Below are 57671 nucleotides of genomic sequence, written 5' to 3' on the forward strand. Positions count from 1 at the left end.
TCGAGTGCGCCGACGCCAAGTGGCCCACCGACTGGCGCACATGGGACCGGGACAACACCCGTCTCAACCGTGACTACCCGTTCCTGACCTGGTCCAACGCCTGGATGAACCTGCCCTGCGCCACCTGGCCCGGCAAGCAGTACACGCCGGTCGAGGTCACGACCCACCGGGGCCTGCCGCCGGTGATGATCGTGCAGTCCACGCGGGACGCGGCCACCCCCTACCCGGGCGCCGTCGAACTGCACCACCGCTTCAAGGGCTCCCGCCTGATCACCGAGAAGGACGCGGGCTCCCACGGCGTGACCGGCCTGGTCAACCCCTGCATCAACGACCGGGTCGACACCTACCTGCTCACCGGCGGGCTGGACACCTCCGACGTGACCTGCGCCCCGCACGCGACCCCCAAGCCGTAACCGCTCCGGTACGGCGGGAAGAAGGGGCGGCCGGACTCCGGCCGCCCCTTTCCCACGCCGTGAGCCGGACGTCCTCCGCCGCTGGGCCGAAGGAGCCGGAACACCCCTGCGCGGGCCGGGGGAGACATCCCCGCCGACGCGGCGCACCGGCCGTCCGCTCCGCGGCCGCCGCGCCGGGGACGTGGGTCAGCCGAGCGGCGCCCGGGGGAACCTGCGCTCCCTGCCGCCCCGCTCCGCGGCCCGCCCGGCCTTGACGACGGCCGCGTACTCGTCGACGTACTCCTGCCCGGACAGCGCGAGGATCGCGTACATGATCTCGTCGGTGACGGCCCGCAGGACGGCCTTCTCCTGCTCCATGCCGGCGTAGCGGGAGAAGTCGAGCGGCTCGCCGAAGCGGATGGCCACGGGACGCACGCGCGGGACCTTCCTGCCGGGCGGCTGCGCCTCGAAGGTGCCGATCATCGCGCACGGCACCACCGGGACGCCGGCCCTCAGCGCCATCACGGCCACGCCGACCTTGCCCTTGTAGAGCCGGCCGTCGTGCGAGCGGGTGCCCTCCGGGTAGATGCCGAGCAGTTCGCCCCGGCCGAGCACGCCCAGACCCTCGCGGATCGCGGCCCGCCCGGCCTCCTTGCCGCTGCGGTCCACGGGGATCTGCCCGGCGCTGCGGAAGAAGAACGCGGTGAGACGGCCCTTGAGGCCCGGCCCGGTGAAGTACTCCGCCTTGGCGAGGAAGGTGATGCGCCGCTTCAGCACCGCCGGCATCAGGAAGTGGTCGGCGAAGGACAGGTGGTTCCCGGCGACGATCGCCGCGCCCGAGGCCGGCACGTTCTCCAGGCCTTCGATCCGGGGCCGGAAGACCAGCCGGAGCAGCGGCCCCAACAGGACGTACTTGAGCAGGTGGTAGAACACGGCTCGCCCCTCACTCCGCCCGGCCCGCTTCCAACTCGGTTCTTCCCGCGTCGAGGACACCGTCACGGCAGTCGGCCCGTGCGCGCCCGCGGCCGTCCTCCACCGTATTCGCCGAGTCGTCCGACGGCCAGACGGCTGCGGTGCCGCCCGGGGTGGTGCGCCGGGCGACTGCGATAGAAGTGATGTGCGCGCGGAACGGCTCCCCGCCGGTGGGGCGGGGAGCCGTTCCGCGCGTGGTTTCCGCCACGTGGCGCCGGGTCAGGCGTGGCGGTGGGAGTGGCGGTTGCCGGTGATCAGGCGGTAGAGGGCGAGGAGGATCACCGAGCCGATGATGGCGGCGATCCAGGTGGACAAGTCGAAGAACCCGTCGATGGAGTCGACGCCGAAGATCACCTTGCCGAGCCAGCCACCGAGAAGACCGCCCGCGATGCCGATCAGCATCGTGATGATGACGCCGCCGGGGTCCTTGCCCGGCATCAGGGCCTTGGCGATGAAGCCCGCGAGCAGGCCGATGAGGATCCAAGCGATGATGCCCATGATGTGTCTCCTACCTCGTCACATAAGGTTCGCGTTAGTGCATCGTCTTAGCTGCCGGATCGCTTTTAAACGTCGCGCACATGACCATCTGCTCCGGCTGCCCCTCCCGGTCCGCCGCGGCCCCGCCCTCCCGTGGTGCGGCGCGGGTCCGCAGCCGCGGTGATGTCCCCCGGCCCCGGCACGAGGGGACGGGGGAAGCCCGCCGACACGCCTCGGGTCGTCGGGAGAGGTGATCGGCGCCGGCCCCCGGCACCGGCGCCGGGGCGGAACCGGAACCAGGGAGCGGGTGCCGGCCGCTCGTGATCGGCTGCCGGACGCCTGTTGCCGGACGCCCCGGCACCCCGCACGGCCGTCCCGCCCCCCCGTGCCGAGTCGTGGCGGGCCCGGCCGGTGGCGAACGTCACCGCGGGCTGCCGGAGAGGCCGAGGTCACCGACGGTGAGGCGGCCCGGGGGCGCACGGCACCGTGCCGCGGCCGGGACGCCCGCCCGGGCCGCGGCACGCGACGGGGGAGCATCGCATTGTCGTATCGTCTTCCAGACGTAATCAATCAAGCGTTTGGTGAGGAAGACGTGGCGACTGAGAGCAACCCCCGCCTTCTGGTCGAAACACTGACCACGCAGCGTGACGCGTTCCTCGCCCAGTGGACCAGGACGGTCGGTGAAGACCTGCAGGGCCGGCTGAGCATGGCCGAGCTGGGCCGTGAACTGGGTGAACTGTACGAAGCCGTCGTCCAGGGCATCGCCGCCGGCGGACTGGACGGCCGGTCGGAGCACTTCGGCGAGGCGCGCAGCCTGCTGATCGAGCTCTCCCGCGACCGCGCCCGGCAGGGCTTCACCCCCACCGAGACCGCCAGGAGCGTCCTCGCCCTCAAGGAGGTGCTGGAGCCGTCCCTCACCGGGGACGAGCAGAGCATCCGCGCGTACCTGCAGTTCTCCCGGCTGCTGGACGAACTCGGCCTGCTGACCACCGAGGCCTACGTCCGCACCCGCGAGGAGATCATCTCCTCGCAGGCCGAGCAGCTCCTCGAACTCTCCACGCCCGTGGTCAAGCTGTGGGACGGCGTCGTCGGCGTGCCCCTGGTGGGCACGCTCGACTCGGCCCGCACCCAGGTCGTCATGGAGAAGATGCTGCATACGCTCGTCGACACCAACTCCACGCACGCCATCATCGACATCACCGGTGTCCCGACCGTGGACACCCAGGTCGCGCAGCACCTGCTGAAGACCGTCGTCGCCGCCCGCATGATGGGGGCGCAGTGCACCATCTCGGGCATCCGCCCGCAGATCGCCCAGACCATCGTGGCGCTCGGCATCGAGTTCGGCGACATCCCCACCAACGCCTCCCTGTCGGACGCGCTGCGCCAGGCCCTGAAGGAAGTCGCCCTGGACGCCGAGGACGACGTGCGGGGTCTGCTGTGACCGACCGCATCCCCGTTCTCAAGATCGGCGAGATCCTCCTGGTCTCCATCCAGACGGACCTGGAGGACCAGATGGTGATGGACCTGCAGGAGGACCTGTCCAACCGCATCGTCGCGACCGGCGCCAAGGGCGTCGTCATCGACATCTCGGCCCTGGAGATCGTCGACTCCTTCGTCGGACGCATGCTGGCCACCAACGCCTCCATCTCGCGCATCCTCGGCGCCGAGACGATCGTCGTCGGCATGCGGCCCGCCGTGGCCATGACGCTCGTCGAGCTCGGGCTGTCCCTGAAGGGCGTCCGCACCGCCCTGAACCTGGAGCGCGGCCTGAAGCTGCTGCGGCGCCTGAGCGCAGGCCGCGCATGAAGGACTACGGCGCCGCGAGCGGCTCGGCCGAAACCGTTTCGGTGGTCCGGAGCAGCGACGTCGTCACCGCCCGCCAGATGGTCCGCACGCTCGCCCAGCGCAGCGGTCTGTCACTGGTCCACCAGACGAAGCTGGTCACGGCGGCCAGCGAGCTCGGCCGCAACATGCTCGTCTACGGCGGCGGAGGCGTCGTACGCGCGGCGACCGTGGCCGACGGGGGCCGCACCGGCGTCTTCGTGGAGTTCGAGGACGAGGGCCCGGGCATCGGGGACATCGAGCTGGCGCTGACGGACGGCTGGACGTCGGGCAACGGCATGGGGCTCGGTCTCAGCGGCGCCAAACGGCTCGTCGACGAGTTCGACATCGAGTCCGGGGCCGGCGGCACCACCGTGCGCATAGTGAAGTGGGGCCGGTGAACGGCACCCTCGTCGCGGAGGCCGGTGACGTGTGCTGGTTGCGCGCGGACGTCGCCCTGGCGGCGGCCGCCCGCCGCCAGGCCGGTCAGCTGGCCCGCGGCATCTGCCTCTCCGAGGAACAGGTGGCGCGTGTCGAACTGTGCGTGACGGAGATGGCGACCAACCTCCTCAAACACGCCCACGACGGCTCCCTCGCCCTGCGCGTGGCGCGCGCCCGTGGCCGCGCCGCCGTCGAGTGCCTGTCCCTGGACGACGGTCCCGGCATCGACGACCTCCAGCGGGCACTGCGCGACGGCACGTCCGCCGCCGGCAGCCTCGGCATCGGGATGGGCGCCATCGGGCGGCTCGCCGACGCCTCCGGCGTCCACTCCCTGCGCGGGCGCGGCACGGTGGTGCTCGCGCGCTTCTGGGCGGACGGCCAGGCACCGTCGTCCGGTCCGGTGGGCACCGCCGGGCTGACCCGGCCGATCAGCGGCGAGCAGGTGTGCGGCGACACCTGGGCCGTGCGCGCGGTGAGCGGCCGCGGCTCCGACGCCCTGCTGCTGATGATGTGCGACGGGCTCGGGCACGGACCCCTGGCGGCCCGGGTCGCCGAACGGGCCAGGGCGGCCTTCCGCGACAGCCGTCACGTGAGCCCGGCGGCCGTGCTCCAGGACGTGCACGAGGGGCTGCGCGGAACCCGCGGCGCGGCCGTGGCGATCGCGCTGATCGACCTCGTCGACCAGCGCGTGCGGCTGAGCGGGGCCGGCAACATCACGGCGCTGGTCGGCAACGGCGACACCCGCAGCGGACTGCTGTCCATGCCGGGCATCGTCGGGCTGCAGCTGCCCCGGCCGCGCACCTTCGAGGCGGCGTTCCCGCCCGGTGCCGCCCTCGTCATGCACTCCGACGGCCTCAGCGAACGCTGGAGGCCGGCGGACTTCCCCGGCCTGTTCGTGCAGGATCCCTCCCTGGTCGCCGCGCAGATCCTCAACCAGGCCGCGGTCCGCAGGGACGACGCCGGGGTCGTCGTGGCCGTGCACGGGCAGCGGTGAACCCCGCGCCGCCCGTCCACGAACTGATCATGCTCGCCCTGAACGAAGGGGGCGACGTGGTCACCCTGCGCCGCTGCACCCAGGCGGCGTGCCGGGTCACGGGCCTGACGGGCAGCTCCCTGGTCAGGCTGACCACCGTGGTGAGCGAGTCGGCGAACACCTCCTGGGCACCTCGGGACTCACCGCGCAGCTCCGCCTGGAGGTGACCGGTGCCGTCGCCGTGGCCGTGCGCTTCGGCTGGCGCGAGGCACGCCGACCGTCGCCGACCCTGCTGACCGCCGCCGCCCGCCCGCTCGACGACAGCCGCCTGCCGTCCGCGGACGACGGCGGCCGGCACGAACTCGTCCTCGCGCAGCGCACCCCCGCGCCGACCACGTCCATCGGCGAACTGCTCGACGTCGCCAAGGCGGAGTCCGGCCGTCTGGAGCCGCACCCCGCCGAGGTCGACCTCCGGGCGCTCCTGCACCAGCTGCGCGGCACGCTGCAGGGCACCGCGCAGCCCGGAGTGCACCTGCGCATCCCGGACCACGTCCAGCGGGGCCCCCTGGTCACCGATGAGGTCATGCTGACCAGGATCCTGCGGAACGTCCTGTCGAACGCCTGAAGTTCACGGTCGGGGGCGCGGTGGCCCTGGACGTCACCGAGGAGGGGGACGAGCGCGGCGCCCGTTTCGTCTTCCGCGTCCAGGACACCGGCGTCGGCACCCCCGCCGCCGACCTCGACCGCGTCTTCGAGGAGTTCCACCAACGGGGACCGCACCAGCGGGGCCGGGCCGGCACCGGCCTGGGGCTTCCCCACGCCCGCAGGCTGACGGAACTGCTGGGGGGCAGGCTCACCCTCGACAGCGAGGTCGGCCGCGGCACCCGGGTGACCGTCGAGATCCCCGCTCGCCTCGCCCGGGCGGCGCCGGAGGAGACGGCCGCCGCGCCGGCACGGGGCGGGCCGGCGGACGCCGGGCGGCCGGGGAGCCCGTCTCAGCCCCCCGGGGCGAGGACCTTCTCCAGGGCGCCCAGCGCGGAGCGCAGCTCCTCGGCCGTGATGGTCAGCGGGGGCGCCAGCCGGATCGTGGAACCGTGGGTGTCCTTGACCAGGATCCCCTCCCGCATGAGCCGTTCACTGATCTCCCGGCCGGTGCCGAGGGCGGGGTCGACGTCGACGCCCGCCCACAGCCCGCGCGCCCGGAAGCCCCTCACGCCCCTGCCGCACAGCTTCGCCAGCCCGTCGCGCAGGACCACGCCCAGCTCGGCGGCCCGCCGCTGGAACTCACCGGTCTCCAGCAGTTCGACCACCGCCGTGCCGACCGCCGCGGCCAGCGGGTTGCCGCCGAACGTGGAGCCGTGCTCACCCGGGTGCAGCACCTCCATCACCTCGCGCCGGGCCACCACCGCCGACACCGGCACGATGCCGCCGCCCAGCGCCTTGCCCAGCAGCAGCACGTCCGGGACGACGTCCTCGTGCTCGACGGCGAGGGTGCGGCCGGTGCGGCCGAGGCCGGACTGGATCTCGTCCGCGACGAACAGGCAGCCCGCGCGCCGGGTCAGCTCACGGACACCGGCCAGGTAGCCCTCGTCCGGGATGATCACTCCCGCCTCGCCCTGGATGGGCTCGATCAGTACGGCGGCCGTCGTCTCGTCGACCGCCGCCTCCAGCGCGGCCAGGTCGTTGTACGGCACCACCCTGAAGCCGGGCGTGAACGGGCCGAAGCCCGCGCGGGCCGACTCGTCCGTGGAGAAGCTCACGATGGTCGTCGTACGGCCGTGGAAGTTCTCCGCCGCCACCAGGATCGTCGCCCGGCCGGCCGGGACGCCCTTGACGTCGTACGCCCACTTGCGGGCCACCTTGATGCCGCTCTCCACCGCCTCCGCGCCGGTGTTCATGGGCAACACCATGTCCAGCCCGGTCAGCGCGGCGAGCCGCGCGGAGAACCCGGCGAGCCGGTCGTTGTGGAACGCGCGGGAGGTGAGGGTCAGCCGGTCCAGCTGGCGGTGCGCGGCCTCGACCAGCGCCGGGTGCCGGTGGCCGAAGTTCAGGGCCGAGTAGCCGGCCAGCATGTCCAGGTAGCGGCGGCCCTCGACGTCCTCCACCCAGGCGCCCTCGGCCCGGGCGACGACCACGGGCAGGGGGTGGTAGTTGTGCGCGAGCACCGGCTCCTCCGCGCGGATCAGGTCGGCGGACGTGCGCGCGTGCGTGGGTGCGGTCATCAGCGGATCTCCTGGGTGCAGCACTTGATGCCACCGCCGGCCTTGTGGAACTCCGACAGGTCGACGGGGACGGGGACGTAACCGTGGTCGGCCAGGCGCCCGGCCAGCGCCTCGGCACGGGGCGCGATGAAGACGTGGCGGCCGTCGGACACCGAGTTCAGCCCGAACGCCGCCGCGTCGTCGCGGGTGGCGAGCACTGCGTCCGGGTACAGGCGCCTGAGCACCTCCCGGCTGCCCGGCGAGAACGCCTCCGGGTAGTAGACGATGTTGTCGTCGTCCAGCACGAACAGCGCCGTGTCCAGGTGGTAGAAGTACGGGTCCACCAGGGTCAGGCCGATCACCGGGTGCCCGAGGAACTCCTGGGCCTCGCGGTGGGCCTCCCGGGTGGTGCGGAACCCGGTGCCGGCCAGCACGTACCGGCCCGTCCACACCAGGTCGCCCTCGCCCTCGGCGACGGACCCGGGGCGGTACACGTCGTAGCCCGCCGTCTTGAACCAGGTGGCGTAGTGGACCGACTCGGGGCGCCGCTCGGGCGCGTGGAACAGGGAACCGAAGACCCGGCCGCCGACCACGCACGCCGCGTTCGCGGCGAAGACCATGTCGGGCAGGCCCGGCACCGGCTCGACCGCCTCCACGGTGTGCCCGTGGGCGCGGTAGGCGCGCACCAGGGTCCGCCACTGCTCCTGGGCGAGGTCCACGTCGACGGGTGCGCCGGGACGCATCCAGGGATTGATCGCGTACCGCACCGCGAAGTGCCTCGGCTCGCAGACGAGAAAGCGCCGAGGGCGCTGCACACGACTTCCGGACACAGAGGGTTTCCTCCGCTTCCTGTCTGTCACTGGGGGACGACACCACGGTAGGAAGGGACCCGGAGGGCCGACAAGGAACAAAACCTGCGCGTGTGCGCAACACCGCTGCGTCCTCGGCGGGAGGGACGCAGGACAACTGCGCCGGCACGGGTTTGGGCGGGATCACTCGGGTGCCGCGTGGGTGGCGCCCGCCTCCGGGCTCTCCGGCAGGAGGTGGGACAGCACCATCACGCTGATCGTCTTCCGGATGAAGGGCTCGGTGCGGATGCGCTCCAGCACCTCCTCGAAGTGTTCCACGTCCCGAGCCCGCACGTGCAGCAGCGCGTCCGCGCCACCGGTCACCGTCATGGCCGCGGTGATCTCCGGGTGGTTGCGCACCACCTCCGCGAGCCGCCGCGGCGGGGCCGCGCCCTCGCAGTACACCTCGACGTACGCCTCGGTGCGCCAGCCGAGCGCGGAGGGCTCGACCGTGGCCGTGAACCCGGTGATCACGCCGGTCTCCCGGAGCCGGTCCACGCGCCGCTTGACCGCGGTGGACGACAGCCCGACTGTCGCGCCGATCTCGGCGAAGCTGGTCCGGGCGTTCGCCATCAGCGCGGTGATGATCTTCCGGTCGAGGTCGTCGAACGGAGCGGTCCTGCTGTTCATGCGGGCACTGTAGTGAGCCCCGCGCGGACGGTCAGGGCCGGGTGAGGACCAGGGCGAGCGTCAGCAGCCCCAGCACCACCCATCCGAACCACAGCCAGCCGTTGCTGCCGAGCGCGACCGTGTAGGCCGTCACCACGACGAGCCCGCCGGCGGTCATCGCCCCCATGGCCTTGGTTGAACCGTTCGTGGAACCGGGCATCGCGGCATCCTCCCCATGGTCCGTTCCCCCATGGTGCCCCGGCCCGGCCCGCGCGGCACACCGCGGACTCAGCCCTCGCGCGCGCTGAGGGAGGCCAGGTAGGCGTTGTACGCCTCCAGCTCCTTGTCGCCGTCCCGGTCGGCGGCGCGGTCCTTGCGCCTGGCCTGCCGCTGCTCGGAGCCGTGCCACTGGAACAGCAGCGCTATCAGCACCAGCACGGACGGGATCTCGCTGAACGCCCAGGCGATGCCCCCGGCCGCGTTCTGGTCGGAGAGCGCGTCGATGCCGAGCGAGGCCGGCGGGTGTGTGAACGTGCCCACCATCGGCGCCGACGCCATCATCAGCGCGATGCCGAAGAACGCGTGGAACGGCATGCCGGCGAACAACTCCAGCATCCGCATCAGGTAACCGGGGCGGTGCGGCCCGGGGTCCACCCCGATGATCGGCCAGAAGAAGACGACGCCCACGGCGAAGAAGTGCACCATCATCGCCACGTGCCCGGTCCGCGAGCCCATCAGGAAGTCGAACAGCGGGGTGAAGTACAGGCCGTACAGGCTCGCGATGAACAGCGGGATCGTGAACGCCGGGTGGGTGACGATCCGCATGTACCGGCTGTGCAGCAGTGCCAGCAGCAGTTCGCGCGGCCCCCTGCGGCCCCTGCCGGCCGCCGGCAGGGCGCGCAGCGCCAGCGTGACCGGGGCGCCCAGCAGGACCAGGATGGGCGAGAGCATGCTGATCACCATGTGCTGCACCATGTGCACGCTGAACATGACCATGCCGTAGTCGTTCAGCCGGGTGCACATCATCAGCGCGACGGTCAGCACACCGGCCGCGAACGACACCGTACGTCCCGCCGGCCAGGCGTCACCGCGCCGCCGCAGCCGGACGGCCCCCCAGCCGTACAGCGCGAGTCCCGCCAGGCAGGCGACCAGGAAGAACGGGTCCGCCGACCAGCCCAGGCCCCGCCCCAGCGTGAACGGCGGCAGGTCCGTCATCATGCCGTGCCCGCTGTGATCCATCCGCCGGCTCCTGATTCGTGGGGGTTGTGCGCGTCTGTCCGCCCCCAAGAGTAGGACCGCCCCCGGTCACGCCTGCGACCGGGGGCGGTTCGTGCTCCGGGGGCTACAGGATGCACTCCGCCTCGTCGTACCGCTGCGCGGGAACGGTCTTCAGCGTCTCCACGGCCTCCGCCAGGGACACCATCACTATGTCCGTCCCCCGCAGCGCCGTCATCTTCCCGAAATCGCCCCGGTGCACCGCCTCCACCGCGTGCCAGCCGAACCGGGTGGCCAGCACCCGGTCGTACGCCGTCGGAGTGCCGCCCCGCTGGATGTGCCCGAGGATGACCGGACGCGCCTCCTTGCCGAGCCGCCGCTCCAGCTCGACCGACAGCTGCCGCGCGATGCCCGCGAAGCGTTCGTGTCCGTAGACGTCCTTGCCGCCCTCGTCGAACGCCATGGAGCCGGGCCGCGGTTTGGCCCCCTCCGCGGCGACCACGATCGCGAACCGCTTGCCCGCCTCGAACCGGGCGCCGACCTTCTTGGTCAACTCCTCGATGTCGAAGGGACGTTCGGGGACGACGACGGCGTGGGCGCCCGCCGCCATGCCGGAGTGCAGCGCTATCCAGCCGGTGTGCCGGCCCATGACCTCGACGATCAGCACCCGCTGGTGGGACTCGGCGGTGGTCTTGAGCCGGTCCAGCGCCTCGGTCGCGACGCCCACCGCGGTGTCGAAGCCGAAGGTGACGTCCGTGACGGCGATGTCGTTGTCGATGGTCTTCGGCACGCCGACGATGGGCAGCCCGCTGTCGGACAGCAGCCGGGCCGCCTTCAGCGTGCCCTCGCCGCCGATCGGGATGATCGCGTCCAGGCCGAGTTCCGCGACATGGCCCCGGGCCCGCTCCACGCCGCCCCGCAGGTGCTCCGGGCGGACCCGGGAGGAGCCGAGGATCGTGCCGCCGCGGGCCAGGATGCCGCCCACGGCATCGAGGTCGAGCTTCAGATAGTCGCACTCCAGGAGGCCCTTCCAGCCGTCCCGGAAACCGATGACCTCGTCGCCGTGGTCGGCGACGGCACGGTGCACGACGGACCGGATGACGGCGTTCAGGCCGGGGCAGTCGCCTCCGGACGTGAGGACACCAATGCGCATAGCCCGAAATACCTTCTCAACGTGGGCCGGGACGCCGGACCGCGTCGTCCGGCGAGTTCCCGGCCACCCTACCGGCGTGAGGGGGTGGCTCCGTAGCAGGCGTCCGCCTGCTGGACGCGCCCGCACATGTGAGCGGACGGCCTGTCAGGCGGGGCCCGCCACGAGTCCGCACCCGCTGAGACGGCGCTGAGACCCTGCTTACGCGGGCTGCTGCGCGGCGGCGATGCGCTCGTTGCGCAGCGCCTCGTACCACTGGTCGTCGATCGGCGGCAGTGCGTTGACGTCGAGCGCCAGCTTCAGCAGCAGGTCGGCGATCAGCGGGTTGCGGGCCAGCACCGGACCGTGCATGTACGTGCCGAAGACGGTGCCGTTGTACGCGCCCTCCGTGCCGTCCCCGGTGCCGTTGCCCTTGCCGATCCGCACCTGGGCCAGGGGGCGGGCGGCGGGGCCGAGGTGGGTGACGCCCTGGTGGTTCTCGAAGCCGGTCAGCGGGGGCAGGCCGAGCCGCGGGTCGATGTCCCCGAGGACGTCGCCCACGCACCGCTCGCCCTCGCCGCGCACCGACACCACGTCGAGCAGGCCGAGGCCGGGCTCGCGCTGGCCGAGGTCGTTGATGAACTCGTGGCCGAGGATCTGGTAGCCGGCGCACACGGAGAAGACGATCGCGCCGTTCTCCACCGCCCGCTGCAGGTGCCCGTCGCGCCGCAGCCGCTCGGCCGCGAGCCGCTGCGGCCGGTCCTCGCCGCCGCCGATCAGGTAGATGTCCCCGGAGGTCGGGATCGGCTGGTCGCTGCGCACGTCGAGCCGGGCCACGTCCAGGCCGCGCTGCCGCGCCCGGCGCTCCACGACGAGCGCGTTGCCCTGGTCGCCGTAGGTGCTCAGCAGGTCCGGGTAGATCCACACCAGCCGCAGTTGGTTGTCGCTCATGAGGTGATCGCCCTTCCTGATCAGTTGCCGACCCGGCGGCGCAGGTCCTGGAACGCGGTGTAGTTGGCGATGACCTCGATGCGTCCCGGCGGGGCCAGCTGGACGGCCTGGTCGAGGTTGTCGCAGACCTGGAAGTGCTGGTTGGCGACCTCCAGGCGGACGGCGAGGTCCAGCTTCCGGTTGCCGAGCACGAAGATCGGGTGGCCGGTCAGCCGCGTGTAGTCGACGTCCCACAGCCACGAGGTGTCCGTGCCGTCGGCGCCGCGCGCGTTCACGGAGAGGATCACCGGGGTGGGCGGCGGGTCGATCAGGGAGAACGTCTCCAGCCAGCCGGCCGGGTTCTTCGCCAGCAGCAGCCGCAGGTCACGGCCCTGGAACTGGACGACGTCGTAGCGGCCGGCCACGGCCTGCACCTGGTACATCCGCTCCAGGGCGACCTGCGGCGGCACCCCGAACACGGCGGCGACGGCGGCGGAGGAGGCCGCGTTGGCCTTGTTGGCGCGGCCCGGCAGCTGCAGGTGGATCGGCCAGGCGGACCCGTGCGGATCGAGGACGTGGTCCCCGGACAGGGCCCAGGTCGGCGTCGGCCGGCGGAAGCCGCACTCGCCGCAGAACCAGTCGTCGCCGGGGCGCTGCATGACGCCGCCGCACGACGGGCAGGACCACGCGTCGTCCTTCCACATCTGCCCGGCCGCGACCCAGATCACGTTGGGGGAGGAGGAGGCGGCCCACACCACCAGCGGGTCGTCGCAGTTGGCGACGACCACGGCCTTGGACCCGGACAGGCCCTCGCGCCAGTGCTCGGCGAGCATCCGGGTCTCGGCGGCGCGGTCGAGCTGGTCGCGGGAGAGGTTCAGCAGGGCGATGCACTTCGGGCCGGTGTCCCGGGCGACCCCGGACAGGTACTTCTCGTCGACCTCGATGACGGCGAACTTCGCGTCCGAGCCGCCCGCGAGCGCGGAGGTGATGCCGGCCGGCATGTTGGCGCCGAGCGCGTTCGACACGACCGGGCCCGCGGCGCGCAGCGCCTCCGCGATGAGCCGGGTGGTCGTGGTCTTGCCGTTCGTGGCGGACACCAGGACGACGTCCAGGTTCTGGGCGAGCCGTCCGAGGAGGTCGGGGTCGAGTTTCAGCGCGACCCGGCCACCGATCACCGACCCGCTGCCGCGCCCCGCGGCCCGCGATGCCGCAGCGACCGCCTTGCCCGCGGTCACGGCCAGCTTGGCCCGCGGCGTGAGCGGGTCCGAGTTGCCTGCCATCAGTTCTCGATCCTCCTTGCGTACGCGCGGCGCCTCGCCTGAGCCATCCGGCAACGTGGTGTGGACCTCAGCCTATCGAGATCCCCGCGTACACCCGAATCCCGGCCCGCGCCCCGCGGCGGGCACGGGCCCGAACGAACCGTACCCTTGCCGCCATGCGACACGGCTCGATCCCGGGCGCCCGCGGGCGCGTCCGGCCCCTCACCCTGCTCGGCGACGCGCCACTGCGCGAACGGTGCCGGGAGGTCACCGACTTCGGCCCCGCTCTGGCGGCGCTCGTGGAGGACCTGTTCGCCACGATGTACGCGGCGCGGGGGGTGGGCCTGGCCGCGAACCAGATCGGGGTGCCGCTCAGGGTGTTCGTGTACGACTGCCCGGACGACGACGACGTGCGCCACCTCGGGCACGTGGTGAACCCCCGCCTGGTGAGAACGGACGGAGTGGTGGTCCGGGGGCCGGAGGGCTGCCTGTCCCTGCCCGGACTGGAGGCCGGGACGGAGCGTCACGACCACGCGGTGGTCGAGGGTTCCACGCTGACCGGGGAGCCGGTCACCGTGCACGGCACGGGCTTCTTCGCCCGTTGCCTGCAGCACGAGTGCGACCACGTCGAGGGGCGCGTGTACGCGGACCGCCTCACGGGGTGGCGCAGGCGCCGGCTGCTGCGGCAGGTCGCCCGGGCCGCCTGGCACCGGTAGGCGGTTCCGCCGCGAAGGGGCGGGGGAGGGCACGGGAGGCCGCGGTCCGCCCGTGGGCGCAGCGCACCCTCAGAACCCCGGGCCCCCCACCCGGTCGCCCGCGGCGGCGAGCCGCCCCCACAGCAGGTCGGCGAGCGACCGCACCAACTCGGCGCGGGAACAGGGGCGCTCGCCGAGCCACCAGTCGCCCGCGGCGTGCATCATGCCGACGATCCCGTGACCCCACACCCGGGCGAGCTGCTGCGTGCCCGGCCCGAGGTCCAGCCGCTCCTCGATGACCTGGGCCAGCTCCTCGCCCATGCGCCGCAGCAGCGGGGCGCTGTGCTTGCCGACGTCGAACCCCTGGTCGCCCGGGGAGCCCTCCGCGGGGTGCATGAGGAACCGGTACACCTGCGGCCGTGCCTCGATGGCCGTGAGGTAGGTGTCCAGCGTGGACTCCACCCGCTCCCGCCGCCCCGCCGGAGCGTCCAGCGCGGCCCGCAGCGAGTCCAGCAGCGCGTCCGTGTGCCGCTTGGCCAAGGCTGCGTAAAGCCCGCCCTTGTCCCCGAAGTGCCGGTAGAGGATCGGCTTGGTGATGCCGGCCTCGGCGGCGATCGCGTTCATCGACGCCTGCGGGCCGTCGCGCAGCACCACCCGGTCGGCGGCCTCCAGCAACTCCCGCCGTCGGCGGTCGGCGGAGCGTTGCTGATCGGTCCGCTGCCTGGTGTCCATGTGCTCTCCCCACCCGTGGTGATTCGGTGACGCCTGCGCAAACTAACACTGCCCGTGTCCGTGACGTGGAGCGGGATGCCGGGGCACCCTCGGAAGTTGACTTTTCCTACCGGTCGGTAACAGACTCGCGTTACCGCTAGTAACATCGCACCGCCGCGCTGGAGGGGACATGGCCGAGTTCACCATGGAGCTCAACGACGAACAGAAGGAGGTCCGGGACTGGTTGCACGGCTTCGCCGCCGACGTCATCCGTCCCGCGGCCGCCGAGTGGGACGAGCGTGAGGAGACTCCCTGGCCGGTCATCCAGGAGGCCGCGAAGGTCGGCATCTACTCCCTCGACTTCTACGCGCAACAGTACTTCGACCCCACCGGCCTCGGTATCCCGACGGCCATGGAGGAGCTGTTCTGGGGCGACGCGGGCATCGCCCTCTCCATTGTGGGCACAGGCCTGGCCGCCGTGGGCGTCCTCGCCAACGGAACCGAGGAGCAGATCGGTACCTGGATCCCCCAGATGTACGGCGACCAGAACGACGTCAAGGTCGCCGCCTTCTGCTCCTCCGAGCCCGACGCCGGCTCCGACGTCGCCTCCATGCGCACCCGTGCCGTGTACGACGAGGCCAAGGACGAGTGGGTGATCAACGGCACCAAGACCTGGGCGACCAACGGCGGCATCGCCAACGTCCACGTCGTCGTCGCCGTGGTCGACCCCGAGCTGGGCTCCAAGGGCCACGCCTCCTTCATCGTCCCGCCCGGCACGCCGGGTCTCGCCCAGGGCCAGAAGTTCAAGAAGCACGGCATCCGGGCCTCGCACACCGCCGAGGTCATCCTGGACGGCGTCCGCGTGCCGGGCTCCTGCCTGCTCGGCGGCAAGGAGAGGCTCGACGAGCGCCTCGCCCGGGCCCGGGAGCGGGCCAGGACGGGCGGGGAGCGGGTGAAGAACGCGGCGATGGCCACGTTCGAGGCCTCGCGGCCGGCCGTGGGCGCGATGGCGGTGGGCACCGCCCGGGCCGCGTACGAGGTCGCCCTCGACTACGCCCGGACCCGTGAGCAGTTCGGCCGGCCGATCATCGACAACCAGGGCGTCGCCTTCCAGCTCGCGGACATGCGCACGCAGATCGACGCCGCCCGGCTCCTGGTCTGGCGCGCCTCCTGGATGGCGGTCAACGGCAAGCCCTTCACCGCGGCCGAGGGCTCGATGTCCAAGCTGTACGCCAGCGAGACCGCGAAGAAGGTCACCGCGCAGGCCATCCAGATCCTGGGCGGCAACGGCTACACCCGCGAGTACCCGGTGGAGCGCATGCACCGCGACGCGGCGATCTACACGATCTTCGAGGGCACGAGCGAGATCCAGCGCCTGGTGATCGCCCGCACCCTGTCGGGGATGCCGATCCGCTGACCTGGACGCCCTGGGCACTGCGGACGCCCCGGCCCCACCGGCCGGGGGCCCGCCCGTGCCCCTGTTCCGCGGGGCCCCCGCAAGGGCCGCCGGCCGGGGGCGGCCGGTCGCCCAACGGCACCGTCCCCGGGGCGGGAGCGCGACGAGCGGCGTTGCGGAGCGGCCGACCGTCCCGGCACGGGTGCCCGTCAGCCGTGCCGCAGCGGGGTGAGCTGTTCGATGTCGTAGCGCTTGCGCAGGTCCTCGATCGCCGCGTGGTCCGGGGAACCGCCCGTGCCCAGGATCTCCAGCAGCTCCTCGAAGTAGCGCTCGTGGTCCGGGGGCGGGGAGGCCTGGAAGAACATCTTCGCCGGGGTGTCCGTCGGGTTGGCGAAGGCGTGGGGACAGCCGGGGGGCACGACGATCACCGTGCCCGGTGTCGCGCGGACCACCCGGCTGCCCGAGGCCGACTCCCAGCCCCGCCAGTTGTCGGGGGTGCGGACGCGGGGCTCGAAGGCGAGGACGTCCAGCTCGCCCTCGAGCACGTAGAACAGCTCCTCGCTGCGCGTGTGCACGTGGGCGCCGACGTCGAAGCCCGGCGGTACCTCCACCTCGAAGGTGGAGGCCGTCCGCGAGTGCGTGCCGGTGACCTTGAACGTCACGCGCTGGGCGGGTGCCTGCACCACGCGGCCGTGGCCCGGTGGCACGAGCAGTCCCTCGGTCGCCGTCACCGGAGCCTCACCAGGTCACCGGAAGGGCCTCGGGACCGCGGATCAGCGCGCCCTTCCTGAAGGGCACCCGCTCCGGCGGCACCGCGAGCTTCAGGCCCGGCACCCGGTCCAGCAGGACGTCCACCAGCAGTTCCGACTCCAGCCGGGCCAGCATGCCGCCGGGGCAGTAGTGCGGGCCGAAGCCGAACGCCACGTGCGGGTTGGGACTGCGGGCGAAGTCGACGGTCTCCGGGTCGGGGAAGACGCCCGGGTCGCGGTTGGCGGCCAGGTAGGAGACGTAGACAGGGTCGCCGGCGCGGATGCGCACCCCCCGGACCTCCACGTCCTCCAGCGCGATCCGGGACAGCCCGACGGCGTTGCGGTGCGGGATGTAGCGCAGCAGCTCGTCGATGGCCCCCGGGCGGATCTCCGGTTCCGAGCGCAGCCGTTCGGCCAGCTCGGGCCGGGACAGCAGCAGGTGGAACATCTGGCCGCTGTTGTTGGTGACCGCCTCACCGCCGATCTGGAGCAGCACCGCGAGGCCGACGGCCTCCTCCAGGGTGACCTCGTCACGGCCGACGGCGGCGCCCAGCAGCGAGGCGACGTCCTCGCCCGTGGCGTCCTCGCGCAGCCCGATGAGGTCGCCGAAGTAGGCGCTCATCTCGCGCTTGGCCCCCTCGCTGACCTCCTTGCCGTGCGCGGACGACAGGATCAGCTGGGTCCAGGTGTGCATGGCGTGCCGGTCGGCGGCCGGCACGCCCATCAGTTCGCAGATCACCGCGATGGGGAAGGGGCCGAGCACCGCGCCGGTGAGGTCGGCGGGCGGCCCCTGGCGGAGGAGCTCGTCGACCAGCCCGTCCAGGATGCCGCGTGCCCTGCCGCGGACGCGCTCCACGCCCTTGGAGGTGAAGGCGGCGGCGACCGAGCGGCGCAGCCGGGTGTGGTCGGGCGGGTCCAGGAAGCCGACCGCGCCCCGGTCCGGGATGAAGTGCGGGGCGAGCCGGGTGACCTGCCGGCCCAGCACCGCCTCCCGGCTGAAGCGCGGGTCGTTGACGACCGCGCGCACGTCGTCGTACCGGGTGACGAGCCAGGCCCAGCCCTCGCCGTTGGGCAGCCGGATGCGGTTGACCGGGCCCTCGCGCATGAGCTCGGACAGCACCGGGTCGAAGTCCGTCCCGTCCAGGTCGGTCGCCGGCCAGTGCCGCACCGGGGGCAGGGGGCCGGTGGGCGTCGTGTCCCCGGTCATCGCGCGGTCCCGTTCGTCCCGGCCCAGCGGCCCACGGTCATCTCGGCGGTGATGCCGGGACCGAACCCGGCCAGCAGCCCGCGCGCCCGTTCCTCGGCGCCGCCCTCGTCGAACAGCCGGCGCAGCGCGTCCAGGACGACGGCGCTGGCGATGTTGCCGTACTCGGTGAGCGTGGCCCGGCTGAAGCGGAACGCGTGCGGGTCGACCTCCAGGAACGTGCTGAGGTCGTCGAGTATGCGGGGACCGCCCGCGTGGATGATGTAGAAGTCCAGGTCGGAGGCGTTCCAGCCGTGGTTGCCCGCGAGCTCCTGCAGCGCCGGGGCCAGCGGCTCCATGGTGGTCGGCACCCGCTTGTCCAGCAGGAAGTGGAAGCCGGTCTCCCGGACGTCGTACGCGATCCACTCCTCGGTCTTGGGGATCAGGTACGACCCGTTGCGCTCCAGGCGCACGCCCGTGCCGCCGCGGCCGCGCACCACGGCCGCGGCGACGCCGTCGCCGAACAGGCCGTTGGACAGCAGCGAGCCGATGCCGAGGTCTGTGGGCTGGTAGCACAGCGAGCAGAACTCGCAGGCCACGATGAGCGCGTTGGCGTCCGGGTAGGCCGTGCAGAAGTCGTGCGCCCGGTTGATCGCCGCACCGCCCGCCGCACAGCCCAGCTGGGCGATGGGCAGCTGCCGGGTGGTGCTCGGGAAGTCCATCTCGTTGATCAGCCACGCGGTCAGCGAGGGCATCATGAAGCCGGTGCACGACACGTAGATGATGACATCGATGTCATCCGTCATGAGCTCGGCGTCGTCCAGTGCCCGCTGGATGACCGCGGGCACGCGGGCCTTGGCCTCCGCCTCGTACAGCCTGTTGCGCTGCTCGAAGCCCGGGTGCTTCAGGGTCTCCTCGATGGGCTGCACGATGTGCCGGGTGCGTACGCCCGTGTTCTGGATCAGACGCAGGGCCAGCGGGAGCTGCGGGTGGTCCGCGTGACGGGACCGTGCCAGCTCCAGCGTCTCCTCCATCGTGATCACGTGCTCGGGTACGGACACCGAGGGTCTGCACAAAGTCGCCATGAGCCGTCCCTGCTTTCGCCGTCCGGAGGGTCGGTGCCCGCCGGTCAGAAGGTGGTCCACCCAGGTTCACCCGGGAGGACGACGATCTCGCGCCGGACTACTCCGAACAGGGGACGCGCCGCGGCGTTGCGGCTGATGGCGGGAGGTGCGCGGACCCTAGGGCGCTCCGCTGCTGTGCGCGATGCAGGCCACGTCGATGCGGTCCGCGAGTTTCGCCAGCTCGATGGTCAGGGCGGCGACCGTGTCCTCGTCGAGCCCGTGCTCCCCGGCCTCCACCAGATGCAGCCACCGTCCCCCCACGGTCCGCAGCAGCTTGCTCACGTCGGCCGCGGCCACCTGCAGGGTACCGCGGTCGTCGACGATCAGAGGCAGGGTCACTTCGCGGTTCACAGAACGGGATGGTAGCCGTGCATCCGTCACGCACCCTGCCAAACCGTGGTGATGTTGCAGAACTCGCGGATTCCGTGCCCGGACAGCTCACGCCCGTACCCCGACCGCTTCACCCCGCCGAACGGGAACGCCGGATGGGAGGCGGTCATCCCGTTGACGTACACGGCGCCGGCCTCCAAGTCCCGCGCGAACCGCTCCACCTCGGCCTCGTCCCGGGTCCAGACGTTCGAACTCAGGCCGAACGGCGAGTCGTTGGCGATGAGCACGGCCTCGTCCAGGTCACCGGCCCGGTACAGCGCGGCGACCGGACCGAACGCCTCCTCGCGGTGGATGCGCATCTCCCGGGTGATCCCCGCGAGGACCGTCGGCGGGTAGTACCAGCCCGGCCCGTCCGGCCGCTCGCCCCCGCACAGCACCCGGGCCCCGCTGCGCCTGGCGTCGTCCACCAACTCCTCGAGGTCGGCCCGCCCCTGCTCGCTGGCGAGCGGCCCGACCTCGGTCTCCTCCTCCAGGGGGTCCCCCACCTTCAGCGCCCTCATGCCCGCGACGAACTTCTCGGCGAAGGCGTCGTAGACGTCGGTGTGCACGACGAACCGTTTGGCGGCGATGCACGACTGCCCGTTGTTCTGCACCCGTGCGGTCACGGCGACCCCGGCCGCCCGGTCGAGGTCGGCGGACGGCATCACGACGTACGGGTCGCTGCCGCCCAGTTCCAGCACCGTCTTCTTGACCATCTCCCCGGCGGTGGAGGCGACCGCCCGCCCGGCGGGCTCGCTGCCCGTCAGGGTCGCGGCCTTCACCCGCTCGTCGCGCAGCAGGTCGTCGATCGCGCCGGAACCGATCAGCAGCGTCTGGAAACAGCCCTCCGGGAAACCCGCCCGGTGGAACAGGTCCTCCAGGTACAGGGCCGTCTGCGGGACGCCGGAGGCGTGCTTGAGCAGGCCCACGTTCCCCGCCATCAGCGCGGGCGCGGCGAACCGGACCACCTGCCAGAGGGGGAAGTTCCACGGCATCACCGCGAGCACGGGACCGAGCGGCCGGCAGCGGACCCGTACCCGCGAGGCGCCGGAGTCCCGCACGTCCGACTCGGCCGGCTCCTCGTCGGCCAGCAGCGACTCGGCGCGGTCGGCGTACCAGCGCATCGCCTTTGCGCACTTCGCCGCCTCCGCGCGGGCCTGCCGGACGGGCTTGCCCATCTCGGTGGTCATGATCCGGCCGATCTCGGCCCGGTCCTCCTCCAGCAGGTCGGCGGCCCGGTGCATCAGGCGGGCGCGTTCGGCGAACGCGGACGTCCGGTAGGTGCGGAAGGTGGCCTCGGCGAGCTGGAGACGCCGTTCCAGCTCCTCCTCCCCCATGGCCTGGTACGTCTTGAGCGTCTCGCCGTTGGCCGGGTTCACCGTCGCGATGGGCATGGCTGACCTCCCTGGGAGCGGGCCTGCTCCGGTCCCGGCGCGCGACCGGACCGGTCGCGGCGCGCAGGCCGCTGTTCAGCCCGAGTGCTCAGCCAGCCGGTCCAGAAACGCGGCCTGCGCCGTGATGATCACCTCGCGGGCCCGGTCCAGACCGAACCAGGCCACCCGGTCCAGCTCGGGGAACTCCTGGACGCGGCCCGACCCCGGCGGCCACTGCATCGTGAAGGTGCCGGGGCTGATGGACCCCGGGTCGAGGTCCGCCTCCACCGCCCACACGGTGACGACCTTGCCGTTGGCCTGGACGACCTCGCCCAGCGCCACGGCCTCCCCGTCGGGCGGCGCCAGCCCCAGCTCCTCCCGGAATTCCCGGCGGGCCGCCTCCCAGGCGGGCTCCTGCGGTGTGTACTCGCCCTTGGGCACGGTCCACGCCCCCGCGTCCTTCTTCGCGAAGAAGGGGCCGCCCATGTGGCCGAGCAGCACCTCCAGCCCGTCGCCGCCGCGCCGGAACAGCAGCAGTCCCGCGCTGCGCCTCACCGCACGCGCCGTCACGGTGCGACCTCCGGGTGGGCCGCCAGCAGGGTCTGCACCGTGTCGGCCTCCTCGGGCCGCTTGTCCTCGCGGTAGCGGATCACGCGGGCGAAGCGCAGCGTGACGCCGGCCGGGTAGCGCGAGGAGCGCTGCAGCCCGTCGTAGGCGATCTCGACGACGAGTTCGGGGCGGACCCTGACCACCCCGCCCTCGTCCTCGACGGCCAGCTCCCGCAGCCGCCCGGTCTGCCAGGCGAGCATCGCGTCCGTCATGCCCTTGAAGGTCTTGCCGAGCATCGTGTAGCCGCCGTCCGGGTCGCGTGCGCCGAGGTGGAGGTTGGACAGCCGGCCGGTGCGGCGGCCGTGGCCCCATTCGGCGGCCAGCACCACCAGGTCGAGGGTGTGCACGGGCTTGACCTTCAGCCAGGACGCACCGCGGCGGCCGGCGCTGTAGGGGGCGTCCAGGGCCTTGACGACGACGCCCTCGTGGCCGCGGGCGAGGGTGTCGGCGAGGAACCGTTCCGCTTCGGGCAGGTCCCCGGGTCCGGACACCGGCGTCCGGCGCACCCGCATCGGCTCGGGCACCAGCCGGGCCAGCTCCGCGTGCCGCGCGGTGAGGGGCAGGTCGAGCAGGTCGCGGCCGTCGACCGAGAGCGCGTCGAAGAACACGGGCGAGACGGGCACCTCCCCGGCCGCCCTGGCCACGTCCGTCCGGGAGCCGACCCGGCCCGCCGTCTCCTGGAACGAGCGGGGCCGGCCGGACGCGTCGAAGGAGATCACCTCGCCGTCCAGGATGAACCGCTCGCCCGCCAGCCCCAGGGCGGCGGCGGTCACTTCGGGCAGCCGGTCGGTGATGTCGTCCAGGGTGCGGGTGTGGACGCGCACCGTGCTGCCGTCCCGGTGGACCTGGACGCGGATGCCGTCCAGCTTCTCCTCGACCGCGCAGGCCCCCAGTTTCCCGACCGCCTCGGCCACCGAGGACGCGCTGTGCGCCAGCATCGGCAGCACCGGACGGCCGACGGCCAGCCGGAACCGGTCCAGCGCTTCGGGTCCCTCGGTGAGCAGCGCCTGCGCGACCGGCTGCAGCGCCCCGGCGAGCATCACCGCCCGCCGCACCCGCGCCGGGTCCGCGCCGGTGGCGCGGGCGAGGCCCTCCGCGGCGACCGCGTCCAGCGCGCCCTGCCGGACCTCGCCGGTCAGCAGGCCCAGCAGGAAGCGCTGCTCGCCCCCGGTGGCCGCGCCCATCAGCTCGCCGACGATCCGGGCCCGCTCGGCCTGGGACCCGGGGCCGGACACCCGGCCCAGCTCGGTCAGCCGGGCGTCGACCTCCCGGACCGTGAGGGAGGGCTCGGCGGCCGGCGGGACCGCACGGCCCAGCACCTTCCAACCGACGCCGAGCCGCCCCTGCGGCAGCCGTCCGGCCAGGTAGGGGATGACGATCGGCACGTCGTCCGCCTCCGCGTCCCGGAACAGCTCCGCGAGCAGGGCGGTCTTGCGGGAGCGGGCCGCCGTGGCGGCGACCTCCCGCGACACGTCGGCGAGCCGGGTCAGCAGCATGCAGTCATGGTGCACCGGTCAGGCGGTGTCCACACCCGGCCGCCGCGCCCAAATCGGCGCGGCGGGGATCGCCGCCCCGGCGGCCGCGACCGGCCGCGGTCGCCGGGTCCCGCACGCCGGTCACCGGACGGGCGCCGGACGACGTCTCGTGCGACCCGGTGCCCGGCCGTGCCGGCAGGCTGCCCGCGGCACGGCGCGCGGCGTCCCCCGGCCGTGCCGCGGGGACCGGGCGGCGGCCGCGGGATTGACGAAGGGACTTGCCGATCCTGCAATGAGGCCATGACGACCGACGACGTGCTGACGCAGGTGGGCCCCCGGTTGCGGCGCCTGCGCAAGGAGCGCGAGGTGACCCTGGCCGCGCTCTCGGAGGCGACGGGGATCTCCGTCAGCACCCTCTCCCGGCTGGAGTCCGGCCTGCGCAGGCCCAGCCTCGAACTGCTGCTGCCGATCGCCCGGGCCCACCAGGTGCCGCTGGACGAACTGGTCGGTGCCCCGCCGGTGGGGGACCCGCGGGTGCGCTCCAGGCCGATCGTGCGGGACGGGCGCACCCACTGGCCGCTGACCCGGCAGCCCGGCGGGCTCCAGGCCTTCAAGGTGCTGGAACCGCGGCGCAGGCTCGCACCTGACCCGCGCAGTCACGAGGGCTACGAGTGGCTGTACGTGCTCTCCGGGCGGCTGCGGCTGGTGCTGGGCGAGCACGACGTGGTGCTCACGGCGGGCGAGGCCGCCGAGTTCGACACCCGGGTGCCGCACTGGTTCGGGTCGACCGGGGAGGGGCCGGTGGAGTTCCTGAGCCTGTTCGGACCGCAGGGCGAGCGCATGCACGTCCGGGCACGGCCGACGGGCACGTGACGCACCCGACTGTTCCCGGATCGGCAAGCGACCGCTTAGTATGCGGGCGGACCCGGTCAGACGAAGCAGTCCCGTGGAGGCCCCGCATGCAGGCATGGCAAGTGCACGAGAACGGCGAGCCCGGTGAGGTGATGCGCCTGGCGGAGGTGGAGCGGCCCGTGCCCGGCGACGGCCAGGTACTGCTGCGCGTGCGGGCCGCCAACGTCAACTTCCCGGACACGCTGCTGTGCCGGGGCCAGTACCAGGTGCGCCCGCCGCTGCCCTTCACACCGGGCGTGGAGGTCTGCGCCGAGACCGAGGACGGCCGCCGGGTGATCGCCACCCCCGCGCTGCCGTACGGCGGTTTCGCCGAGTACGCCGTCGCCGACGCCCGCGCCCTGCTGCCCGCGCCCGGGTCGCTGGACGACGCGGAGGCCGCCGCGCTGCACATCGGCTACCAGACCGGCTGGTTCGGCCTGCACCGCAGGGCGCACCTCGAAGCGGGGGAGACCCTGCTCGTGCACGCCGCCGCCGGCGGAGTCGGCAGCGCCGCCGTGCAGCTCGGCAAGGCCGCCGGGGCCACGGTCATCGGCGTCGTGGGCGGCGCGGACAAGGTCGCGGTGGCCCGGGAGCTGGGCTGCGACGCGGTGGTCGACCGCCGCGCCGAGGACGTCGTCGCCGCCGTGAAGGAGGCGACCGGCGGCCGGGGCGCCGACGTGGTCTACGACCCCGTCGGCGGCGAGGCGTACGCCCAGTCCGCCAAGCTGGTCGCCTTCGAGGGCCGGATCGTGGTCGTCGGCTTCGCCAGCGGCACCATCCCGAACCCGGGCCTCAACCACGCCCTGGTGAAGAACTACTCGATCCTGGGCCTCCACTGGGGCCTGTACGCCGCCAAGGACCCCGGGCTGGTGCTGCACTGCCACGAACGGCTCACCGAACTGGCCGCGCGCGGCGCCGTCAAGCCCCTGGTGAGCGAGCGGGTGCCGCTGGAGGAGGCCGCGGCCGCCGTGCAGCGCGTGGCCGACGGCGTGACCACCGGCCGGATCGCCGTACAGCTGGAGAACGGAGCCGCCGCATGACCGACGCCGGAGAACTGCGCCGCCGCACGCGCGAGCTGCTGGCGGAGCACCCGCCCGCGAGCACCGGCCGGCTGGAGTTCCTGCAGGCCCGGTTCGACGCCGGCCTGGCCTGGGTGCACTACCCCGAGGGCCTCGGCGGTCTCGGCGCCCCGCGCTCCCTGCAGGCCGTCGTGGACGCCGAACTGGAGGCCGCGGGGGCCCCCGACAACGACCCCCGGCGCATCGGCATCGGCCTCGGCATGGCCGCGCCGACCATCCTGGAGTACGGCACCGAGGAGCAGAAGCGGCGCCACCTGCGCCCGCTGTGGACGGGCGAGGAGGTCTGGTGCCAGCTCTTCAGCGAGCCCGGGGCCGGCTCCGACCTGGCCGCGCTCGGGACGCGGGCCGTCCGGGAGGGCGACGAGTGGGTCGTCGACGGGCAGAAGGTGTGGACGTCGAGCGCCCACCTGGCCCGCTGGGCCATCCTCATCGCCCGCACCGACCCGGGCGTGCCGAAGCACGCGGGCATCACCTACTTCCTCTGCGACATGACCGACCCGGGCGTCGAGGTCCGCCCGCTGCGCCAGATCACCGGCGAGGCCGAGTTCAACGAGGTCTTCCTCACCGGCGTCCGCATCCCCGACTCCCGCCGCCTGGGCGAGGTCGGCGACGGCTGGCGGGTCGCCCAGACCACGCTGATGAACGAGCGCGTCTCCATCGGCGGCATGCGCCTGCCCCGCGAGGGCGGCATGATCGGCCTGGTCGCGAAGACCTGGCGCGAGCGCCCCGAACTGCGCACGCACGAGCTGCACCAGCGCCTGCTGAAGCTGTGGGTCGAGGCCGAGGTCTCCCGCCTCACCGCCGAGCGCCTGCGCCAGCAGCTCGCCGTCGGCCAGCCCGGCTACGAGGGCTCCGGCATGAAGCTCGCCTTCGCCCGCCTCAACCAGGAGATCAGCGGCCTGGAGGTCGAACTGCGCGGTGAGGAGGGCCTGCTGTACGACGACTGGACCATGCGCCGCCCCGAACTGGTCGACTTCACCGGCCGGGACGCCGGGTACCGCTACCTGCGGGCCAAGGGCAACAGCATCGAGGGCGGGACCAGCGAGGTCCTGCTGAACATCGTCGCCGAGCGCGTCCTGGGCCTGCCCGCCGAGCCGCGCACCGACAAGGACCTCGCCTGGAAGGACCTCGCCCGATGACGGATCTTCTCTACTCCGAGGAGGAGGAGGCGCTGCGCGCCGCCGTCCGCGACCTGCTCACGGACCACTGCGCCGCCGCGGACGTCATCGCGCGCACCGAGTCGGACGCCCCGCACGACCTCGCCCTGTGGAAGTCCCTGGCGGACGGCATGGGCCTCGCCGGACTCCTGGTGCCCGAGGCGCAGGGCGGCCACGGCGCCACCCACCGCGAGGCGGCCGTCGTGCTGGAGGAACTGGGCCGGGCGGTCGCCCCCGTGCCGTACCTCACCAGCGCGGTCGTGGCCACCGAGGCCCTGCTCGCCTGTGGGGACGGGGAACTGCTGGGCCGCCTGGCCTCCGGGCGCACCCTCGCCGCCCTCGCGGTCGGGCTGCACACCGCCCCGGGCACCGCCCCGAAGACCGCACGGCGGGACGGCGGCGCCCTGCACGGCGAGTTGACCGCCGTCGCCGACGCCGCCGTCGCCGACGTCCTGCTCGTCCCGGCCGACGACGGCGGGCTGTACGCCGTGGCCGCCGACGCCGTGACCGTCACCGCGCAGGTCTGCCTGGACCCGACCCGTCCGCTGGCCACCGTCACCCTCACGAGTGCCCCGGGCCGCCGGATCGGCGACGCGGAACCGGCCGTACGACGCGCCCTGCGGGCCGGCGCCGGACTGCTCGCCTCCGAGCAACTGGGCGTCGCGGAATGGGCGTTGACCGAGACGGTCCGCTACCTGAAGGAGCGCAAGCAGTTCAACCGGCCGGTCGGCGGCTTCCAGGCGCTCAAGCACCGGCTCGCCCAACTGTGGCTGGAGGTCGTCAACCTGCGGGCCGCCGCCCGCGCCGCCGCCGACGCCCTGTCCGGCGGTGCGGACACCGACATCCCGGTGGCCGTCGCCCAGGCCTACGCCGCCCCCGCCGCCGTACGCGCCGCCGAGGAGGCGCTGCAGCTCCACGGCGGCATCGGCATGACCTGGGAACACCCCGTCCACCTCCACCTGAAGCGGGCCAAGGCCGACTCGATCGCCTACGGCACCGCCGGCGCCCACCGGGAGGCACTGGCCGAGCTGGTCGACCTCCGGGCGCCCTGACACCGGCCCCGGACGAAGCCCGCCCCACCCGGGGGGCGGGCTTCCGCGCGTCCGCGCCCGGGTGAAGTGAACAGCGGGCAGCGGTCCGGCCAACTCCCCGTGGGCGCGGGTCCGCTGAGCGGTGGGCGCACGCATACTCTCCCCGGTCCCGTCCGGTACCCGAGGGAGACAGGGCATGGCCCCCACCACCCGCCGCAGAGCCCCCACCACCCTCGGTGCCGCCCTCGCGGGCACCGCCGCCCTGCCCGCGGCCCGGGCCCGGGCGCTCGGGGGCCACCGCGGCCTGCGTCCGCTGCGGCACGCCCACGCCCACAACGACTACGACCACCCGCGGCCCCTCCTCGACGCCCTCGACCACCGCTTCGGCAGTGTCGAGGCCGACGTCTTCCTCGTCGGCGACCGGCTGCTCATCGGCCACGCCGCCGAGCTGGATCCGGCCCGCACCCTCGAATCCCTCCACCTCGACCCGCTCGCCGCCCGCGTACGGGCCAACCGGGGCCGGGTGTACCGGGGGTGGCACCGGTCCGTGCAGCTCCTCGTGGACATCAAGACCGAGGGCTCCTCGGCGTACCGCGAACTCGACCGCCACCTGAGGCGCCACCCGCACCTGTTCACCACCTGCGCGCGCGGCCGGGTGCACCCGGGCCCGGTCACCGTCGTCGTCTCCGGCGACCGCGCCGCCCGCGCGCCCATGGAGGCCCAGGGCGAGCGCCGCGCCTTCCACGACGGCCGGCTCACCGACCTCGGCAGCGCCGCCCCCGCCTCCTTCGCCCCGCTGATCAGCGACAACCGGACACTCCACTTCACCTGGCAGGGCGAGGGACCCTTCCCGGACGCCGAGCGGCGAAAGCTGCGGAGCATCGCCGGGGCCGCGCACGCGCACGGGCAGCGGGTGCGGTTCCGGGCCACCCCGGACACCCCCGGACCGGCCCGGGACGCCCTGTCGACCGAACTGCTCGCCACCGGCGTCGACTTCCCGAACACCGACGACCTCGCCGGCCTGGAGGCGTTCCCCGACGCCCGCCCCTCCGCGTAACACCACACGATCGGGGGTCGTGTCAGCCGCCCGGACGAGCCTCCCGCTGGGCCACACTTGCGGCCGGACGCCGCACTCGGGGCGTGGCCGAGGAGGTTTCGATGGTCATTTCCATCTCTGTGGTGGTGCTGCTCCTGATCCTGGCCGTGATCTTCATGCGCAACGGCGCGCTGAAGGTCTCGCACGCCCTGGTCTGCATGCTGCTCGGCTTCTTCCTGGCCGGCACCAGCATGGCGCCCACCATCCACGACGGGTTCACCGCGACCGCCGACCTGGTGAGCAGCCTGCAACCCTGAGCGCGCCGTGCCCGTCCCGGCGGCCCGGGCGTCGTCCGCCCGTCAGGGCTCGCGCAACGACTGCGGGAGTCGCGTCGAGCGCGCGCACAGGTCCGCGCGGTTGGCGGCGCCCGTCTTGGTCATCAGGCTGGCGATGTGCTTCTCGGCCGTGCGCGGGGAGATGAACAGCCGGTCGGCGATGTCCTTGTTGCTCAGCCGGTCGGCGAGGAGCCGGAACACCTCGAACTCCCGCACGGTGACGCCGAGGGCCCGCAGTTGCTCGGGGATGCCGTTCGTGCCGGTGCGGTGCTGGTGCACGGGCGCCCCCAGCCGGCGCAGGGCGGCCCGGCAGGCGTTCGTGACGGCCGGCACGCCCCGCTCGTGGAAGTAGTGTTCGGCCCGCCGGAGCCAGGCGACCGGTTCGCCCCAGCCGTCCTCGTGCGCCGCGTCCGCGACCAGCCGCAGGCCCAGGTGCAGGGCGGCCGGGTAGTCGGCGGCCTCCCGCAGCGCCGTGGCGATCCTCTCGGCCGCCGGCCCGGGCCGGCCCTCCCGGCCCAGCAGGACGGCGTCGGCGAGCGTGACGAACTGGCGGTTCCACCGCATGCGCCCGACCGCCGTGGAGGCGATCTCGTCGTGCCGGGCGCGGTCCGCGTCCCCGGCCAGCACGTCCAGCAGCAGTCCCACCCCGTGCGTGCCGCTGAGGTGGTAGGTGCTGGGGTTGCGCTGTTCCAGTACCGACACCGCCCTCAACTCCGCCCGGGTCAGCTCCCGGTCCTCCTCCATCAGGGCGCAGAAGGCGCGGGCCATGCCCAGGGTGAGCGGTTCCTCCTGGGAGCCGGCCCCCTCCCAGTCGGCGAACGCCTCCAAGGCGGCCTCCATCGCCCGCCGGTCGCCCAGGTGGGCCTCCAGCGACGCCAGCGACATGAGTACGTACCGGACGACCGGGGCGAGCCTGAGCCGGCGGACGACCGCCAGGCACTCGGCGGCGGCCTCCCGCGTCGACCCGTACGCGCCGCGCATCACGCCGTCCAGGACGAGGATGCCGTCGACGGTGTGCACGATGCTGACCGAGCCCAGCCGCAGCGCCTCCTCGCGGGCGGCCAGCAGCCCCGTGGTGTCGCCCTCCGCCAGCCAGTCGTTGCCGCCGATGCGGGTCGCCGCGTACATCCGCCGCAGCGGGAGCCGGTGCCGTTCGGCCGTCGTCAGGGCCTGTTCGAGCATCGCCCGGGACCCGTCGGGATCCCGTTCCCGGGCCACGGTCGCCAGCAGTTCCCACGCCTGGCAGGCCACCGAGGGCAGCGCGTAGCGCTCGGCGGCGTCCGCGGCCGAGCGGGCCAGCTTCTCCGCGTGCTGGGTCCGGTCGGTGCCCGGGGTGTCCAGCGCGAGGTAGGCCGCGGTGACGTCGACGGCCGCCGCGGTCGCCCCGTCCGGGTCCGGCCCGAGCATCTCGCGGGCCCGGTCGATCTGCCGGTTGCCGTCGCTCCACCGTCCCGCGGTGTGGGCGACCTTGGCCAGCCGGGTGTGCAGGACCGCCAGGTGGGCGCCGCTCAACCCCGCGCTGTCCAGGGCGTGCAGGTGTTCCACCAGGTCGAAGGCCCGGTCGAAGTCACCGGATTCGGCCAGCGCGAGCAGCAGGTGCTCCAGCACCCCGGCCCGCTCCTGCGGGCCGGCGCCCCGTGCCAGCAGTCCCTCGGCCCGGCTCAGCAGGGTCACCGCCGAGCCCAGCGCGCCGGCAGTCAGCGCCCGGCGCCCGGCCTCCGCGAACAACCGGCCGGCGGCCGTGTCCTCCCCGGCCTCGCAGCGCAGTCCGGCCGCCAGCGCGCACCACTCGCCGGGCAGGCGCGGGTGCAGTTCCTCCACCGCGTCCGCCCCGCGCCGCGCCAGCTCGGCCCGCTGGCCGGGCGTCAGCTGGGTGAACAGCGCCTCCACGGTGGGGGAGTGGCGGAAAGAGTACCAGTCCGGCGCGGGCTCGTCCGGGATCACCAGCCGGGCGGCGACGCCGGCGTGCAGGTGGCTGAGCAGGGCCCGGTCGTCGACGCCCGTCATGCGCTGCAGCACGGTCAGCGGGAACCGCCGGCCCAGCACGGCCGCCGCCGACAGCAGCGTCAGGCCCTCCGCGCCCAGCCGGTCGATGCGGCGCAGGATGCCCCGGGCCAGCGCGGAGGAGACGTCCCCGCGCGGATCGCCCACGGTCCGCCAGCCGTCCGTCGCCTGGACGAGGGTGCCCGCACCGATCATCGACTGCAGCAGTTCCTCGACCAGGTAGGGGCTGCCGGCACTGTCCTCCCACAGCCGCTCCAGCACCGGTGCGGGTACCTCGCCGGCGGTGGTGCCCAACTGACCGGCCACCAGCTCGTGCACCTGCGGACGCGTCAGCGGGGGCAGCTCCACCACCGAGGCGGCGCCGCGCCGGCGGGCGGACTGGGCCAGGTCGAGGGCGTCGCTGAAGTCGGTGCGCACCGTGGCCAGCAGCAGGACCGGGGTGTACTCCAGGTTGTCGACCAGGTATTCGAGGACGCCGAGCGTCTCGGGGTCCGCGTCGTGCAGGTCCTCCAGCAGCAGGAGCCGGCCACGGCCGTGGTCGGTGGCCAGCAGCAGGCGCAGTACGGCCTCGCCCAGGATGACCATCGTGCTGCTGTCGCTGTCCCCGGTGTTCCAGTCGGGTATCAGACGCCCCAGCACCGGCCGGTAGGGCCCCAACTGCAGCTCGCCCAGCGGCTCGCCGCTGCGGAACAGCGACATCAGCGCCTCGGTCAGCGGCCGGAACGGCACGGCGGGTCCGGTGGTGCTGCTGCGTCCCCGCAGCACGCTCATCCCGGCCCCCAGCGCACTGCCCACGGCCTCGGCGGCCAGCCGGGACTTGCCCACCCCGGCCTCCCCCACCAGGAAGACCACGCCACCGCGTCCCTGCCGGGCGCTGGACAGCGCGCGCTCCAGGAAGCCCAGTTGGGCGTCCCGGCCGACGAGGGAAGGCGCTTGGAAACGCATAAACTCGAAGCATAATCGGAACATCGGGGATCATGGCAGACCGTCCGTGTCCTGATACCGGCCCCGCGCCCGCCGGGCGGACGGGTGGCTCCCGGCCGGGAGCCACCGCGGGGCAGTCACCGCACCGGGGGCCGGCTCGTTCAGCGCGGCGCGGAGACCGAGGTGTCGATCGTGCTCAGCGTGATGACGATGCCGCTGGTGAGGACCATGCCGGCCAGGACGCGGACGCGGGCGCAGGCGCGGTTGCGGCCCGAGAGGGCGATGCCGCCGGCGGCGTCCTGCTCGTCGGGGGAGAGCGCGGGGATCTCGGTGCCGGCGTCGGCGAGGGACACGGACGTGGCGCGGCTGAGGTTCTGGTTCATGACGGTGAGCCCCTTGTTCTGTGGAGAGTTCTGAACGAGTGGTGGAGGAGACGGGCGCGGCGGGGGCGGCGGACGGACGGCCGCCGGTGGTGGTCCTCAGCGCGCGGGGAGCGGGCCGGTGCGGCAGTGCCCGAGCAGGAGCGCGGACGGGACGAGGGTGGGGAAGCCGAGGCGGAGCAGTCCGTAGCCGATGCCGGCCAGGCCGGTCAGCAGCCCGGGGGAGGGCACCTGGTCCGGGGTGGCGCAGCGGTGTTCCCGCGCCTCGACGGTCGCGAGCACCCGGCCCGTGTGGCGCGCCAGCGCGGCGGACGCCGTCGCGTCACCGCGGTCGGCGAGCACCGACAGGGCCTCCAGGGCGCCGAACACGCCGTGGCCCGGGCTGAGGTCGGCGTCGTCGCACAGGGCGGACAGCCGGCCGGAGAGGCCCTCCGCACCCGGCAGGTGCGCCGCGGCGGCGGCGATCCCGGGCAGTCCGGTGGTCCAGGAGGCGTCGAGCGGGGCGTCACCGGCCGCGGTGAGGGACGAGCGCAGCAGGCTGGTCGCGACCGCCGCGTGCCCGTCGCCGTCCGCCCGCTGGTCCGCGTGGCGCGACAGGGCCCAGCCGATGCCCGCGTCGCCCTCGGCGAACCCGGCGGTGCCGCCGCCCCGCGCGACGGCGGGAGCCAGGCCGTCCGCCACCGCGTCGGCCAGGTCCAGTGCCTGGTACGCGCCGCCGGCGTGGGCCGCGACGGCCGCGGCCAGCGCCCCGGCCGCACCACCGGCGAGCCCGGGGTCCGCGCAGGCCGCGACGGCGTGTCCCAGCGCGGTGAGCGCGTCCGGCAGCGACTCCGCCAGCTCGGGGTCCAGCACGACCGACAGGCGGACCAGGCAGTACAGGATGCCGCCCAGCCCGTCGTACGCGCCCGGCCCGACCGTCGCGCACAGCTCGGGGTCGGCGGCCAGCGTCTTCAGCAGGGTCGGCAGCGGCCGCACCGCCTCGCGGGCCAGTACCGTGTACCGCTCGGCGCCCGCGAGCAGGCCGGCCTGGGCCAGGAAGAGCGCCACCCCGCTGTAGCCCTGGGCCAGCCCGGCACCCATCGGCAGCACCGACCAGTGCCCGCCCGGCAGGCGTTCCAGACCGAGCCAATTGGCCCGGCCGCCGGAGCGCACGGTACGGGCGGCGATCTCGTCGGCGATCCCGCAGGCCGCGGCCAGCAGGCGCGACGGTTCCGCCGCCACGGCCGGCGGGCACGCCGGCAGCAGCGCGGAGCGGGGCCGCCGCAGCGGGGAGCCCGCGTCCCGCGCGGCGAGCGTGGCCGACACGATCCACTCCTGGTCGTGGCAGTCCACCTCGTCCATGCGGGCGATCTTCGCGCGCACCGCGGTCAGGGCCGGCACCGGCAACAGGCCGGGCAACCAGGTCCCGTCGGCCGTCCGGACCCCTGTACCGGACGGCCGATGGGCGAAGAGGGGGACGTCCCCGCGCCACAGGTCGGCGGTCTCGTGCTCGACGAGCCGCTGGCGCGCCGGGTCGTGCACCGACTCGGTCCACAGCACCGCGAACACCGCGTCCCGGGCCAGCGCGTCACCGAGCAGCGCCGGGTGCGTGGACTCCTCCAGCAGGGTCGCGTACAGCCGGGTGGACCGGACGATCAGCCGGGCCGGGCTGTCCGCGCGCAGCGCCAGCGGACCGTCGTCCGCGGCCAGTTCACCGCCGTGCGCGCGGACCGCCGCGTACGCGGTGCGGAACCCCTCCAGCAGCGCCGCGCGGTGGTCGGCCCCCGCGAGGCGGGGCCCGCCGGGCAGCGGCTGGTTCTGCGCGGCCGGGCTGGTGACGGGGCCGCGCGTCACCCGCATGGTGTCCAGGCCGGTGTCCTCCCAGCGCAGGCCCTCGCTCGGGTAGGTGCCCTCCTCGGCGCGGCCCAGCGCGGAGATGTCCAGCGCGCCGTGCTCGCCGATCAGCAGGTGCGGCAGCAGGCACGTACGGTGCACCGACGCCTGCAGGGCGTCCGCCGCCGGATCGGCGCCGGCCGTGGTGGCCTGCGGGAGCCCGGTGTGCAGCAGGGTCTCGGCGTCCACCAGCACCGGCTGGCCGGCGCACGCGATGACGTTCTCGTAGTGCATGTCGGCACCGTCCACCGCGTACAGCAGTGCCAGCAGCGCGCCCTGGCGGCGGTAGAAGGCGTCCGCCTCGGTCACCGTGCCGCACCAGCGGTGCTCGATGAACTCGAGCCAGCCGTGGTCGTCCCGCCGCACCGTGCGGGGGGTGCGCAGCTCCAGACCGGGGACCCGGCCGGCGAGCCAGGCGGTCAGGTCGTCCAGGAGCGCGTGGTGCTCCAGCGAACGCGGCTTGTACACCGCCCGGGAGCCGTCGGCGAAGCCCAGCACCGCCACCGACCGGCCGCCGCGGTGGGCGTCGCCGCAGCCCAGCTCGATCCGGGCGAGCGGACCGGGGTCGCGCCCCCCGAACAGGACGGCCGTCAGGTCGGCGCGGTCGGCGAGCAGGCGCAGGCCCAGTTCGGCCACGGCGTCGGCCGCGTCCAGGGCCGTCTGGCCGAGCATCCGGGCCAGCACCGGGTAGGCGGTGAACAGCGTGCGCAGTCCGTCCGGAGCGCCGGTCGCGGCGCAGAACGCGGCGAACCGCTCGCGCGGTCCGGCCCCGGCGAGCCGCCCGGCGCGCCGGGCGCGGTCGAGTTCGCGGACCAGCGTGCGTCCCGCCAGCCGGGCCAGCCGGTCCAGCAGCCACCGCTCGAACGAGGTCCGCAGCACGTGGCGTTCGGCCGCCGGCAGCGGCTCCAGGCGCCGGTCCAGGGCCGTCGAGGCGGGTGCCGCCAGCGGCGCCACGACCGGTGCGAACACCTCGGGCCCGGTGGCCCCGCCCGGCAGCGGCAGCCGGGCGTCGTGCGCCGCCAGGTCCACGGCCTGTTCCACGTACCCGGCCCAGCGCGGCGTGCCGGTGCGGGCGGCCAGGTGCCCGGGTGCCTCGCCGGCGAGGGCCGCCACGGCGGATTCGTCCAGGCCCAGGTGTGCCAGCCGGGCGGCGAAGCCCACCGTGTCCCCGGCGGCCCAGGGAGCCCGGCCGGACAGGGCGGCCGCGGGTGACGCCGCGGGACGCCCGGGGGCGGCCACCCGCTCGGCCAGGGTGAGCGCGGGGGCCCACCAGGCGGGCGGCAGGTGCGCGCTCCGGGGGGTCGGAAGGGCGGCTGGTTCGGTCACGGGAAGAAGGTCGCAGACGCCGTGCGACCCCCACATGGGGGTACGTCCCCCATATTGTGCGCGGGCCCCCGCCCGGCGGGTGGGGGCCCGCCCCCCGCGCACCGGTCCCGGTCCCGGCCGCGTCCCTGCTCGGGAGGGTGAACCAGCAGGCCACAGCGGGTTCCCATGTTCCGGCAGAAAGGCCGCCGACCCCTCCGGGCCGCCCCGCACCCGCGTGCGGAAGCCGTGCTTCCGCGCCGCGTGCGCGGGTGGGGGATCCCCGGTGTTCGCGGCCGCGCGCCCCGTTGCCCCGGCACCGGCCGCCCGGAACGCCCCGTTCCCGGGCGGGGCCTCCCAGGGCCTCTCGCGGCCTCCCGGGACCGCCCGGCGCCACCGGTGGGCGCGGCGGTCCTCGGCCGGGTGCGGCACCCCGGCGCAAGGTACCGGGGCGCCGCGGCCCCCCGAGCCCGAAGGCGCCGGTGCGTCAGTTCCCGGCGGCGGGCAGCAGGCGCGGCTCCAGACGTTCCTCCACGGCCCGGTCGCCCTCGCGCGTCACCACGTACGCGCCTTTGCCCGCCGCCTCCGTGACGGCCTCCACCAGCCGGGTGCCGTGGTAGACGAGGCCGACCCCGTCGTCCGTGCAGTGCGCCGTCGGCAGGGTGCCGTCCGCGACCAGCCGGTGGATCAGCGGGCGGCGGCCCGGGTCGGAGTCGTAGTGCACCCCGTTGCCGTACGGCAGGAAGCCCAGGGCGTTCGTGACCGGGCGCAGGTCCGGTCCGAAGGAGTCGGTCGCGCCGCCGCGGAACCAGCAGATCGACCCGGCGCTCACCCCGCTCAGCACCACGCCCGCCCGCCAGGCGCGGCGCAGCGCGCCGTCCAGGCCGTGCACCCGCCACACCGCCAGCAGGTTGGCCACCGAGCCGCCCATCACCCACACCACGTCGTGCGCGAGGAGCGTGCCCTCCACGTCCTCGACGTTCGGCATGGGGAACAGGTGCAGCGGCGTCAGGTCGAAGCCCGCCACCCGGGCCGCCTCGTGCATCCGCGCCGTGACGTGCTCGGCGTCCCCGACCGCCGTTCCGAGGTACAGGATGCGGGGGCGCCGGCCGTGCACGCCGGAGAGGTCAACCGCGTGGTGGACCAGGGAGTCGAACAGCACCCGGGAGCGCGGATCGGCACGATGCCCTCCGGAGGTGGCCAGGACGGTCGGCTGCGAAGCGGGCATGCGCGCGATCGTAACGCCTGTTCGGGCACGCCGGTGGCGAAACGGGCCCTCACCCGGCGCCGTACGCCGGCGGCCCCGTCCGCCAGAACTTGGGTGGCCGGCCCGCATCCGCCCCCGCACCGGCTCCCGTCTACTGGTGTCCGGCCGGCGGACCCCCTCCGCGGCGGCACGGGGACGTGCCGTCCCGTCCGGTGGAGCGCCGTCCGACTCGACACGTCCGACTCGACACGTCCAACAGGTGCCGTACGACAAGACATTCAGGAGTGCAGGACATGGGGACCTCTCTGGGGATCGACTCCGTCGCTCGGAGCGTGTACCTCGCCATGGTCGACCGGCCCGGTGCCGGCGTGGCCGAGCTGGCGGAACAACTGGGGGAGACCGAGGACTGGGTCCGGGACGGGCTGGAGCGGCTGTCCGCCCTCCTGCTCGTGGTCCCCGCGGACGGCGCCACCGGTTGGCGGCCGGTCGACCCGGAGGTCGGCCTGGCGGCGATGCTCGCCCGGCAGCAGGCCGAACTGGCCCGCCACCGGCTCCAGGTCGAGGACAGCAGGCTGGAGGTGACGCGGCTGCTGTCGGAGCACGGCCGCGGCAGCCGGTCGGGCGTGCCCGGTGTCGAGTGGCTGGCGGGCCCGGACGCCGTGTGGCGGCGCGTCGCCGACCTGGCCGAGAGCTGCGCGCAGGAGTGGCTGACCGTCGGGCCGACCGAGCGGCTCGGCACACCGGCCGTCGAGGCCGGCCGGCCGGTGGACGAGATCCTGCACAGGCGCGGCACGCCCACGCGCACCATCGTGCTGGAGAGCGTCCGCAACGACCCCGGGACGATGGGGCGCCTGCGGTGGCGGGGCGAGCACGCCGGCGCGGTGCGCACGCTGCCGTCGCTGCCGGTGTGGATGATCCTGTCCGACCGCACGCACGCCGTGGTGCCCGTGACCGGTGCCGCTTCCGTCATCGGCGCCATGGTGTGCGGCGTCGAGTCGGTCACCGAGGCCTTCGCGGCGCTGTTCGCCCGACTGTGGAAGGAGGCCCAGCCGCTGACCGACGCGCGGCCCCGCACCCGCGGCAGCCTCTCGCTGCAGGAGCAGCACGTCCTGCGGCTCTGGGCGCAGGGCCTGACGGACGCCGCCGCGGCCCGCCGCATGGACGTCTCGCTGCGCACGGTGCGCCGGCTCTCCGAGAAGCTGACCGACCGGTTCGGCGCGCAGAGCCGTTTCCAGCTCGGCGCCCTGGCCATCGCCCAGGGCGGCATCCGCGTCGAGGACATGGTCTGACGCCCCTCCCGCGCCTCCTCGCACGCGCCGCCGTCCAGGGCCGGACCCCGTCACCGGGGTCCGGCCCCTCGCGGTGCGCCCGGGGCGGGGCCGCCCCGCCCCGGGCCGTCCTCACCCGGCCGGCGCGAACTGCGCCGTGATCGCCGCCATCATCAGGTCCGCGATGCTCTGGGCCAGCTCCGCGGGGGTGGGGGAGTCGAACACGGTCCGCACCGGGACGTCGACCCGCAACGCCTTCCGCAGCCGCGACGCGACCTGCGTGGCGAGCAGCGAATGCCCGCCCAGCTGGAAGAAGTTGTCGTGGACGCCGATGCGCTCGATGCCCAGCAGATCCGCCCAGACGCAGACGACGGCGCGTTCGACGGTGTTGCGCGGAGCCGTGTACGCCGTCTCCAGGTCCGGCCGCCGGCTGTCCGGGAGCGGCAGCGCCGCCCGGTCCACCTTGCCGTTGGCGGTCAGCGGCAGCCGCTCCAGCACCACGAACGCCGCCGGGATCATGTAGTCGGGCAGGTGCCGTCCCAGGTGCGCGCGCAGCTCCGTCGTGCTCGGCGCGCCGGGGCCGGCGGCCACCAGGTAGGCCACCAGCCGCTTGTCGCCGGGCACGTCCTCGCGCACGACCACGCTGACCTCGCCGATCCCCGGGTGGGTGAGCAGGTTGGCCTCGATCTCGCCCAGCTCGATGCGGTTGCCGCGGATCTTCACCTGGTTGTCGATGCGCCGCAGGAAGTCCAGCTGCCCGTCCGGCCGCCACTTGACGAGGTCGCCGGTGCGGTAGACCCGGCTGCGCACGCCCTCGGCCTCGAACACCGTGAACCGCTCCTCGGTCAGCTCGGGCCGCCCCCGGTAGCCGCGGGCCACCTGCACGCCCCCGACGAGGAGTTCACCGGGCACCCCGACCGGCACCGGACGGCCGTGCTGGTCCACCACGAACACCAGGGTGTTGGCGACCGGCCGGCCGATCGGCGGGACGGTGTCCCCGGGCTCGGCCACCGTGGAGGTGACGATGACCGTGGTCTCGGTGGGCCCGTAGTTGTTGACCACCCGGAAGGGCAGCCGTGCCCGCGGCGGCATCCGCAGCCGGTCACCGCCGGTCAGCACGTAGTCCAGGGTGCTGTCCGGGCCCCAGGCGAGCGCGGCCAGGGACTCCAGCATCGGCGTGGACAGGAACGCGGCGTGGACGCGCTGCTCCTGGAGCCAGTCCCGCAGCAGGTGCGGGGCGAGCCGGACGTTCTCGGTGGTGGTGCAGCACGTGGCGCCGCGGGTGAGGCCCAGCCACAACTCCCACGCCGCCGCGTCGAACCCGATCCCGGCGAGCAGACCGATCCGCTGACCCGGCTCCAGCCCGTACTCGGCCGCCGTCCAGTGGATCAGGTTGACCAGACCGCGGTGCTCGACCTGGACGCCCTTGGGGCGGCCGGTGGAGCCACTGGTGTAGATCAGGTAGGCCAGGTGGTGTGCGGCGGCGGCCGGCTCCGGGTCGGCGGCCGGTTCGCCGGCCAGCAGGTCCCCGTCCCGGTCGAGCAGCAGCAGCGGCACGCCGGACGGCAGCCGGTCCGCGTGCGCGCCGTGGGTCAGGACCACCGGGGTCTGCGTGTCCCGCACCATGTACGCCAGCCGCTCGACGGGGTACTGCGGGTCCAGCGGCACGTACGCCGCTCCCGCCTTCAGCACGCCCAGCTCGGCCGCCACCAGGTCGGGCCCGCGTTCCAGGCACACCGTCACCGGCATGTCGGGCCGCACCCCGTACCGGGTCCGCAGGTGGTGGGCGATCCGGTTGGCGCGCGCGTTCAGCTCGCCGTAGGTCAGCGCGCCCTGGGGGCCCTCGACGGCGACGGTGTCCGGCTGCCGCGCCGCCCACCCCTCGAACAGTCCGTGCAGGGTGGCGGTGTCCGGGTAGTCGCGCGCCGTGTCGTTCCACTCGGCCACGATCCGCCGCCGCTCGGCCGGCGTGAGCAGGCACAGCTCCGACAGCCGCGCCCCGGGAGCACCGGCGACCGCGTCCAGCAGGCTGCCCAGGTGATCGGCCAGCCGGACGACCGTCTCCCGCTCGAAGAGGTCCGTACGGTACTCCAGCGTGCCGCGCAGGTCGCCGCCGGCGTCCTCGGACATCATCAGGCTGAGGTCGAACTTGGCGTCCGGCAGCGTGACCGTGAACGGCTCCACCTCCAGGCCCGGCAGGTTCCAGGCGTGGTCGTCGGGCGTGTTCTGCAGCGTGAACACGGTCTGGAACAGCGGGTTGCGGGAGGAGTCGCGGTCGGGGGCGAGCTCCTCGACGAGCCGTTCGAAGGGCAGGTCCTGGTGGTCGTAGGCGCCCAGCGCGGTGTCCTTGACGCGGTCGAGGAGCTCGGTGAAGGCCGGGTCGCCGGACAGGTCGGTGCGCATGACGAGGGTGTTGACGAAGAAGCCGATCAGGTCCTCGGTCTCGGCGCGGTTGCGGCCCGCGATCGGGCTGCCGACGGCGATGTCGTCCTGCCGGCTGTACTTGGCCAGCAGCACCTGGTACACCGCCAGCAGCACCATGTACAGGCTGGCGCCCCGGGCCGTGGCCGCCGCCCGCAGCCGCGCGGCCACCTCGGCCGGCACCGCGAACTCCACGCTGTCACCGCCCCCGGGCCGGCCCGCCGGCCGGTGCCGGTCGGTCGGCAGCTCCAGCGGCTCCACCCCGGCGAGCCGCTCCCGCCAGTACGCCAGCTGCCGTTCCAGCTCGTCACCGGTCAGCCGCTCCCGCTGCCACACGGAGAAGTCCGCGTACTGCACCGGCAGCTGCGGCAGCCGCGCCGCGGCACCCGACACCGCCGCCCGGTAGCCCTCGCGCAGCTCGCGCGCCATGACCCCCTGCGACCAGCCGTCGCAGACGACGTGGTGGACCGCCAGGAGCAGGTGGGCCTCCTCGTCGGCCAGCCGCACCAGGCTCGCGCGCAGCAGCGGGCCCGACGCGAGGTCGAAGGGCCGGCCCGCCTCGGCCTCCACCAACTCCCTCGCGGCCAGCAGCCGTTCCTCCGGACCGGCGAGGTGCCGCAGGTCGTGGACCGCCGCCCGGACCGGTGCCGGCGGGTCGACCACCTGTCCCGGCCGGCCGCCGTCGTCGGCGACGAACCGGGTCCGCAGGGCTTCGTGCCGGGCGACCACCGCGGTCAGGGCCGCGTCCAGGGCCGCCGTGTCGAGTGCGCCGCCGACGCGCAGCGCGAACGGCACGACGTACTCGGCCCGGCCCGGCTCCAGCTGGTCCAGGAACCACAGCCGCTGCTGGGCGAAGCTCAACGGGAGCGGACCGCCCGCGCGGTCGGCGGGAGCGATGCGCTGCGCACCGCCGGTGTCCAGCTCCTCCACGACGGCCGCCAGCGCGCCCACGGTCGGCGAGGCGAACAGGGCCCGCACCGGAACCTCCACGCCCAGCTCCGCCCGCAGCCGTGAGGTCACCTGGGTGGCCAGCAGCGAGTGGCCGCCCAGCGCGAAGAAGTCGTCGTCGACCCCGGTGACCTCCGTGCCCAGCACCTCGGACCAGGCCGCCGCCACCGCCCGCTCGGCCGGCGTGCGCGGTGCCGCGCCGCCGGCGCCGCCGGTGCGGGGCTCCGGTGCGGGCAGGGCGCGCCGGTCCACCTTGCCGTTCGGCGTCAGCGGCAGCCGCTCCAGCACCACGAACGCGGACGGCACCATGTAGTCGGGCAGTTCACGGCGCAGACGGGCGCGCAGGCCCTCCTCGGCCGGGCCGGTGCCGCCGGCCGGGACCACGTACGCCACCAGCCGCTTGTCGCCCGGGGCGTCCTCGCGGACGACCACGGTGGCGGCGGCCACCTCGGGGCCGTCCAGCAGCACCGCCTCGATCTCGCCCGGCTCGATGCGGTGGCCGCGCAGCTTGACCTGGTCGTCCAGCCGCCCGAGGAACTCCAGCCGGCCGTCGGGCAGCCAGCGCACGCGGTCGCCGGTGCGGTAGACCCGGCGGGGGGTGCCGTCGAGGTCGAGGGTGACGAAGCGCTCCGCCGTCTGCCGGGGCAGCCCCCGGTAGCCGCGGGCCAGCCCCGCGCCGCCGACGAGGAGCTCGCCCGGCACGCCGGTCGGCACCGGCCGGTCGTGCCGGTCGACGACGTACACGACGGTGTTGCGCACCGGGCGGCCGATGGGCGGCACCGGGACGCCCGGGACGACCTCGGCGGAGGTGGTGACCACCGTGGACTCGGTCGGCCCGTAGTTGTTGACGACGCGGAAGGGCAGCCGCAGCCCGGCCGGCAGGTGCAGCGCGTCCCCGCCGGTCAGCACGTACTCCAGCGTGGTCGGCTCCGACCAGTCCAGCGCGGCCAGCGCCTCCAGCACCGGTGTCGACACGAACGTGCCCCGCACCCGCTTCCCGGTCAGCCAGCGCTGGAGCAGCGCCGGGGTCAGCCGCACCGTGTCGTCGGGCACGCACACGGTGGCGCCCGCGGCCAGCGCGGGCCACAGCTCCCACGCGGCCGCGTCGAACCCGACACCGGCGAGCAGCGCGACCCGCCGGCCGGGTGCCACGGCGAAGCTCTCGACCGTCCACCGCACCAGGTTCGCCAGGCTGCGGTGCTCGATCTCCACGCCCTTGGGGCGCCCGGTGGATCCGCTGGTGTAGATGACGTAGGCCAGGTCGTCCGGGGCCGCGGCGGGCTCCGGGTCGTGCGCCGGCAGGTCCGCCAGGCGCGGCCAGTCCCGGTCGGTGAGGAACCGGGCGGGCGCCCCGGGCAGCCGCCCGGTGCGCGCGCTGTCGGTGACCACCAGCACGGCCCCGGTGTCCGCGAGCATGAAGGCGAGCCGGTCGGCCGGGTGCTCGGGGTCCAGCGGCACGTAGGCGGCGCCGGACTTCAGGACCGCGAGCAGGGCGGTGATCTGGTCGGGCCCGCGCTCCAGGCAGACGGCGACCACCCGGCCGGGACCGGCGCCGTGCGACCGCAGGTGCCGGGCGAGCCGGTTGGCCCGCGCGTTCAGCTCGCGGTAGGTCAGCTCCCCGGTGTCCGTGAGCACCGCGGCCGTCCCGGGCCGGGCGGCGGCGCACTGCTCGACGAGCCGGTGGACGGTCGTCCCCCCGGCCCCCGTCGCGGACGCCGTCCCGCTCCACTCGGTCAGCACCCGCCGCCGCTCGGCACCGCTCAGCACCTCCAGTTCGGACAGCCGCCGCTCCCGGCCGGTGGCCGCGGCGCGCAGCAGGGTGGTGAAGTGCCCGGCCAGCCGCTCCGCCGTGGCCGGTTCGAACAGGTCCAGGGCGAACACCAGGCTGCCGTCCAGCGAGCCGTCGGGCCGCTCGGTGAGGAACAGCGTCAGGTCGAACTTCGCCTCCTCCGCCCGCACCGCGAACGGCTCCACCACCAGGCCCGGCAGGCCCCAGGCGTTCCCGTCGGGCGTGTTCTGCAGCACGAACATGGTCTGGAACAGCGGAGTGCGCGACAGGTCCCGGTCCGGGGCCAGTTCCTCGACGAGCCGCTCGAAGGGCAGGTCCTGGTGGTCGTAGGCGCCCAGCGCGGTGTCCTTCACCCGGTCCAGCAGCTCCCCGAAGGTCGGATCGCCGGACAGGTCGGTGCGCATCACCAGGGTGTTGACGAAGAAACCGATCAGGTCCTCGGTCTCGGCACGGGTGCGGCCCGCGACCGGGCTGCCGACCGCGATGTCCTCCTGCCCGCTGTACTTGGCCATCAGCAGCTGGAACACGGCCAGCAACGACATGAACAGGCTCGCCCCGCGCCCCGCCGCCGTCCGCCGCACCGCGTCGACCACGTCGGCGGGCACGCCGAGGGCGACCGTGCCGCCCCGGCCCGAGCGCTCGGCCGGCCGGCGGTGGTCGGCCGGCAGCTCCAGTGGCTGCACCCCGGCGAGCCGCTCCCGCCAGTACGCCGCCTGCCCGTCCAGCGCCGGCCCGTCCAGTGCCCCGCGCTGCCAGACCGCGAAGTCCGCGTACTGCACGTCCAGCGGGGCGAGCGCGGCCGGACGGCCCTCCACGGCCGCGCCGTACAGCTCCCGCAGCTCCCGCGCCAGGACGCCCTCCGACCAGCCGTCGGAGACGATGTGGTGCACCGCGACCAGCACCAGCCACTCCGCGTCGGCCGTACGCACCGCCACCGCGCGCAGCAGCGGTCCCGACGCGAGGTCGAAGGGCCGGCCCGCCGCCTCCCGCAGGATCCCGCGCGCCGCGTCCGCGCCGGAGCACCGCGCGTCGTGCACCTCCACGGCGACCTCGCGCGGAGCGTCGACGACCTGCACCGGACGGCCCGTGCCGTCCGCGACGAACCGGGTCCGCAGGATCTCGTGCCGGGCCGTCAGCGCCGTCAGCGCGGCCCCGAACGCCTCCGGCACGAAGTCCCCCCGACGCGCAGCCCGACCGGGACGACGTACTCCGCCCGTCCGGGCTGCAACTGGTCCAGGAACCACAGCCGTCGCTGGGCGAAGGACAGCGGCAGCGCTCCCGCCGACCGGTCCGCCCGCGGCATCGCCGCCGCCGCGCCCGGGTCCAGCGCGTCCACGGCCGCCGCCAGCAGCGCGGGGGTCGGCGCCCCGAACAGCGTGCGGTACGGCACGTCGACCCCCAGGTCCCGGCGCAGCCGGGAGGCGACCCGGGCCGCCAGCAGGGAGTGCCCGCCCAGCTCGAAGAAGTCGTCGTCGGCACCGACCGCGTCGACACCCAGCAGCTCCGCCCAGATGCCGGCGACCGCCCGCTGGGTCGGGGTGCGGGGCGCCGCGTACGCGGCGGAGACGTCCGGGCGGTGGCCCTGCGGCGCGGGCAGCGCCTTGCGGTCCACCTTGCCGTTCGGCGTCAGCGGCAGCCGCTCCAGCGTCACGTACCGCACGGGCACCATGTGCCCGGGCAGGTCCCGGGCGAGCGCCGCGCGCAGCTCGGCCGCGCCCGGGGCGGCTCCGCCGGCCGGCACCAGGTACGCCACCAGGTGCTTGTCGCCCGGCGTGTCCTCACGCACCACGACGGTGGCCGCCGCCACGCCGGGCCGGGCGAGCAGGGCGTTCTCGATCTCGCCCAGTTCGACCCGGTGCCCGCGCAGCTTGACCTGGTCGTCGATCCGGCCCAGGTACACCAGCCGCCCGTCCGGCAGCCACTTCACCAGGTCACCGGTGCGGTACACCCGGGCGTCCGGCTCCGTGGCGAACGGGTGCGGCACGAACCGCTGCGCCGTCAGACCGGGCCGGTTCAGGTAGCCGAGGGCGAGGTTCACCCCGCCGATCAGCAGTTCGCCCGGCACGCCCACCGGCTGCACCTGGCCGTGCGCGCCGACCACGTACACCTCGGTGTTGTCGATCGCCCGGCCCATCGGCACGTGGTCCGCCCCCGGGTCCACCGACCCCGTCCGGCCGGCCACGTTGCCGACGGTCGCCTCGGTCGGCCCGTACTCGTTGACGATCACCGTGGCGTCCGTGCCGCCGGCCAGCACCCGGTGCGCCAGCGCCGGCGTCAGGTCCTCGCCGCCGGCCACCACCGTCGCGACGGCGTGCCGCAGCCCGTCCTGCTCCAGCCGGGCGGCCAGCAGCTCCAGGTGGGACGGCGTCGCCTTCAGGAAGCTGACCGGCACCCCGGTCGCGACGAGGTCGACGGCCGCGTCCCACACCGTCCGCCCCGGGCCCGGCCGCGGCACCACCAGCCGCAGCCCCTGCACCAGCGGCAGGAACAGCGCGGTGACCGTCAGGTCGAACGCCGCCGACGAGCACAGCAGCGAGCCGATCTCCGCGCCGGGCGCCGGCGGGTAGTTCCGGTCGCACCAGTGCAGGTAGTTGACCACTCCCCGGTGCGCGACGCGCACGCCCTTGGGGCGGCCCGTGGAGCCGGAGGTGTAGATGACGTACGCCGGGTCGTCCGGTCCCGCGGCGGCCGGCGGGGCCGTGCCGTCGCCGGCCGGCCACTCCCGGTCGGTCAGCAGCAGCTCCGGTCCCGGGGCGAACAGACCGGCGTGCGCGGACTGCGTGACCACCACGGGAGCGGCGCTGTCCCCGACCATGTACCGCAGCCGCTCGGCCGGGTACGACGGGTCCAACGGCACGTACGCCGCACCGGACTTGAGTACTCCGAGCAGGGCGCACACCAGGTCCGCGCCGTGGTCCAGGCACACCGCGACCAGCGTGCCGGGGCCCACGCCCCGGTCCCGCAGGTGGTGCGCCAGCCGGTTCGCCCGCTCCTCGAGCGCCCGGTAGGTCAGCTGCCGCCCGTCGTACTCCACGGCCACCGCCTGCGGCTGCCGCGCGGCCCGCTCCTCCACCAGGCGGTGCACGGTCGCGGTGCCGGGGAACGGCGAGCGCGGTCCGTTCCACTCGGACAGGATCCGCCGCAGTTCCGCCTGCGTCAGCATCTCCAGCGCGGCCAGCCGCGTGCCCGGCGACCCGGCGGCGGACCGGGCGAGCACCCCGAAGTGCCCCGCCATCCGCTCCGCCGTGGCCCGGTCGAACAGGTCCGTCCGGTAGCCGAGGACACCGCGCAGCGCGTCGCCGTCGGCGACGACCTCCAGGGTGAGCTGCGCCGACGGCGGGAACAGCGCGGCCTCCCGGGCCGTCGCGCGCCACGCGAACCAGGGTGCGCCGGCCAGGGTACCGCCGGCCGCCTCCACGAGCCGCGGCCACGGCAGGCCGCCGCGCGCCCGCACACCGGACGCGACGTGCGCCAGCGCCTGCTCGAACGGCGGGTCGCCGTCCGCTCCGCGCACCACGGCCGCCGTTCCGTCGCCCCGGGGCACGACCACCGGGACGTCGCCCCGGCCGGCGTGGCGGGCGAGCAGGGCCTGGAACACCGTCAGCAGGACCGCCGACGGCTCCACGCCCCGGTCGCGGGCCAGCGCGGACAGCGCGTCGGCCGTGGCCACGGGGACGTCGAAGCAGATCCGGCCCGAAGGGCCCGGTCCGTCCCCCGCCGGCCGCCGGTCCGCGGGCAGTTCCAGCGGTTCCAGCCCCGCCAGCGCGTGCCGCCACTCCTCCACCTGGTGATCAGCCACCGTTCACTCCCCAATGTCAGCACGTCTCAGCGGTACAAGCGGTTCACGGACGGCACGTCACGCAACGGCGCGCGGCGCACGGCGCGGGGTGCCGCCGGGGCGGGCCCGGGGCCGCGCCGCCGGCGGCGGCACCGCGACCGGCCGGCACCGGGACCGCCGGTGCCGGGACGTCCGCGACAAGCACGCTAGGACGCGCGGGCGGGCGCCCCCAGTGGGCACAAGTGCCGCCCCGGCGGCTGGTCACAAGTGCCCAGTGCCGCAGCGGATCACCGGTCCGCACGATGGACGGCGTCACTTGCGGACGGCCCGGACGCCCCGGCGGCGCAGGCACCTCCACGGGTGACCGACCCGGTCGCAGCGATCGCGGTCCCATCACGGTGTCGAGAGGAAAGCCGGTCGTGTACCTGCGTCACCAGCCCCCGGACGGTCCGCGTCACGCGGTCCTGAGCACCATCCCCTCGGACTCGCACACCTGGAACCTGCTGTTCCTCCAACTCCTGCTGGAGGAACAGGGCTGGGAGGTCACCAACCTCGGTGCCTGCGTCCCGGTCGACGTCCTGACCACCGAGTCCGCGGCCCGGGTGCCCGACCTCATCGTCGTGAGCACCGTCAACGGCCACGGCGCCGAGGAGGCCCCGGCCCTGGCCCGCGCGGTGCGTGCCGTGCCCGCCCTGTCCGGCGTACCGCTCGTCATCGGCGGCAAGCTCGACACCTCGGGCGCCACCGGCCCCGACGTCCACGCGGCGCTCGTCGCCGCCGGATTCGACGCCGTCCTGACCGGGCCGAACGCCGTCCCGGGACTGCTCGGCCTGCTGGACGCCCTCCCGCAACACGGGCACGGAAGGGCTTACGCCGATGCCGTCCGCTGACCTCCCCCGCCCCGCCGGCGGCGCCTTCCACCGCTTCATGGAGGCCGCCGCCCGCTCCGGCACCCTCGTCGTCCAGCCCCGCATGGGCTTCGCCGACCCCGGCCGGATGCGCGCCGGGCTGCTCGCCACCCGCGGCGCCGACGCCACCACCGTCGGCACCCTCACCCTGGACAGCTTCACCCGCGTCGGCGACTACGCCGCCGCCGCCCGCGCCGCCGCCCAGGGGCACCCGCTCAACGGCTACCCGCTGGTCAGCCTGCCCGTGGCCACCACCACCGCCCTCCTCGACGGCGTCCACGGCGCGGACTTCCCCGTCCAGGTGCGCCACGGCTCCGCCCTGCCCGGCCGCATCGTCGACGCCCTGATCGCCGCCGGACTCGACGCCACCGAGGGCGGTCCCGTCTCCTACTGCCTGCCCTACGGCCGCACCCCCCTGGCCGCCTCCGTGCAGGCCTGGCGCGAGGCGTGCCGCACGCTCGCCGAACTCCGCGCCACCGGCGCCGAACCGCACCTGGAGAGCTTCGGCGGCTGCATGCTGGGCCAGCTCTGCCCGCCCTCGCTGCTCATCGCCCTCTCCGTCCTGGAGGGCATGTTCTTCCGGCAGCACGGCATCCGCAGCGTCTCCCTCAGCTACGCCCAGCAGACCAGCGCCGAACAGGACGAGGAGGCCGTCCACGCCCTGCGCGCCCTGGCCGCCGACCACCTCCCGGACACCTCCTGGCACGTGGTCGTCTACGCCTACATGGGCGTGTACCCGGAGACCGCGGCCGGCGCGCTGGAACTCGTCGCGGACGCCGCCCGGCTCGCCGTGCGCACCGGTGCCGCCCGCCTCATCGTCAAGACCGCCGCCGAGGCCGCCCGCATCCCGTCGGTCGCCGAGAACGTCACCGCGCTGGAGACCGCCGCGGCCGCCGCCGCGCGCACCGCACGGCGCACCGCACCACCGCCGTCCACCGGCGTGGAGGGGGAGGCGCGGTCCCTCGTGCAGGCCGTCCTCGGCCTGCACGACGACATCGGGCAGGCCCTGGTCCGGGCCTTCGCCCGCGGCTACCTCGACGTCCCCTACTGCCTGCATCCCGACAACGCGGGCCGCACCCGCAGCGTCATCTCCGACCGGGGCCGCCTGGAGTGGTCCCGCACCGGGTCGCTCCCGCTGGGCCGGCCCGCCGCCCCCGTGCGGCGCGCCCGGCGCCTGACCTCGTCGGGGTTGCTGCACGCCCTGCACCACGTCAAGAACCGCTACGACACGTCCGCCGCATCCCTCGGCCGAGTGAGCTGACGGACCGCCCCCGGTCGCCGCAGCCCCCCCGGGGCCCGGCGGTCCGAGCCGACCCGAAAAGGACCGACATGACCCTGCAGACCGACATCGCCCCGATGCTCGCCGCCACCCCCGCCCTGCCCTCGCCGCTGGAACACCTGCGCGATCCGCGCACCCGCGCGGCCCTGCGCGTCCAGCAGGCGATCGTCGCCGGCGCCCGCGCGTTCCTGCGCGCCGGCGGCGCCGTCGAGATGGCCCACCCCGTCATCGGCCCCGTCACCGATCCCGGCTCGCGCGGCGCCAAGCAGGTCGACATCGACTACTACGGTCACCGCTACAAGCTGATGACCAGCGCCATCCTCTACAAGCAGGCGTCCTTGCTGGCCTTCGACCGCATCTTCCTCGTCGCGCCCAACGTCCGCCTGGAACCCGTGGAGACCAGCTCCACCCACCGCCACCTGACCGAGTTCCGGCAGATCGACGTCGAGTTCGCGGGCGCCACCCGCGACGACGCCATGAACGTGGCCGAGGGCCTGGTCCGCAACGCCGTCACCACCGTCCTCGACGAGTGCGGCGACGACCTCGCCGTCCTCGGCCGCGACCCCGACACCCTGCGCCGGTTCGTGGCCGAGCCCTTCGCCCGCGTCCCGCACGCCGAGGTCGTCGAGCGCCTGCGCGCCGGCGGCTACCCGCAGGCCCTGGGCACGGAGATCGAGTGGGAGGCCGAGGAGCGCGTCTCCCGCCAGGCCGACGCCCCCTTCTTCGTCGTCGGCTACCCCAAGGGCTCCCGCGGCTTCTACGACAAGGAGAGCCCCGCCGACCCCGGCACCCTGCTCAACTTCGACCTCATCGCCCCCGAGGGCTGCGGCGAGATGTGCAGCGGCAGCGAACGCGAGTACGAGTACGCGGCCCTGGTCACCCGCATGCGGGAGACCGGCGAGAACCCCTCCAAGTACGCCTGGTACCTGGACGTCGCCCGGCACGGCATCCCGCGCAGCGCGGGCTTCGGCATCGGTCTGGAACGCCTCACCCGCTGGATCGCCGGCCTCGACTCCGCCTGGCAGGCCACCGCCTTCCCGAAGATCGCCGGGGTGGTGTCGCCGTGACGTACCTGACCGCACCCGGACTGCCCGAGGACGCCGTCCGCGCCCGGGCCCGCGACGGCGCCGCCGCCGTCTTCCCCCCGCCCCGGAGCTACGGCACCGCCGTCTTCGGCGCCGGCCCCGGCACCACGCCGGACGGCGACGGGATCGACGCCCTGCGCCTGGTCCCGCCCGTCTTCATGCCGGGCCGCCTCGCCAAGCTCATCGACCTCGGCCACGAGCCCCTCTACTCCGACGTCGGCCTCGGCACCGCCCTCGGCGGCTTCACCGCCCCCCTGCCGGTGTACGTGTCGGCGCTCGGCTCCACCCGCGTCGCCGGCACCAGCCTCGCCATCAGCCGCCAGGCCGGCCGCCTCGGCATCCCCATGGTCATCGGCGAGAACGTGGCCCCGATGAACGGCTTCCGCACCGGCGGCGACGACCACCGCAAGGGACTGCTGGAGCGCATCCTCGCCTACTGCGAGGAACTGCCCGACGGCGTCGGCGGCGTCTGCGTCCAGCAGAGCACCGAGGACGCCGACTCCGAGGTGTGGAACCACGTCTACAGCGACCCCGCCGTCTCCGGGCTCCTCGCCACCGGCCGCCTCGGCTTCGAACTGAAGGCCGGCCAGGGCGCCAAGCCCGGCCTCGGCGGCCTCACCATGATCAGTGAGGTGGTCGCCGCCGACCTCGACGGGCAGTACGCCGTCGAACGGCTCTCCGCCGACGGGGACGCGGTCCTGCGCTGCTCCAGCCCCGGCACCTTCACCGAGGAGATCTTCCGCCGGCAGATCCAGCTCATGCGCAACAACTACCCCCGCGCCCGCTGCTGGGTGAAGCTCTTCCCCGGCCGCGACGTCGGCCACGCCGCCGCCGTCGCCTGGGAGGCCGGTGCCCACGCCGTCACCGTCGACGGCGCCGAGGGCGGCACCGGCTGGGCCCCGACCGGCTTCCTCGACCACGTGGGGCTCCCCCTCGCCGAGTGCCTGCGCCGCGTCGACCCCGCCGACCGCGTCCTCCTCGCCAGCGGACGCGTCTGGGACGGCATCCGCGCCGTGAAGCTGCTCGCCCTCGGCGCCCGCGCCGTCGGCCTGGGCCGCGCCGCCCTGGTCGCCGCCGACGAGGACCCCGAGCACGGACTCGAACGCCTCCTGGAGGCCATGGCACTGGAGATGCGCATGGCCGTCAGCGCCCTCGGCAAGTACACGGTGCACGAGACGAGCGCCGAGGACCTGTGGAGGCCCCAGTCATGATCTACGAGCACACCTACGAACTCGTCACCGACGACCTCTTCGTCCGGCTGACCCGGATGGCACCCGGCGCCGACGTCTTCCTGAAGATCGAGGGCCTCAACCCGGCCGGCTCGGTCAAGCTCAAGACCGCGCTGAGCCTCGTGGAGGACGCCGAGCACCGCGGGGTGCTCACCCCCGGCGCCCGCGTCATCGAATCCTCCTCCGGGAACCTCGGCATCGCCCTCAGCTCCATCTGCGCCACCAAGGGCTACCCCTTCACCTGCGTGGTCGATCCCAACACCAACGCCACCAGCATCGACCACATGCGCGCCCTCGGCGCCGAGGTCGTCGTCGTGGACACCGTCGACGCCAACGGCGGCTTCCTGCAGTCCCGCATCGCCCACATCCGGCACCGCGTCGCCGCCGACCCGGCCATGGTCTGGCTCAACCAGTACGCCAACCCGGCCAACCCGCGCGCGCACTACGAGCAGACCGCGCGCGCCATGCTCAAGGAACTCCAGCACATCGACTACCTGTTCGTCGGCGCCGGCTCCACCGGCACCTTCGTCGGCTGCTCGCGCTACCTGCGCGAGTTCTCCCCGCACACCCGGATCGTCGCCGTCGACGCCATGGGCTCCATCATCTTCGGGGCCGCGCCGGGCCGCCGCCTCATCCCCGGACTGGGCGCCAGCCGCATCCCCGAACTGCTCGAACCGGGCCTCGCCGACGACGTGGTGCTCGTCGCCGAGGAGCACGCCGTCCGCGAGTGCCGGCAACTCGCCCGCACCCACGGCCTGCTGGTCGGCGGCTCCACCGGCTCCGTCCTGGCCGCGATCCGCCAGTACCGCGACGGGTTCCCCGCCGGCTCCCGCATCGCCGCCGTCTCACCCGACCTCGGCGAGCGCTACCTCGGAACGGTCTACAACGACGACTGGGTGGGCGAACACCTCGGTGCCCTCGCCTGAGCCGTACCCCGTGCCCTCCCACCCGCGAAAGGCAACCACCGATGTCGACTTTTCACGTGATCGACGGCACCGTCGCCCAGGACGTCATCACCTCGGCGCCCTCCGACGTCCTGGAGATCGTGCGGGACACCTACCTCCAGCACAGCCGCGGCGCCACCGTGAACCCCAACAGCTACTTCCTGCGCTTCCCCGACAACCCGAGCGCCCGCATCATCGCCCTGCCCGCCCACCTCGGGGGCGAGGCACCGGTCTCCGGGCTGAAGTGGATCGCCAGCTACCCGCAGAACGTGCAGCGCAACCTGCCCCGGGCCTCCGCCGTCCTGCTCCTCAACGACGCGGAGACCGGCTACCCGTTCGCCTGCCTGGAGGCGTCCACGATCAGCGCCGCCCGCACGGCCGCCTCCGCCGCGCTCGCCGTGGAGACCCTGGCCCCCGACGACGCCCCCCGCACGGTGCTGTTCGTCGGCGCCGGCGTCATCGGCCGCACCGTCTCGGACTTCCTCGCGGCCCGCGGCCTGAACGTACGGGAGTGCCTCGTCCACGACCACGTGGACGCCTACGCCGAGACCTTCGCCGCCTACGCCGCCGACACCCACGGCTGGCAGGCCCGTGCGGTCACCGGGATCGACGCGGCCCTCGCCACCTCCGACCTGGTGGTCCTGGCCACCACCGCCCCGGCGCCCTGGCTGGCGGACGGGCAGACGCTGCTGCAGGGGCAGGTCATCCTGAACCTCTCCCTGCGGGACATCCACCCCACCGTCATGATCAAGTGCCACAACATCCTCGACGACACGGACCACTGCCTCACCGCGCAGACCTCGCCCCACCTCACCGAAACGGAGTACGGAACGCGCGACTTCATCGACGGCACCCTCGCCGACGTCCTGCGCGGCGAGGTGACCCTCCGCCGCGACCGCCCCATCGTCTTCTCCCCCTTCGGCCTCGGCGTGCTGGACCTGGCGCTCGGCTGCCACATCTACCGGATCGCCCTCGAGACCGGTCGCGCCACCGAGGTCCCGGGATTCTTCCCCGAGCTGGCCCGTTGGTGAGCCGGCCGCCCCCCGCCGCCGCTCCGCACTCCGCGCGCCGGCCCTGACGCCCCGGTCCCGCGGTCCCCCCGAGCACCTCGGGGGGACCGCGGGACCGGGGCGTTCCGCGCGTGCCCGACCGGGCTGCGCCGGGCCTGCCCGCCGCGGGCCGGGACACCGGGCGGGCCGGGGAGGAGGCGGACCGGGAAGGAAGGGCTCCAGCACGCCGCGATCGACGCGCCGGGGCCGTTCCACCGGCCGCGCCTCCGTCCGCCCGGCCCCGGTACACCGACCCGACGGCCGCCCGCGCCGCTTCCGTCCCGCGGCCCCGGCCCCGACCGGCTCCGTGGGCGCCCCGCCACCCGGCCGCGCGCACGCCCGCACCTCCGGCGGCTGTGGCCGCGGCCCGTGCCGGGGGCGGCGCAGCGGCTGTGGGCGCGGGCGTGGGGGTGGGTGCGGACGACGGTGCCCGGCGCGGCGCCGGTCCGGGCAGTGGCGCCGGTCCGGGCCAGTGGCACCCCTACCGGGTGCCGTCGGCGGTTCCGGGCGGCACGGGCGGGGGCGCGCACACGAAGGGGGCCCGCCACGTGTCCGTGGCAGGCCCCCTGCGGGCGGCCGTCCGTCAGGCCGGGACCAGCAACTGCGCCTCCCGGCGGGCACCGTCCGTCAGGGCCTCCCGCGCCGCGGCGGCCAGTGCGGCCAGTTGCCGCTCGCCCCTGACCATCTCCATGTGGCGGCCCGGCACGGCGCGGACGTCCAGCCCCGCGGGGTAGAGGTCCCGCCAGTGCGCGGTGTACCGCGCCTGCGGCACCTCGTCCCCGCTGCCCTCGCGCACGGTGTCGCTGACGAACAGCGTCGCCGGGGCCTTCGAACGCCGGGGCCGGTAGGCGGCGAGCGAACGCACCTCGGCCTCCAGTACGCCGTACGGCAGCCACTCGTCGAGCGTGATCGCGTCCGCCTCGATGTTCATCTCCGGCGCCAGGCGCTTCATCTCCCGCTCCGTGGCCGCACGTTCGGCACCGGTCTCGGTCTGGCCGCGACGCCACAGCGCGTCCACGCGGCGGTACACCTCGGCATGCCGCTGGAACCGGTCCTGCTGGTCCTCCCCGGTCACGGCCGGCTCCAGCAGGAGCAGCGCGGCCACCGCCCGCGGATCACGCGCACCCATCGCGTGCGCGATCACCGCGCCGGTCGACCAGCCGAGGATCGTGCAGGGGCCCTCCGGCTGCACCCGGCGAATCTCCCGCCAGTACCGCTCCGCGACGGACTCCACGCCGACGAGCGGGGATTCGCCCGCGTCCAGTCCCGGCGCCTGGATGCCGTACACGGTGAACGCCCCCGCGAGACGACGCGCCAGCGCGCGGTACGGGTGCGTGCTGCCACCGCCGGGGTGCACGCAGAACAGCAGGGGAAGTGCGGGGTCCACCTCACGGGAGAGGAGCACCACCAGCCCGCCGGACTCGTCCTGCGGGGCGTCCAGCGCAGCCGCCAGGCCGGCCACCGTCGGGTGCCGCGTGATCTGCTGGAGGGCGATCGGCAGACCGGCGTCCCGGATGCGCGACACCACCCGCACGGCATTGATCGACTGCCCGCCGAGCGCGAAGAAGTTGTCGTGGACGCCTACGGTCTCGACGCCCAGGACATCGGCCCAGATGGCGGTGATGGTGCGTTCGGTGTCGGTGCGGGGTGCGGTGTAGGTGGTGTCGAGGTGGGGGCGGTGGTGGTCGGGTGCGGGCAGGGCCTTGGTGTCGATCTTGCCGTTGGGGGTCAGTGGCAGTCGGTCGAGGGTCACGAAGGCCGTCGGGACCATGTAGTCCGGCAGGTTCCGTTGCAGGTGGGCGCGGAGGGAGCCGGTGTCGACCGGAGCGTCGGTCACGAGGTATGCGGTGAGTCGTTTGTCGCCGGGGGTGTCTTCGCGTGCGGTGACGGTGGTGGTGTGGATGTGGGGGTGGGTGAGGAGGGCGGCTTCGATTTCGCCGAGTTCGATGCGGTAGCCGCGGAGTTTGATCTGGTTGTCGATGCGGCCGATGAATTCGAGGGTGCCGTCGGGGCGCCATTTGACGAGGTCGCCGGTGTGGTAGGTGCGGGGGTCGGGGTGGGGTGGGGTGAGGGGGTTGGGGGTGAAGCGGGTGGTGGTGAGGTCGGGTCGGTGGTGGTAGCCGCGGGCGAGGCAGATGCCGCCGAGGAGGGCGTGTCCGGGGATGCCGATGGGGGCGGGTTGGTTGTGGTGGTCCAGGACGTAGGCGGTGGTGTTGGTGATGGGGCGGCCGAGGGTGGTGGTGTCGCCGTGGGGGTCGGGTGTGGTGGTGAGGCTCATGACGTTGGCGACGGAGCCTTCGGTGGCGCCGTATTCGTTGCTGATGGTGGTGTGGGTGGTGCTGTGGTTGAGGAGGCGGGTGACGAGGTGGGGGGTGAGGTTTTCGCCGCCGGCGACGATGGTGGTGATGTGGTGGTGGGTGTGGCGTGTTTTGAGGTGGGCGGCGAGGACTTCGAGGTGGGAGGGGGTGGCTTTGAGGAAGCTGATGGGGGTGTTGGTGCAGATGAGGTCGATGGCGGCGTCGAAGGCGCTCTGGCCGTCTTGGGGGTGGGGGATGGCGAGTTGTTGGCCTTGGATGAGGGGGAGGAAGAGGGCGGTGATGGTGAGGTCGAAGGTGACGGAGGAGTAGAGGATGGTGCCGATGCCGCCGGGGGTGTGGGCGGGGTAGTTCTGGTCGCACCAGTGGAGGTAGTTGACGACTCCGCGGTGTTCGAGGGCGACGCCTTTGGGCTTGCCGGTGGAGCCTGAGGTGTAGATGACGTAGGCGAGGTGGTCGGGTGTGGCCAGGGGGGTGGGGTTGTGGGTGGGTGTGTGGGGCCATTGGGTGTCGACGAGGAGGTGTGGGGTGTGGGTGGGGAGGCGGTTGCTGAGGTTGCTGTGGGTGATGGTGAGGGTGGCGCGGGAGTCTTCGACCATGTGGGTGATGCGGTCGGTGGGGTAGTCGGGGTCGAGGGGGACGAAGGCGGCGCCGGCTTTGAGGATGCCGAGGATGGTGGTGATCAGGTCGGGGGTGCGGTCGAGGCAGACGGCGATGAGGGTGTCGGGGGTGGTGCCGGTGGTGCGCAGGTGGTGGGCGAGTTGGTTGGCGCGGGCGTTGAGTTGTGCGTAGGTCCACTGCTGGGTGCCGTGGGTGAGGGCGATGGCGTCGGGGCTGGTGGTGACGCGGTCCTCGATGAGCTGGTGGATGGTGGCGGTGTCGGGGTAGGGGCCGGTGGTGCCGTTCCAGTCGACCAGGACCTGCCGCCGCTCCCGCTCGGTGAGCATGTTCAACTCGGAGATGTGCGCGCCGGGGGCGTCCACGACGGATTCCAGCAGCATCCGGAGGTGGCCGGCCATCCGCTCGACCGTCGCCGCGTCGAACCTGCCCCGGTCGTACACGAACCGGAACTCCAGGGCCCTGCCCGCCGACACCACCAGGGTGAGCGGGTAGCCGGTGCGTTCGACGCAGTTGACCAGGCGCCGGGTCAGGCCCTCGGGGAAGTCCGACGGCTTCTGCACCACGGGGTAGTTCTCGAAGACCAGGATGGACCGGAACAGCGGCTCCCCGCGCGGGATGGGGCTGTGCTTCTGCACGTCGACGAGGTGGCAGTACTCCCACTGCCGCATGTCCAGCTGCTCGTCCTGGAGGTCCCGCAGCCAGTCGGCGACCACCAGGTCGCCCGTGAGCCGCCCGCGGACCGGGAGCGTGTTGATGAAGAGGCCCATCATCGACTCGACGCCGGGCAGGGCGATCGAGCGACCCGAGATGGTGGAGCCGAACAGCACCTCGTCCTGGCGGCTGTACCGGGAGAGCAGGATCGACCACAGTCCCTGCACCAGCGTGTTCATCGTGATCCGCTGGGACCTGGCGTAGTCGCGGGCCCGCGCGAACAGGTCGGCCGGGGCGCACACCTCGAACTCCCCGACCCCCCTGTCCCCGGTGTCCCGGTCCACGTGCAGGTCGGTCGGCTCGGTGACGCCCGCCAGGTAGTCGGTCCAGAAGGCGGCCGAGGCGTCGTCCCGCTGGGCGTTGAGCCACTCGATGTAGCGGCGGTAGGGCGCGGTCGGCGGCAGGGCGGCGGGGGAGCCGTCGAGCAGCCCGCGGTAGAGGGCGAACAGCTCCTTCTGGAGGATCTGCACGCTCCAGCCGTCCAGCAGGATGTGGTGGAACGACCAGACGACGATCCTGCGCTCCTCAGCCGTGCGCAGCACGGTGACCCTCACCAGCGGAGCCCGGGACAGGTCGAACCCGCGGTCCCAGTCCTCGGCCAGGAAGGCGTCCAGCCGCTCCTGCTGGTCGGGCAGGCCGCGCAGGTCGCGCACCGCGAAGGGCAGGGGGGCGCGGCGCTGCACGACCTGCACCGGCTCCGACACCCCCTCCCACACGAACGCGCTGCGCAGGATCGTGTGCCGGTCGACCAGCCGCTGCCACGCCTCGCCGAACAGTGCCTCGTCGAAGGGCCCTTCGACCTCCTCCGTCATCTGCACCATGTACGGGCGGGTGTCGGACGTGTCCTCGAGCGAGTGGTACAGCATCCCGAACTGCAGGGGCGAGAGCCCGTAGACGTCTTCCACGTTGTGCGTGCTCATATCGAGAACCTCTTCAGGATCGCGGCCATGTCGGTGTCACCGACGTCGGTGAGGGGGACGCCGGGGGTGGCCCGGCGGGTGTCGGCGGCTCCGTCGGCGCTGCCGGCGATCAGTTCGCGCAGGTGGCGGAGCATGCCGTCGGCCAGACGCTCGACGGTGCACCGGTCGTGCAGCGCCGTCGAGTAGCCGATGTGGACGCCGAACGCGTCACCCTCGACGGCGGCGGTCACGTCGAGC

At 74.1% G+C, this 57671-nt stretch carries 47 protein-coding genes and 1 pseudogene (2 of these 48 running past the window's edge); 22 read left to right on the plus strand and 26 right to left on the minus strand.

Annotation, left to right across the window (positions count from 1 at the left end; genetic code table 11):
• Positions 1-413, plus strand: the 3' end of a protein-coding gene (locus QQY24_RS26605) for an alpha/beta hydrolase (RefSeq protein WP_301975241.1). Its footprint begins 1183 nt before the window's first position; the window shows 413 of its 1596 coding nt (coding positions 1184-1596); its start codon lies off the left edge, out of view; its stop codon occupies positions 411-413.
• A gap of 186 nt (positions 414-599) precedes the next feature.
• On the opposite strand, the gene QQY24_RS26610 is transcribed toward QQY24_RS26605, so the two are convergent.
• Both QQY24_RS26610 and QQY24_RS26615 read right to left on the minus strand, forming a co-directional pair.
• On the minus strand, positions 600-1325 hold the full coding sequence (locus QQY24_RS26610; protein ID WP_301975242.1) for a 1-acyl-sn-glycerol-3-phosphate acyltransferase: 726 nt from the start codon (positions 1323-1325) through the stop codon (positions 600-602).
• Between the two features lie 258 nt (positions 1326-1583).
• Entirely contained in the window at positions 1584-1862 is a 279-nt protein-coding gene (locus QQY24_RS26615) for a GlsB/YeaQ/YmgE family stress response membrane protein (protein ID WP_301975243.1), read from the minus strand.
• 571 nt (positions 1863-2433) lie between these two features.
• Here QQY24_RS26615 and QQY24_RS26620 point away from each other — a divergent pair.
• The 6 genes and pseudogenes from QQY24_RS26620 to QQY24_RS34840 all read left to right on the plus strand — a co-directional run.
• The gene (locus QQY24_RS26620) at positions 2434-3282 is read left to right on the plus strand and encodes an STAS domain-containing protein (RefSeq protein WP_301975244.1); all 849 of its coding nucleotides are present in this window, start codon (positions 2434-2436) and stop codon (positions 3280-3282) included.
• On the plus strand, positions 3279-3647 hold the full coding sequence (locus QQY24_RS26625) for an STAS domain-containing protein (protein ID WP_301975245.1): 369 nt from the start codon (positions 3279-3281) through the stop codon (positions 3645-3647). Before QQY24_RS26620 ends, QQY24_RS26625 begins: the two co-directional genes overlap by 4 nt.
• Positions 3644-4063: an anti-sigma regulatory factor gene (locus QQY24_RS26630; RefSeq protein WP_301975246.1), complete on the plus strand. Its 420-nt coding sequence runs from the start codon at positions 3644-3646 to the stop codon at positions 4061-4063. Before QQY24_RS26625 ends, QQY24_RS26630 begins: the two co-directional genes overlap by 4 nt.
• Complete coding sequence (locus QQY24_RS26635; protein WP_301975247.1) at positions 4051-5097, plus strand: ATP-binding protein; 1047 nt, start codon at positions 4051-4053, stop codon at positions 5095-5097. The genes QQY24_RS26630 and QQY24_RS26635 overlap by 13 nt, the downstream gene beginning before the upstream one ends.
• Positions 5098-5126: 29 nt before the next feature.
• Positions 5127-5303 carry a hypothetical protein gene (locus tag QQY24_RS26640; protein WP_301975248.1) on the plus strand — a complete coding sequence of 59 codons (177 nt, stop codon included), beginning with the start codon at positions 5127-5129 and terminating at the stop codon, positions 5301-5303.
• Between the two features lie 173 nt (positions 5304-5476).
• Positions 5477-5982, plus strand: a pseudogene (locus tag QQY24_RS34840) (sensor histidine kinase); the annotation flags it as partial.
• Between the two features lie 89 nt (positions 5983-6071).
• Here QQY24_RS34840 and rocD read toward each other — a convergent pair.
• The 8 genes from rocD to QQY24_RS26690 form a co-directional block, all read right to left on the minus strand.
• Complete coding sequence (rocD, locus tag QQY24_RS26655) at positions 6072-7298, minus strand: ornithine--oxo-acid transaminase (RefSeq protein WP_301975250.1); 1227 nt, start codon at positions 7296-7298, stop codon at positions 6072-6074.
• On the minus strand, positions 7298-8107 hold the full coding sequence (ddaH, locus tag QQY24_RS26660) for a dimethylargininase (protein ID WP_301975251.1): 810 nt from the start codon (positions 8105-8107) through the stop codon (positions 7298-7300). Before ddaH ends, rocD begins: the two co-directional genes overlap by 1 nt.
• A 162-nt stretch (positions 8108-8269) precedes the next feature.
• On the minus strand, positions 8270-8755 hold the full coding sequence (locus QQY24_RS26665) for an Lrp/AsnC family transcriptional regulator (protein WP_301975252.1): 486 nt from the start codon (positions 8753-8755) through the stop codon (positions 8270-8272).
• A gap of 31 nt (positions 8756-8786) precedes the next feature.
• Positions 8787-8954, minus strand: coding sequence for a hypothetical protein (locus QQY24_RS26670; RefSeq protein WP_301975253.1), 168 nt, complete (start codon positions 8952-8954; stop codon positions 8787-8789).
• Between the two features lie 68 nt (positions 8955-9022).
• Positions 9023-9973 (minus strand): cytochrome c oxidase assembly protein, encoded by a 951-nt coding sequence (locus QQY24_RS26675; protein WP_301975254.1) that lies wholly within the window; start codon positions 9971-9973, stop codon positions 9023-9025.
• Positions 9974-10076: 103 nt separating this feature from the next.
• Positions 10077-11102 carry a 6-phosphofructokinase gene (locus QQY24_RS26680; RefSeq protein ID WP_301975255.1) on the minus strand — a complete coding sequence of 342 codons (1026 nt, stop codon included), beginning with the start codon at positions 11100-11102 and terminating at the stop codon, positions 10077-10079.
• A gap of 198 nt (positions 11103-11300) precedes the next feature.
• The gene (locus tag QQY24_RS26685) at positions 11301-12029 is read right to left on the minus strand and encodes a type 1 glutamine amidotransferase (RefSeq protein ID WP_301975256.1); all 729 of its coding nucleotides are present in this window, start codon (positions 12027-12029) and stop codon (positions 11301-11303) included.
• Positions 12030-12049: 20 nt separating this feature from the next.
• Entirely contained in the window at positions 12050-13288 is a 1239-nt protein-coding gene (locus tag QQY24_RS26690; protein WP_301975257.1) for a MurT ligase domain-containing protein, read from the minus strand.
• 155 nt (positions 13289-13443) lie between these two features.
• On the opposite strand from QQY24_RS26690, the gene def reads away from it, so the two are divergent.
• Entirely contained in the window at positions 13444-13983 is a 540-nt protein-coding gene (def, locus tag QQY24_RS26695; RefSeq protein WP_301975258.1) for a peptide deformylase, read from the plus strand.
• 69 nt (positions 13984-14052) lie between these two features.
• Here the strand turns inward: def and QQY24_RS26700 are convergent, their stop codons facing one another.
• Positions 14053-14694 carry a TetR family transcriptional regulator gene (locus QQY24_RS26700; RefSeq protein WP_301975259.1) on the minus strand — a complete coding sequence of 214 codons (642 nt, stop codon included), beginning with the start codon at positions 14692-14694 and terminating at the stop codon, positions 14053-14055.
• A gap of 169 nt (positions 14695-14863) precedes the next feature.
• Here QQY24_RS26700 and QQY24_RS26705 point away from each other — a divergent pair, with 169 nt between their 5' ends.
• A complete protein-coding gene (locus tag QQY24_RS26705) occupies positions 14864-16090 on the plus strand; it encodes an acyl-CoA dehydrogenase family protein (RefSeq protein WP_301975260.1) in 1227 nt (408 codons plus the stop codon).
• A 188-nt stretch (positions 16091-16278) separates the two neighbouring features.
• On the opposite strand, the gene QQY24_RS26710 is transcribed toward QQY24_RS26705, so the two are convergent.
• From QQY24_RS26710 to QQY24_RS26740, 7 genes are all read right to left on the minus strand, one after another.
• The gene (locus QQY24_RS26710; RefSeq protein WP_301975261.1) at positions 16279-16800 is read right to left on the minus strand and encodes a cupin domain-containing protein; all 522 of its coding nucleotides are present in this window, start codon (positions 16798-16800) and stop codon (positions 16279-16281) included.
• Positions 16801-16807: 7 nt separating this feature from the next.
• Positions 16808-18025 carry a cytochrome P450 gene (locus QQY24_RS26715; RefSeq protein WP_301975262.1) on the minus strand — a complete coding sequence of 406 codons (1218 nt, stop codon included), beginning with the start codon at positions 18023-18025 and terminating at the stop codon, positions 16808-16810.
• Positions 18022-19086, minus strand: coding sequence for a type III polyketide synthase (locus QQY24_RS26720; RefSeq protein WP_301975263.1), 1065 nt, complete (start codon positions 19084-19086; stop codon positions 18022-18024). Before QQY24_RS26720 ends, QQY24_RS26715 begins: the two co-directional genes overlap by 4 nt.
• Positions 19087-19242: 156 nt before the next feature.
• Positions 19243-19476, minus strand: coding sequence for a DUF6213 family protein (locus tag QQY24_RS26725; protein ID WP_301975264.1), 234 nt, complete (start codon positions 19474-19476; stop codon positions 19243-19245).
• Between the two features lie 26 nt (positions 19477-19502).
• Entirely contained in the window at positions 19503-20888 is a 1386-nt protein-coding gene (locus QQY24_RS26730) for an NADP-dependent succinic semialdehyde dehydrogenase (protein ID WP_301975265.1), read from the minus strand.
• Between the two features lie 75 nt (positions 20889-20963).
• A complete protein-coding gene (locus QQY24_RS26735; protein WP_301975266.1) occupies positions 20964-21422 on the minus strand; it encodes an NUDIX domain-containing protein in 459 nt (152 codons plus the stop codon).
• An 11-nt stretch (positions 21423-21433) separates the two neighbouring features.
• On the minus strand, positions 21434-22972 hold the full coding sequence (locus tag QQY24_RS26740) for an ATP-dependent DNA ligase (protein ID WP_301975267.1): 1539 nt from the start codon (positions 22970-22972) through the stop codon (positions 21434-21436).
• Between the two features lie 279 nt (positions 22973-23251).
• On the opposite strand from QQY24_RS26740, the gene QQY24_RS26745 reads away from it, so the two are divergent.
• The 6 genes from QQY24_RS26745 to QQY24_RS26770 all read left to right on the plus strand — a co-directional run bounded on the left by QQY24_RS26745 (position 23252) and on the right by QQY24_RS26770 (position 28462).
• On the plus strand, positions 23252-23824 hold the full coding sequence (locus QQY24_RS26745; RefSeq protein WP_301975268.1) for a helix-turn-helix domain-containing protein: 573 nt from the start codon (positions 23252-23254) through the stop codon (positions 23822-23824).
• 86 nt (positions 23825-23910) lie between these two features.
• Positions 23911-24882: an NADPH:quinone oxidoreductase family protein gene (locus tag QQY24_RS26750; RefSeq protein WP_301975269.1), complete on the plus strand. Its 972-nt coding sequence runs from the start codon at positions 23911-23913 to the stop codon at positions 24880-24882.
• Entirely contained in the window at positions 24879-26060 is a 1182-nt protein-coding gene (locus QQY24_RS26755; RefSeq protein WP_301975270.1) for an acyl-CoA dehydrogenase family protein, read from the plus strand. The genes QQY24_RS26750 and QQY24_RS26755 overlap by 4 nt, the downstream gene beginning before the upstream one ends.
• Positions 26057-27130 carry an acyl-CoA dehydrogenase family protein gene (locus tag QQY24_RS26760; RefSeq protein WP_301975271.1) on the plus strand — a complete coding sequence of 358 codons (1074 nt, stop codon included), beginning with the start codon at positions 26057-26059 and terminating at the stop codon, positions 27128-27130. The genes QQY24_RS26755 and QQY24_RS26760 overlap by 4 nt, the downstream gene beginning before the upstream one ends.
• A 175-nt stretch (positions 27131-27305) precedes the next feature.
• Positions 27306-28166 (plus strand): phosphatidylinositol-specific phospholipase C/glycerophosphodiester phosphodiesterase family protein, encoded by an 861-nt coding sequence (locus QQY24_RS26765; RefSeq protein ID WP_301975272.1) that lies wholly within the window; start codon positions 27306-27308, stop codon positions 28164-28166.
• A gap of 101 nt (positions 28167-28267) precedes the next feature.
• The gene (locus QQY24_RS26770; RefSeq protein WP_301975273.1) at positions 28268-28462 is read left to right on the plus strand and encodes a hypothetical protein; all 195 of its coding nucleotides are present in this window, start codon (positions 28268-28270) and stop codon (positions 28460-28462) included.
• 42 nt (positions 28463-28504) lie between these two features.
• Here QQY24_RS26770 and QQY24_RS26775 read toward each other — a convergent pair whose 3' ends face one another.
• The 4 genes from QQY24_RS26775 to QQY24_RS26790 all read right to left on the minus strand — a co-directional run bounded on the left by QQY24_RS26775 (position 28505) and on the right by QQY24_RS26790 (position 36190).
• Entirely contained in the window at positions 28505-31429 is a 2925-nt protein-coding gene (locus QQY24_RS26775) for a LuxR family transcriptional regulator (RefSeq protein ID WP_301975274.1), read from the minus strand.
• Positions 31430-31569: 140 nt separating this feature from the next.
• On the minus strand, positions 31570-31791 hold the full coding sequence (locus QQY24_RS26780) for a hypothetical protein (protein ID WP_301975275.1): 222 nt from the start codon (positions 31789-31791) through the stop codon (positions 31570-31572).
• A gap of 96 nt (positions 31792-31887) precedes the next feature.
• The gene (locus tag QQY24_RS26785) at positions 31888-34986 is read right to left on the minus strand and encodes a type 2 lanthipeptide synthetase LanM family protein (RefSeq protein ID WP_301975276.1); all 3099 of its coding nucleotides are present in this window, start codon (positions 34984-34986) and stop codon (positions 31888-31890) included.
• 463 nt (positions 34987-35449) lie between these two features.
• The gene (locus QQY24_RS26790; protein ID WP_301975277.1) at positions 35450-36190 is read right to left on the minus strand and encodes a peptidase E; all 741 of its coding nucleotides are present in this window, start codon (positions 36188-36190) and stop codon (positions 35450-35452) included.
• Positions 36191-36462: 272 nt separating this feature from the next.
• Here QQY24_RS26790 and QQY24_RS26795 point away from each other — a divergent pair, with 272 nt between their 5' ends.
• Positions 36463-37458, plus strand: a complete 996-nt coding sequence (locus tag QQY24_RS26795) for a helix-turn-helix domain-containing protein (RefSeq protein WP_301975278.1) — start codon at positions 36463-36465, stop codon at positions 37456-37458.
• 111 nt (positions 37459-37569) lie between these two features.
• On the opposite strand, the gene QQY24_RS26800 is transcribed toward QQY24_RS26795, so the two are convergent.
• Both QQY24_RS26800 and QQY24_RS26805 read right to left on the minus strand, forming a co-directional pair.
• On the minus strand, positions 37570-43764 hold the full coding sequence (locus QQY24_RS26800) for a non-ribosomal peptide synthetase (RefSeq protein ID WP_301975279.1): 6195 nt from the start codon (positions 43762-43764) through the stop codon (positions 37570-37572).
• Complete coding sequence (locus tag QQY24_RS26805) at positions 43737-46394, minus strand: amino acid adenylation domain-containing protein (protein ID WP_301975280.1); 2658 nt, start codon at positions 46392-46394, stop codon at positions 43737-43739. The genes QQY24_RS26800 and QQY24_RS26805 overlap by 28 nt, the downstream gene beginning before the upstream one ends.
• 398 nt (positions 46395-46792) lie before the next feature.
• Here QQY24_RS26805 and QQY24_RS26810 point away from each other — a divergent pair, with 398 nt between their 5' ends.
• From QQY24_RS26810 to sbnB, 6 genes are all read left to right on the plus strand, one after another.
• Entirely contained in the window at positions 46793-47263 is a 471-nt protein-coding gene (locus QQY24_RS26810; protein WP_301975281.1) for a cobalamin B12-binding domain-containing protein, read from the plus strand.
• Entirely contained in the window at positions 47250-48542 is a 1293-nt protein-coding gene (locus tag QQY24_RS26815) for a methylaspartate mutase (protein WP_301975282.1), read from the plus strand. The genes QQY24_RS26810 and QQY24_RS26815 overlap by 14 nt, the downstream gene beginning before the upstream one ends.
• Before the next feature lie 68 nt (positions 48543-48610).
• Complete coding sequence (locus tag QQY24_RS26820; RefSeq protein WP_301975283.1) at positions 48611-49627, plus strand: asparagine synthetase A; 1017 nt, start codon at positions 48611-48613, stop codon at positions 49625-49627.
• The gene (locus QQY24_RS26825) at positions 49624-50856 is read left to right on the plus strand and encodes a glutamate synthase-related protein (RefSeq protein ID WP_301975284.1); all 1233 of its coding nucleotides are present in this window, start codon (positions 49624-49626) and stop codon (positions 50854-50856) included. The genes QQY24_RS26820 and QQY24_RS26825 overlap by 4 nt, the downstream gene beginning before the upstream one ends.
• A complete protein-coding gene (sbnA, locus tag QQY24_RS26830; RefSeq protein WP_301975285.1) occupies positions 50853-51800 on the plus strand; it encodes a 2,3-diaminopropionate biosynthesis protein SbnA in 948 nt (315 codons plus the stop codon). Before QQY24_RS26825 ends, sbnA begins: the two co-directional genes overlap by 4 nt.
• A gap of 41 nt (positions 51801-51841) precedes the next feature.
• Positions 51842-52849: a 2,3-diaminopropionate biosynthesis protein SbnB gene (gene sbnB, locus QQY24_RS26835; protein ID WP_301975286.1), complete on the plus strand. Its 1008-nt coding sequence runs from the start codon at positions 51842-51844 to the stop codon at positions 52847-52849.
• 601 nt (positions 52850-53450) lie between these two features.
• On the opposite strand, the gene QQY24_RS26840 is transcribed toward sbnB, so the two are convergent.
• On the minus strand, positions 53451-57434 hold the full coding sequence (locus tag QQY24_RS26840; protein WP_301975287.1) for an amino acid adenylation domain-containing protein: 3984 nt from the start codon (positions 57432-57434) through the stop codon (positions 53451-53453).
• Positions 57431-57671, minus strand: partial view of a non-ribosomal peptide synthetase gene (locus QQY24_RS26845; RefSeq protein ID WP_301975288.1) — the 3' portion only. The gene runs 7628 nt beyond the window's last position; the window shows 241 of its 7869 coding nt (coding positions 7629-7869); its start codon lies beyond the right edge, outside the window — the gene reads right to left on this strand; the stop codon is at positions 57431-57433. Before QQY24_RS26845 ends, QQY24_RS26840 begins: the two co-directional genes overlap by 4 nt.

The organism is Streptomyces sp. TG1A-8 (assembly GCF_030499535.1).
Lineage (GTDB): Bacteria > Actinomycetota > Actinomycetes > Streptomycetales > Streptomycetaceae > Streptomyces.

Coding starts and splice junctions, on each gene's coding strand:
- QQY24_RS26615 (WP_301975243.1), bottom strand. CDS start 1,862: ATGGGCATCATCGCTTGGATCCTCATCGGCCTGCTCGCGGGCTTCATC.
- QQY24_RS26630 (WP_301975246.1), top strand. CDS start 3,644: ATGAAGGACTACGGCGCCGCGAGCGGCTCGGCCGAAACCGTTTCGGTG.
- QQY24_RS26640 (WP_301975248.1), top strand. CDS start 5,127: ATGCTCGCCCTGAACGAAGGGGGCGACGTGGTCACCCTGCGCCGCTGC.
- rocD (WP_301975250.1), bottom strand. CDS start 7,298: ATGACCGCACCCACGCACGCGCGCACGTCCGCCGACCTGATCCGCGCG.
- QQY24_RS26665 (WP_301975252.1), bottom strand. CDS start 8,755: ATGAACAGCAGGACCGCTCCGTTCGACGACCTCGACCGGAAGATCATC.
- QQY24_RS26670 (WP_301975253.1), bottom strand. CDS start 8,954: ATGCCCGGTTCCACGAACGGTTCAACCAAGGCCATGGGGGCGATGACC.
- QQY24_RS26675 (WP_301975254.1), bottom strand. CDS start 9,973: ATGGATCACAGCGGGCACGGCATGATGACGGACCTGCCGCCGTTCACG.
- QQY24_RS26680 (WP_301975255.1), bottom strand. CDS start 11,102: ATGCGCATTGGTGTCCTCACGTCCGGAGGCGACTGCCCCGGCCTGAAC.
- QQY24_RS26685 (WP_301975256.1), bottom strand. CDS start 12,029: ATGAGCGACAACCAACTGCGGCTGGTGTGGATCTACCCGGACCTGCTG.
- QQY24_RS26690 (WP_301975257.1), bottom strand. CDS start 13,288: ATGGCAGGCAACTCGGACCCGCTCACGCCGCGGGCCAAGCTGGCCGTG.
- def (WP_301975258.1), top strand. CDS start 13,444: ATGCGACACGGCTCGATCCCGGGCGCCCGCGGGCGCGTCCGGCCCCTC.
- QQY24_RS26700 (WP_301975259.1), bottom strand. CDS start 14,694: ATGGACACCAGGCAGCGGACCGATCAGCAACGCTCCGCCGACCGCCGA.
- QQY24_RS26705 (WP_301975260.1), top strand. CDS start 14,864: ATGGCCGAGTTCACCATGGAGCTCAACGACGAACAGAAGGAGGTCCGG.
- QQY24_RS26715 (WP_301975262.1), bottom strand. CDS start 18,025: ATGACCGGGGACACGACGCCCACCGGCCCCCTGCCCCCGGTGCGGCAC.
- QQY24_RS26720 (WP_301975263.1), bottom strand. CDS start 19,086: ATGGCGACTTTGTGCAGACCCTCGGTGTCCGTACCCGAGCACGTGATC.
- QQY24_RS26730 (WP_301975265.1), bottom strand. CDS start 20,888: ATGCCCATCGCGACGGTGAACCCGGCCAACGGCGAGACGCTCAAGACG.
- QQY24_RS26740 (WP_301975267.1), bottom strand. CDS start 22,972: ATGCTGCTGACCCGGCTCGCCGACGTGTCGCGGGAGGTCGCCGCCACG.
- QQY24_RS26745 (WP_301975268.1), top strand. CDS start 23,252: ATGACGACCGACGACGTGCTGACGCAGGTGGGCCCCCGGTTGCGGCGC.
- QQY24_RS26750 (WP_301975269.1), top strand. CDS start 23,911: ATGCAGGCATGGCAAGTGCACGAGAACGGCGAGCCCGGTGAGGTGATG.
- QQY24_RS26755 (WP_301975270.1), top strand. CDS start 24,879: ATGACCGACGCCGGAGAACTGCGCCGCCGCACGCGCGAGCTGCTGGCG.
- QQY24_RS26760 (WP_301975271.1), top strand. CDS start 26,057: ATGACGGATCTTCTCTACTCCGAGGAGGAGGAGGCGCTGCGCGCCGCC.
- QQY24_RS26765 (WP_301975272.1), top strand. CDS start 27,306: ATGGCCCCCACCACCCGCCGCAGAGCCCCCACCACCCTCGGTGCCGCC.
- QQY24_RS26770 (WP_301975273.1), top strand. CDS start 28,268: ATGGTCATTTCCATCTCTGTGGTGGTGCTGCTCCTGATCCTGGCCGTG.
- QQY24_RS26775 (WP_301975274.1), bottom strand. CDS start 31,429: ATGCGTTTCCAAGCGCCTTCCCTCGTCGGCCGGGACGCCCAACTGGGC.
- QQY24_RS26780 (WP_301975275.1), bottom strand. CDS start 31,791: ATGAACCAGAACCTCAGCCGCGCCACGTCCGTGTCCCTCGCCGACGCC.
- QQY24_RS26790 (WP_301975277.1), bottom strand. CDS start 36,190: ATGCCCGCTTCGCAGCCGACCGTCCTGGCCACCTCCGGAGGGCATCGT.
- QQY24_RS26795 (WP_301975278.1), top strand. CDS start 36,463: ATGGGGACCTCTCTGGGGATCGACTCCGTCGCTCGGAGCGTGTACCTC.
- QQY24_RS26815 (WP_301975282.1), top strand. CDS start 47,250: ATGCCGTCCGCTGACCTCCCCCGCCCCGCCGGCGGCGCCTTCCACCGC.
- QQY24_RS26820 (WP_301975283.1), top strand. CDS start 48,611: ATGACCCTGCAGACCGACATCGCCCCGATGCTCGCCGCCACCCCCGCC.
- sbnA (WP_301975285.1), top strand. CDS start 50,853: ATGATCTACGAGCACACCTACGAACTCGTCACCGACGACCTCTTCGTC.
- sbnB (WP_301975286.1), top strand. CDS start 51,842: ATGTCGACTTTTCACGTGATCGACGGCACCGTCGCCCAGGACGTCATC.
- QQY24_RS26840 (WP_301975287.1), bottom strand. CDS start 57,434: ATGAGCACGCACAACGTGGAAGACGTCTACGGGCTCTCGCCCCTGCAG.